Source organism: Paraburkholderia sp. DD10 (assembly GCF_049177125.1).
Classification (GTDB): Bacteria; Pseudomonadota; Gammaproteobacteria; order Burkholderiales; family Burkholderiaceae; genus Paraburkholderia; species Paraburkholderia terricola.
Genome location: NZ_CP185394.1, coordinates 56,045 through 113,715, shown reverse-complemented (window position 1 = coordinate 113,715; position 57,671 = coordinate 56,045). Strand labels below are relative to the sequence as shown.

The 57,671-nt window shown below is 61.0% G+C and carries 38 protein-coding genes and 4 pseudogenes (1 of these 42 cut by a window edge); 14 read left to right on the top strand and 28 right to left on the bottom strand.

From position 1 onward, the window contains the following. The 7 genes from ACOCG7_RS34240 to ACOCG7_RS34210 form a co-directional block, all read right to left on the bottom strand. Positions 1-5,230, bottom strand: partial view of a filamentous hemagglutinin N-terminal domain-containing protein gene (locus tag ACOCG7_RS34240; RefSeq protein ID WP_421380644.1) — the 5' end (the start) only. It extends 6,632 nt beyond the left edge of the window; only the first 5,230 of its 11,862 coding nucleotides appear in the window; its start codon is at positions 5,228-5,230; the stop codon falls past the left edge of the window. Positions 5,231-5,373: 143 nt separating this feature from the next. Beyond that, a complete protein-coding gene (locus ACOCG7_RS34235) occupies positions 5,374-6,285 on the bottom strand; it encodes a peptidylprolyl isomerase (protein ID WP_421380641.1) in 912 nt (303 codons plus the stop codon). A 10-nt stretch (positions 6,286-6,295) separates the two neighbouring features. Beyond that, positions 6,296-8,146 carry a ShlB/FhaC/HecB family hemolysin secretion/activation protein gene (locus tag ACOCG7_RS34230; protein WP_421381090.1) on the bottom strand — a complete coding sequence of 617 codons (1,851 nt, stop codon included), beginning with the start codon at positions 8,144-8,146 and terminating at the stop codon, positions 6,296-6,298. A gap of 32 nt (positions 8,147-8,178) precedes the next feature. Then, positions 8,179-10,344 (bottom strand): filamentous hemagglutinin N-terminal domain-containing protein, encoded by a 2,166-nt coding sequence (locus ACOCG7_RS34225; protein ID WP_421381087.1) that lies wholly within the window; start codon positions 10,342-10,344, stop codon positions 8,179-8,181. Positions 10,345-10,635: 291 nt separating this feature from the next. Continuing rightward, positions 10,636-11,259, bottom strand: coding sequence for a hypothetical protein (locus ACOCG7_RS34220; protein WP_421381084.1), 624 nt, complete (start codon positions 11,257-11,259; stop codon positions 10,636-10,638). A 1,330-nt stretch (positions 11,260-12,589) separates the two neighbouring features. Further along, the gene (locus ACOCG7_RS34215; protein ID WP_421381081.1) at positions 12,590-14,464 is read right to left on the bottom strand and encodes a hypothetical protein; all 1,875 of its coding nucleotides are present in this window, start codon (positions 14,462-14,464) and stop codon (positions 12,590-12,592) included. 671 nt (positions 14,465-15,135) lie between these two features. Beyond that, entirely contained in the window at positions 15,136-17,223 is a 2,088-nt protein-coding gene (locus tag ACOCG7_RS34210; protein WP_421381078.1) for a hypothetical protein, read from the bottom strand. A gap of 362 nt (positions 17,224-17,585) precedes the next feature. On the opposite strand from ACOCG7_RS34210, the gene ACOCG7_RS34205 reads away from it, so the two are divergent. The 3 genes and pseudogenes from ACOCG7_RS34205 to ACOCG7_RS34195 all read left to right on the top strand — a co-directional run. Next, the gene (locus ACOCG7_RS34205) at positions 17,586-18,209 is read left to right on the top strand and encodes a glycoside hydrolase family 25 protein (RefSeq protein WP_421381075.1); all 624 of its coding nucleotides are present in this window, start codon (positions 17,586-17,588) and stop codon (positions 18,207-18,209) included. Positions 18,210-18,257: 48 nt separating this feature from the next. Then, positions 18,258-18,937 (top strand): annotated as a pseudogene (locus ACOCG7_RS34200) (DNA polymerase Y family protein); the annotation flags it as partial. A gap of 6 nt (positions 18,938-18,943) precedes the next feature. Next, positions 18,944-21,180 (top strand): annotated as a pseudogene (locus ACOCG7_RS34195) (PHP domain-containing protein); the annotation flags it as partial. Positions 21,181-21,461: 281 nt separating this feature from the next. On the opposite strand, the gene tnpC reads toward ACOCG7_RS34195, so the two are convergent. Genes tnpC through tnpA form a run of 3 tightly spaced genes read right to left on the bottom strand, consistent with a single transcriptional unit; the run spans position 21,462 to position 23,869 of the window. After that, a complete protein-coding gene (gene tnpC / locus ACOCG7_RS34190; protein ID WP_091809974.1) occupies positions 21,462-23,048 on the bottom strand; it encodes an IS66 family transposase in 1,587 nt (528 codons plus the stop codon). A 30-nt stretch (positions 23,049-23,078) separates the two neighbouring features. Continuing rightward, entirely contained in the window at positions 23,079-23,423 is a 345-nt protein-coding gene (gene tnpB, locus ACOCG7_RS34185; protein WP_079503813.1) for an IS66 family insertion sequence element accessory protein TnpB, read from the bottom strand. Continuing rightward, complete coding sequence (gene tnpA, locus ACOCG7_RS34180; RefSeq protein WP_411829499.1) at positions 23,420-23,869, bottom strand: IS66-like element accessory protein TnpA; 450 nt, start codon at positions 23,867-23,869, stop codon at positions 23,420-23,422. The genes tnpB and tnpA overlap by 4 nt, the downstream gene beginning before the upstream one ends. A gap of 34 nt (positions 23,870-23,903) precedes the next feature. On the opposite strand from tnpA, the pseudogene ACOCG7_RS34175 reads away from it, so the two are divergent. Both ACOCG7_RS34175 and ACOCG7_RS34170 read left to right on the top strand, forming a co-directional pair. After that, positions 23,904-24,207 (top strand): annotated as a pseudogene (locus ACOCG7_RS34175) (OB-fold nucleic acid binding domain-containing protein); the annotation flags it as partial. 46 nt (positions 24,208-24,253) lie between these two features. Continuing rightward, on the top strand, positions 24,254-25,213 hold the full coding sequence (locus tag ACOCG7_RS34170) for an SOS response-associated peptidase family protein (protein WP_421381069.1): 960 nt from the start codon (positions 24,254-24,256) through the stop codon (positions 25,211-25,213). A 63-nt stretch (positions 25,214-25,276) separates the two neighbouring features. Here the strand turns inward: ACOCG7_RS34170 and ACOCG7_RS34165 are convergent, their stop codons facing one another. Together ACOCG7_RS34165 and ACOCG7_RS34160 are read right to left on the bottom strand one after the other, a co-directional pair. Next, entirely contained in the window at positions 25,277-29,968 is a 4,692-nt protein-coding gene (locus ACOCG7_RS34165; protein WP_421381066.1) for a hypothetical protein, read from the bottom strand. A 428-nt stretch (positions 29,969-30,396) separates the two neighbouring features. Further along, positions 30,397-31,027: pseudogene (locus tag ACOCG7_RS34160) on the bottom strand (UTRA domain-containing protein); the annotation flags it as partial. Between the two features lie 168 nt (positions 31,028-31,195). Between ACOCG7_RS34160 and ACOCG7_RS34155 the strand changes: the two are divergent. Continuing rightward, entirely contained in the window at positions 31,196-31,699 is a 504-nt protein-coding gene (locus ACOCG7_RS34155) for a nuclear transport factor 2 family protein (protein ID WP_421381099.1), read from the top strand. 448 nt (positions 31,700-32,147) lie between these two features. Here the strand turns inward: ACOCG7_RS34155 and ACOCG7_RS34150 are convergent, their stop codons facing one another. From ACOCG7_RS34150 to ACOCG7_RS34140, 3 genes are all read right to left on the bottom strand, one after another. Further along, positions 32,148-32,999, bottom strand: a complete 852-nt coding sequence (locus tag ACOCG7_RS34150) for a TIR domain-containing protein (RefSeq protein ID WP_421381063.1) — start codon at positions 32,997-32,999, stop codon at positions 32,148-32,150. Positions 33,000-33,079: 80 nt separating this feature from the next. Further along, positions 33,080-34,036: a tyrosine-type recombinase/integrase gene (locus ACOCG7_RS34145; protein WP_421381060.1), complete on the bottom strand. Its 957-nt coding sequence runs from the start codon at positions 34,034-34,036 to the stop codon at positions 33,080-33,082. Then, the gene (locus ACOCG7_RS34140; protein WP_421381057.1) at positions 34,033-34,779 is read right to left on the bottom strand and encodes a TIGR02391 family protein; all 747 of its coding nucleotides are present in this window, start codon (positions 34,777-34,779) and stop codon (positions 34,033-34,035) included. The genes ACOCG7_RS34145 and ACOCG7_RS34140 overlap by 4 nt, the downstream gene beginning before the upstream one ends. A gap of 149 nt (positions 34,780-34,928) precedes the next feature. Here ACOCG7_RS34140 and ACOCG7_RS34135 point away from each other — a divergent pair, with 149 nt between their 5' ends. Genes ACOCG7_RS34135 through ACOCG7_RS34125 form a run of 3 tightly spaced genes read left to right on the top strand, consistent with a single transcriptional unit; the run spans position 34,929 to position 36,185 of the window. Continuing rightward, positions 34,929-35,300, top strand: coding sequence for a hypothetical protein (locus tag ACOCG7_RS34135; protein WP_421381054.1), 372 nt, complete (start codon positions 34,929-34,931; stop codon positions 35,298-35,300). Next, positions 35,297-35,872: a hypothetical protein gene (locus ACOCG7_RS34130; RefSeq protein ID WP_421381051.1), complete on the top strand. Its 576-nt coding sequence runs from the start codon at positions 35,297-35,299 to the stop codon at positions 35,870-35,872. Before ACOCG7_RS34135 ends, ACOCG7_RS34130 begins: the two co-directional genes overlap by 4 nt. Before the next feature lie 37 nt (positions 35,873-35,909). After that, complete coding sequence (locus ACOCG7_RS34125) at positions 35,910-36,185, top strand: hypothetical protein (RefSeq protein ID WP_421381048.1); 276 nt, start codon at positions 35,910-35,912, stop codon at positions 36,183-36,185. A gap of 149 nt (positions 36,186-36,334) precedes the next feature. Here ACOCG7_RS34125 and ACOCG7_RS34120 read toward each other — a convergent pair whose 3' ends face one another. The 11 genes from ACOCG7_RS34120 to ACOCG7_RS34070 form a co-directional block, all read right to left on the bottom strand. Continuing rightward, a complete protein-coding gene (locus tag ACOCG7_RS34120) occupies positions 36,335-36,604 on the bottom strand; it encodes a hypothetical protein (protein WP_421381045.1) in 270 nt (89 codons plus the stop codon). Between the two features lie 767 nt (positions 36,605-37,371). Further along, positions 37,372-38,589 carry a hypothetical protein gene (locus ACOCG7_RS34115; protein WP_421381042.1) on the bottom strand — a complete coding sequence of 406 codons (1,218 nt, stop codon included), beginning with the start codon at positions 38,587-38,589 and terminating at the stop codon, positions 37,372-37,374. 8 nt (positions 38,590-38,597) lie between these two features. After that, positions 38,598-39,524 carry a DNA-processing protein DprA gene (locus tag ACOCG7_RS34110; RefSeq protein WP_421381039.1) on the bottom strand — a complete coding sequence of 309 codons (927 nt, stop codon included), beginning with the start codon at positions 39,522-39,524 and terminating at the stop codon, positions 38,598-38,600. Positions 39,525-39,599: 75 nt separating this feature from the next. Further along, positions 39,600-40,523 carry a DNA-processing protein DprA gene (locus ACOCG7_RS34105; RefSeq protein WP_421381036.1) on the bottom strand — a complete coding sequence of 308 codons (924 nt, stop codon included), beginning with the start codon at positions 40,521-40,523 and terminating at the stop codon, positions 39,600-39,602. After that, on the bottom strand, positions 40,520-41,347 hold the full coding sequence (locus tag ACOCG7_RS34100; protein WP_421381033.1) for a hypothetical protein: 828 nt from the start codon (positions 41,345-41,347) through the stop codon (positions 40,520-40,522). Before ACOCG7_RS34100 ends, ACOCG7_RS34105 begins: the two co-directional genes overlap by 4 nt. 52 nt (positions 41,348-41,399) lie before the next feature. Beyond that, on the bottom strand, positions 41,400-42,074 hold the full coding sequence (locus ACOCG7_RS34095) for a hypothetical protein (protein WP_421381030.1): 675 nt from the start codon (positions 42,072-42,074) through the stop codon (positions 41,400-41,402). Further along, a complete protein-coding gene (locus tag ACOCG7_RS34090) occupies positions 42,074-42,961 on the bottom strand; it encodes a DNA-processing protein DprA (RefSeq protein ID WP_421381027.1) in 888 nt (295 codons plus the stop codon). The genes ACOCG7_RS34095 and ACOCG7_RS34090 overlap by 1 nt, the downstream gene beginning before the upstream one ends. A 576-nt stretch (positions 42,962-43,537) precedes the next feature. After that, positions 43,538-44,758, bottom strand: coding sequence for an IS110 family transposase (locus ACOCG7_RS34085; RefSeq protein ID WP_421381024.1), 1,221 nt, complete (start codon positions 44,756-44,758; stop codon positions 43,538-43,540). Positions 44,759-44,939: 181 nt separating this feature from the next. Continuing rightward, positions 44,940-45,461: a hypothetical protein gene (locus ACOCG7_RS34080; RefSeq protein ID WP_421381021.1), complete on the bottom strand. Its 522-nt coding sequence runs from the start codon at positions 45,459-45,461 to the stop codon at positions 44,940-44,942. Positions 45,462-46,125: 664 nt separating this feature from the next. Continuing rightward, positions 46,126-48,897 carry a DUF2235 domain-containing protein gene (locus ACOCG7_RS34075; RefSeq protein ID WP_421381018.1) on the bottom strand — a complete coding sequence of 924 codons (2,772 nt, stop codon included), beginning with the start codon at positions 48,895-48,897 and terminating at the stop codon, positions 46,126-46,128. 51 nt (positions 48,898-48,948) lie between these two features. Further along, positions 48,949-49,395, bottom strand: a complete 447-nt coding sequence (locus ACOCG7_RS34070; protein ID WP_421381015.1) for a hypothetical protein — start codon at positions 49,393-49,395, stop codon at positions 48,949-48,951. 888 nt (positions 49,396-50,283) lie between these two features. Here ACOCG7_RS34070 and ACOCG7_RS34065 point away from each other — a divergent pair. From ACOCG7_RS34065 to ACOCG7_RS34050, 4 genes are all read left to right on the top strand, one after another. Then, a complete protein-coding gene (locus ACOCG7_RS34065) occupies positions 50,284-51,783 on the top strand; it encodes a hypothetical protein (protein WP_421381012.1) in 1,500 nt (499 codons plus the stop codon). A 23-nt stretch (positions 51,784-51,806) separates the two neighbouring features. Next, entirely contained in the window at positions 51,807-52,172 is a 366-nt protein-coding gene (locus ACOCG7_RS34060; RefSeq protein ID WP_421381009.1) for a hypothetical protein, read from the top strand. Between the two features lie 22 nt (positions 52,173-52,194). After that, a complete protein-coding gene (locus ACOCG7_RS34055) occupies positions 52,195-53,424 on the top strand; it encodes a hypothetical protein (RefSeq protein WP_421381006.1) in 1,230 nt (409 codons plus the stop codon). A 434-nt stretch (positions 53,425-53,858) separates the two neighbouring features. Then, on the top strand, positions 53,859-54,080 hold the full coding sequence (locus ACOCG7_RS34050; RefSeq protein ID WP_421381003.1) for a hypothetical protein: 222 nt from the start codon (positions 53,859-53,861) through the stop codon (positions 54,078-54,080). Between the two features lie 187 nt (positions 54,081-54,267). Here the strand turns inward: ACOCG7_RS34050 and ACOCG7_RS34045 are convergent, their stop codons facing one another. Beyond that, positions 54,268-55,470 (bottom strand): glycoside hydrolase domain-containing protein, encoded by a 1,203-nt coding sequence (locus ACOCG7_RS34045; protein WP_421381000.1) that lies wholly within the window; start codon positions 55,468-55,470, stop codon positions 54,268-54,270. Positions 55,471-55,551: 81 nt separating this feature from the next. Here ACOCG7_RS34045 and ACOCG7_RS34040 point away from each other — a divergent pair, with 81 nt between their 5' ends. Then, complete coding sequence (locus ACOCG7_RS34040) at positions 55,552-57,138, top strand: integrase catalytic domain-containing protein (RefSeq protein ID WP_244746038.1); 1,587 nt, start codon at positions 55,552-55,554, stop codon at positions 57,136-57,138. 2 nt (positions 57,139-57,140) lie between these two features. Here the strand turns inward: ACOCG7_RS34040 and ACOCG7_RS34035 are convergent, their stop codons facing one another. Next, positions 57,141-57,332 (bottom strand): glycoside hydrolase domain-containing protein, encoded by a 192-nt coding sequence (locus tag ACOCG7_RS34035; protein WP_421381096.1) that lies wholly within the window; start codon positions 57,330-57,332, stop codon positions 57,141-57,143. Between the last annotated feature and the right edge of the window lie 339 nt (positions 57,333-57,671).

The following is a 57,671-nucleotide window of genomic DNA, read 5'->3' as shown; positions in this document are numbered from 1 at the left end:
TCAGCGTCATGTCACCGCCCGACGTGAGCTGCGCACTGCCGCCAACGGTCGTCGCGCCGGAAACGCTCAGCGCTTCGCCCGCGGTCGCGACGAGATTGCCCTGCGTCATGACGTTCGCCGCGCTCGCATTGCCGCTGGTCGCGGCGATGGTCAGGTCGCCCGCCGAATTGACACCGGCGAGCGCGATGTTGCGCGCGGCATCGATCGTCGTCGCGCTGCCCGTGTTGACCGCGCCGCTCACACTGACGTCGTGCGCCGCCTGCAGCGCGAGCGTGCCGAGTGCGGTCGCCGTGCCGCCGAGCGTCACGTCGCCGCCGCCGGCGTTGCCGTTCGCCGTCACCGCAAGGTTGCCAGTCACGGCCTGCACGCTGCCCAGACCCGCGTTGTTGCCGCCCGTCACCGAAACGCTCGCGCCTTGCAATGCGCCGGTTAATGCCAGGTCATGCGCGGCATTCAGCGTCGCGGCTTGCGCAAACGCAGCCGTTCCCGCGCCGTTGATGTCGTGCGCAGCCGTCAGCGTGCCGTCGAGCTGACCGGCGAGCGCGCCGCTCAGCGTGATATCGCGGCCCGCCTGCACCGTGACGCCCCCGGCCGCGTTGATCTGGCCGCCGAGTTGCGTATCGAGCGCGGAGGTCAGGCTCAACGCGCCAGACGTGGTGGTGGTCCCCGTCAGCGCGATGCTGCCGGTGGCCGCCGTCGCCGTCAGATCGCCGGCCGTGGTTTGCAGCGTGCCGCTCGCCGACACATTGCGCTGCGCGGCAAGCGTCAGCGTGTCGCCCGTCGTCAGTGAGCCGCTAACCGATACGTCGCGTGCCGCGCTTAACGTGACCGCGCCAGGGGCGCTCGCCGTGCCCGTGATTCCGGCATCGCCTCCACCGGCATTGCCATTCGCAGTAAGCGTCAGGGTGGTTGCCGAACTGACATCGTGCAGCGAAGCATTGTTGCCGCCCGTCGCATCGATAACGTTCGCCTGCACGTCGCCCGTCAGCGCGATGTCACGTTGCGCCGCATAGCTCGCGGCCTGCGCAAACGCCTGCGTACCCGCACCGCTGATATCGCGCCCCGCCGTCACGAAGCCGTTCGCTTCGCCGATCAGCAGGCCGTTCAGCAGCGCATCGCGCCCGGCGTTCAACGTCGCGTCGCCAACGGCGCTCGTGCTCGCACCGAGCGACAGGTCGAGGCCGGTCGTAACGTTCAGCCTGCCGCCGCTGTTGATGCCGCCCGTCGCGTTCAGGCTGCCCTGCTGCGCGGTGAGCACCGCATCGCCGACCGATTCGAGCGCACCAGCAACGTTGATATCGTGCTGCGCGGTGATGCCAATCGTCGTCCCGCTGGCGATCTTGCCTGTCGCGGTCACGGACACATCGTTCCGGGCGCTTGCCGTCACGGCGCCTGCCGCCGCGGCCGAACCGTTCACCGTCAGATTGCCCGGACCGTTAGCCGTGTTCGTGCCATTGGCACCCAACGCAATCGTGCTTGCCGACTCGACGTTGTTCACGCCGATGTTGCCCGCCGCCGTCACCTGCACGGATTGACCCTGGATCAGGCCGCCTTGCGCGACGTCGCGCCCCGCGTTCAGCGTGGCCGCCTGCGTGAAGGTCATCGTGCCGGCGCCGCCAATATCGCGGCCCGCCGTCACGCTGCCCTGCCCCTGGCCCGCGAGCATGCCGGTCACGTTGACGTCGCGCGTGGCGTTCAGCGTCGTGTCGAGTGCGGCGGTCGTCGTGCCGCCGAGGTTGATGTCCGAGCCCGCCTGCACGTTGAACGCGCCATTGCTGCCGATGGTGCCGCTCGAACTCACGCTGCCGTTCTGCGCGATCAGCGCGGTGTCGCTAGCCGACTGGATCGACCCGCTGATGCCGATGTTCTGCCCGGCGTTGAGCGTGACGCCTGCGCCGCCCGTCACGGCGCCCGTGATGTTCAGATCCTGCGTGGCTGCCAGTGACAGGCTCGATGCGGCCTGCACGTCATGCAGCGATGCAGAGCCGCCCGCATTGGTCTGCACCGTGCCGCCGCGCAGCGAACCCGTGAGGTTCGTATCGCCGCCCGAGCTGACGTTCGCCGCGAGACCGAACGCGCTGGCCGCGGCGCCGGCAACCGTGCCGCCCGCCGTCAGCGTGCCGTTGCCTTGCGCGACCACCGAACCGTTCATCGTCAGGTTCTGGCCGGCCCTCGCCGTCAGATCGGCGAGCGCGGAGGTGCCCTGCGTGCCGAGATCGACCGACTGCGCCGCGTCGATCAGCAGGTTATTGCCGGACTGGATGTTGCCGGTGCTCGTCAACGAACCCGCCGCGTTTCTGAGCGTGACGTCGCCATTGGAGGCGACGCTGCCCGCAATCGACGTGTTGCCGCCGCTCGCGACGCTCAGCGCGTTCGCGCTCTGCAACGCACCGTTGATCAACGTATCACCGCCCGAATTCAGCGAAGCGGTCGAAAGCGATGCGACGAGTCCGTTGACCGCGAGCGTGCCGCCGTTCGCCGCGACCTGCAGCGCGTTGTTCGCCTGCACGTTGTTCAGCGCGACCGACTGGCCCGCCGTCAGCGAAACGCCCAAGCCCTGCAAGGTGCCCGTCACGGACAGATCATTCGCCGCCGTGACGTTCGTGTCCTTCACGAAGCCACTGCTGCCGCCCGCGATCACATCGTGGCCCGCGCTAAGCGTCGCCGCGCCCTGGCCCGCAAGCGTTCCGCCAATGGTCAGGTTGTGCCCTGCCGTGAGCGTCGTATCGCCGGCCACGCCCGTTGCGCCGGTCAGCGCGACGTCCTGTGCGCCGATAACCGACAGGTTCGCCGCGCCATTGAGCGTACCGCTCGAATTCACGCTGCCGCTCACCGCCGCGACCGCGAGATCGCCCACAGCCTGCACGGTGCCGCCCGAAACCACGGTGACGTTGCGTTGCGCCGTCACCGCGAGCTGTGAACCGCCCGCCAGCGTGCCGTTCACGAATACATCGCGCGCGGCCTGCACGTTCGTCGCGCCAACCGCTGCGGCGTTGCCGTTGAAGCTCACGTCACCGCCGCCTGCCGGGTTGCTGGTGAACCCGTTCGCCGCGATGTTGAACGTGCCGCCCGCCTGCACGTCGGCGACGCTCGCGTTGTTGCCCGCCGTCACCTGCAGACCGTTGGCGAGCAGCTTGCCGGTGAACGCCACGTTCTGACCCGTGGTCAGCGTGCCGTTCTGCCCGAATGCAACCGAGCCGCTGCCCGTGAGGTTGTTCTGCGCGCTGAACGCGCCGTCCTGCTGCACGATGACGACGCCGGGCACATCCACATTGCGCCCCGCATTCACCTGCGCGTTGGTGCCGACGAGCAGCGAGCCCGCCACGGAAACGTCACGTGCAACGTTCGCCGCGAGCGTCGTGCCGCTCGCCAGCGATCCGCTCACCGTCAGGTCCTGGCCCGCTGTTACTGTCACTGCATTCTGCGCGGTGGCCTGCCCGGTCACGTTCGTGTTCTGGCCGGAACCCAGCGCGAGGTTGCTGCCACTCTTCACCGTGGCGCCGGCGTTCACGCTGCCTTGGGTCGCACTCAACGCAAGATCGCCCGACGTCTGTAGCGCTGCGTTTACGTTGACATTGCGTTGCGCGGTCGCCTGCAGCGTGCTGCCACTGGTCTGCCCGTTCACATTGATGTCGCGCGCGGCCAGGAGGTTCGTCGCGCCGCTCACGACCGAGGTGCCGTTCAGGTTGATGTCGCCCGCACCGTCATTGCCTTGCGCGCTGACCGAGAGTGCGCCGCCCGTCTGCACGTCGCCGAGCGTGACGTTCGCACCGCCTGTGACCGCCGTGTCGCCGTTCGATTGCGCGTTCGCCACGTTGACGTTGCCGCCCGCGGTCACCGCGAGCTTGCCCGAGGTCTGTATGGTGCCGCTCGACGTCACGTCGCCGTTCGCATTGATCGAGTAGCCGCTGATCCCGACATGGGCGCCGGTCATTGACAGATTGCCGCTCGCCTGCAGCGTCGCCTGCTGTTGCGCGGCCGAGCCGTTCACGGTCAGATCGCCATTCGACGACAGCAGCAGATCGCCGGTGTTCGCCGCCATCTGCGCATCGGTGCGCACGCCCATGCCGGCCGCCGTGCCGATCACCTGGATCTGGCCGGCGGTCATCGCGCCGAACGCGGTGGCGTCGATCGCGAGGCCGTTGTTGGCGTGGCCGTTCGCGTTGTTGATCGCGCTCGCCGTGTTGTCCGCGCCGTTCGACGAGGTGGCGTACGTGGTGCCGCTGCCCGTCACCGCCGTGGGCAGCACGAACTGGCGCCCGGCAATCGCGTTGATCCGCTGCCCTGCATACAGCGGCGCGTTGATGCCGATAGTTTCGCCGATCAGATCGATCGTGCCGACCGTGCCCTCGATGCCCGCGCCGGGCCGATTCACGCCCGCGTTGCCTTCGATCTGGATGTGGCCGCCGGTCACGCTATAGCCGATCGCCTGCGCGTTGCTGAAGTCGGTGACGGTGCCCTTGAGGTCGCTGAGAAACTGCGGGGTACCCGTCGACAACGTGACGCCGATCGTGTTCGTGAAGCCGGTGCCGTTCGTCGTGATGCCGTTCGGATTCGCGATGATGACCGTGGCCGGTGCGCCGAACACCTCGAGCGGACCGTTGAGCAGGCTCGCAAACGCGGCGCCCGTCGACGTGACCTGGTTGACGATCACGCTTGCCGTGCGGCCGGCGAGATTCGGATTCGCCTGCAGGTCGCCGCCCGTGAGCGACGTGCCGGCCATCAGGCTGTTGTTCAGGATCAGCCCGACCGGATCGATGTTGAAGCTCTGGTACTGGTTGAGCGAGATCCCCGCCGCGTTCGGCGCGGTGATGTTCACGACAGGGACGCCGCCGCCCGCGCCGGTGGTCTGCGTGATCTTCGGTTGAAACGAGATCGGCGCGGTCGGGTCGACGATCGGCGCGGCCTGCGCCGTCTGCATCATGAAACGCACGCGCAACCGCGCGAGATCCTGGATCTGCTGCCACGCTTCATCGTCAAGACGCTTGCTGCCGGCCGCGAGCACGCCGGCCGCGTCGCGGCTTTGCTCGAACGTGATCGACAGCGGTCCGGCGAACAGCGTCATGGCAACCAGCGCAGAGACAGCGCGCTGCCATACCCGGTAAGCCCGCGCAGGCGTCGGCATCGACCAGCGCTTCCGCGCGGACTGCATGCCGCACTCGTGCCGTTCGTCGTGGGCGTGACGGTTCTGTTCGAGTTGTCGTAAAGCGTGGCGCGTGGACGCGTTCATGGTGCTCCCGTCTTTTTCTGGCTTTTTAGCTGCGGCACTTTTTCGTCGCCGCTCCAGACGAGCACGCCTGGAGCAGCGTTGCAGCGGTTTCTAACCCGTGCGCTGCGCCCCTCGGGAAGCGGGGGCTCCTGAAACCGGGGCTCTTACTGCTGCTGAATCCGCGCGTTCTTCATCAGATCCACCACCACTTGGGCCGTGGCCTTCTGCAGCGCAAGCTGTTCGAGCTGCTTGCGCAGCGCGTCCCTGATCTGGTCGTATTGCGGAATCTGCGTCGCGCGCTTTTCGTCGACGCGCAGAATCCAGAACGCGTCGCCGATCTGCACCGGCGCGCTCGACACACCGCCCTGCGGCAGCTTGACGAGCGCTTCGGCGAGCGGCTGCGGCCAGTTCTGCGTGGTGCCCGGCTGGATCGGCGTCTTGAACGAAATCCAGTTGAGCGCGCCACCTTGCGCCGCGCCCGGGCCCTGGCTGTACTGCTTCGCGAGTTGCGCGAAGTCAGTGCCCTTCTTCAGTTGGGTCAGCACCGTTTGCGCGGTGTCCGCGTCCTTCACGGCGATCGCGCTCGGCTTGTATTCGAACTCGCCGAGGGTGGCGACGATCGCGTCGTACTTCGCTTTCACGTCCGCCTCGGTCACTGGCGCGGGCTTCACCTGATCGCGCAGATAGGCGGCGGTCATCGCTACCGTTCTCGCCTGCTCAACGGCAGCCACGACCTGAGGGCGCGATTCGTAGTGCTGCTTCTCCGCAGCCTGACGGAACAGTTCGCGTGCGATCAGCTGGTTCTTCACCGACGCGCGTAGCGCCGGCGTATCCGGTGCGTTCGACGCGCGCACCGCGTCATCCAGCTGAGCCTGCGTGATGACCACGTTGTTCACGCGTGCGACTGCATTCGCGGGCAGCGGACCCGTCGCCGCTTCCACGGTCTTCTCCGCCGGGGGCTTCGAGGGCGGCTTGTTGGCCGCATGCGCGAGGGGCATGCCGCTCACCAGACCGGCTGCGGCAAGCATGGCGATCAGGGTGGCGCGGATCGTAAGCGCGATCGGACGATGTTTCATATAGACCTCTTCAGAGTGACCAGTTGAGCGTGGCGAGCAGCACGGTGGCTTTCTTGCCGAGTGCGGCCGGTTGAAGCAAGGCCTGCCCGAGCAGCACCTCGCTGGTGACGGTTTGCGTTTTATGGCGCCATTGCGCGCGTGCGCCGACGCCGGTGCCGATCAGGGTCGGCCAGCCGCCTTGCGCGACCAGATGCGATTTGCCGCCGTCGAGAAACACATACGGCTCGAGACGCGCGTCGTGCCACGCCGGCACGTTCTGCCAGGCGGCTTCGTTGCGCAGATAGAAACCGCTGTCGCCGGCAATGCCGCCTTCAGTGAAGCCGCGCACGGAATCCATGCCGCCCAGGAAAATCTGCTCGTTACCGAACAGCGCGACGCGGCTGTACTGGCCGCGCAACGTGCCGCGATAGGTCCATTGGGTGCCCGCCAGCGTGCCGAGCGCGACCTGCAGCGTGGCGGTCGCGTCGAGCCGCGTGAACTGGCTGTGCGCCTCGACTTCGTCGATGCCGGCAGTGTCGCGGCTCGCCGAGAGCCACGGCAGGCCTCGCGACACGCCGACGTCCCATGTGGCGGCCGCCGCCTGATCGTGCGCGACGAAACGGCGCAAACCGTTCAGGCCGACACGCAACACCGTGAGATCCTGCGGCGAGAGTTCAATGCCGTTCAGCGTGCGTTCGGTACGCATTTTCGTGAGCGTCACATCGACGCTGGTGCGCCCGGCACGCGAGCGGGTCAGCACGTCGTTCCAGCCAAGAATCTGGCTGAACGTGCGGCCTTGCAGCAAGGCGACGTCGCTGATGGTCTGCTGGTATTCGGAGAGCGAGGTCGTATAGCTGAAGGTCTGGTACCCGTAGGGCGCCGCCGCGGAAAACACCACCGCATTGCTGTCCTGCGTGCCGACGTAGTTGAACGACAGCGACTCCTGCAGGCCGATCAGGTTGTCCGCTTCGACACCGGCGCGATAGCGCAGCGTGCCGGTTTGCGAACTGCCGTAGTTGTCGATGCCGATGTCGTAGAAGACGCGGTCGCCATAGTGGTTGGTGATCGCCACGACCGAATCGCCCGGCGTCTCGCCCGGCATGATCTGGATTTCAGCCTGGTTGCGGCGCAGCCGGTTGATCTGGTCGACGCCCTGTTCCAGATCGGGCAGGCGAAGCACGTCGCCGGGGCTGTCGCCGAACGCCCATGCGGTGCCCGCGTCGGTGACGAGGCCGCCACCGTGCGTCGTGTACCACGGCTCGTCCGGATCGCGCGGACGCAGCGGTTTGCCGTTCAGCGTGAAGGCCGACACCTTGCCGTCGACGATGTTGACCTTCAGCGTGCCCGACGCGAGATTCTGCGCGCCGAGATAGGCGCGCGTCGTGATGTAGCCGCGCGCGATGAACGCTTCGGTGACGCGGCGCAGCAGCAGGTTGATGCGGTTGCGGCCGAGCTGCCTGCCGATGAACGGCGCGGCAATCGCATCCAGTTCGCTCCTGCCGAGCAGCGTGTCGCCGATGAACTCGATGCGATCGATCCTGAACAGCGGCTCCACGTCGGGCAGCGTGTCGACGTCCGCGCCTTCGGGCAGATTGACGACGGTCGGCTGCGGCACTTCGATCTGCGCGGGCGCCTGCTGGATTTCCTCGCGACGCTGACGCTCACGCTGTTCCTGCAGCAGCCGCTGCGCCGGGTCCTGCTCGGCGCGCATCGGCACCCCGAAGGGAGCGCCGCCCAGGGCGGCAGCGTTCGGCAAACCCGGCGGCCCGGGCGGCGTTTGCGCGAAACCGCGCGCGGTCACCGCTGCCGCGAGGATCGCGAGCGCGCAGCGCGCAAGGCGCGGCGTGCGGCGCTTTGTCGCCCGCTTTATCGGCCGCTTCATGGCCCGCTTCACGGGCTGCCTCATGCCCCACCTCATAGCCCGAACCATGACACGAGCCCAAGGCGGTTGTGATTGCCGATCGTTACCGGCGCGCGGTACGGCGCGCGAATCGTGCTGACGCCGCCTGCGGCCCTGATGCCGCCAGGCGCGTTGAACGATCCACCGTCTATGTCGGCCTCCCCCGTCAGCTCGACCTGGCCGGTGCCGCCGGTAAAGACACCGCCCGTGTCCGCCGCGAAGATCGCCGACCACGAATTGCCGAACCACGCCTTCAGATCGTGCGTGCGGTTGATCGCGCTGTAGCCGAGCACGGCCTGCGCGAGCGTTTTCGGCGCGTCGAGCGTCAGCGCGTTGAGCGCGAGTACCGTGCCGCCCGTGTTGGTGATCTGCGTGCCGGCTTTCAGCGTGATGTCCTGAGCCGCCTCGATCACACCGCCGAATGCCTGGACCGTGCTCGATGAAGTGGAACTGCAGAAGAAAAAGCATGTCTGCCGATACGAGGCCTGACCGGTGAACACGCCCTGTGTGAGCAAGCGCTCGCGCGCGGTGATGACAATCGAGCCGCCATTCGCGAGAATCGAGCCGCCGACATTCGTGACGTTCGCACCGGAAATGGCGAGCTTGCCGTCGTCGGCGGTGATGTAGGAGAGCTTCGACGGATCGGCGATAGCGCCGTAATCGACGTTAAAGCCGCTCTCACGATGCTCGACGAAGACGAGCCGCCAGCTGCGGTCCGAATAGCCGACCGGCGCGCCACCGTTCGTCCCGGTGGAATGATCGACGATGTTGTTCACGTCGCCGCCCGCGGTGATCGTCAGCGCCTTGTTCGACAGGATGCGGGCGTTCTGGTTGGTCACCGAGCCGCCGGCGGTTACCGATACGTCGCCGTTCACGCCGAACAGAACGGCGAGCTTGCTGTCCGCGGTCGAGTGATTGAACACATTGCCGGTCGCGTTCAGCGTCAGTGCGCCAAGCGACGCGCTGTCCTGCGTGTTGGTCTGCTGGCCCTGGATCAGCGAGCCGAAGTTGGTGATGTCGCCGGTGCTGGTGAGCACCACACCGCTTTTCGCGGAAGCGATCACGGATTGCGCCGTGGCGTCCTGCGTCAACCCAATGCCCGCGCCGCTGATATGGATGCCCGTCGCGGCGAGCAGGCTGCTGCCCGTGAGCGTCACGGCGCCGCTGGCGGTCAGCGTCGCGAAGCCGCTGTCCGTCGTGAACTTCGTGTCGCTCAACGCGATACTGTCCTGCACCTGCAGGTCGAGATTGTTCTGCGCACTCAATGTGGTGCTGGCGAACTGCACGGAACCATTGGACGACAGCGTGAAGTCGCCGAGCGTCGCGTTCATCGGTCCGGCGCTGCGCACGCCGGGACCTTTGTCGGTGACGATCAGCTGGATACGGCCGCTCGTCACGCTGCCGGCCGCGGTGATGTCGATGGCAAACGAGCCTGCGGTGGCGGGCGTCGTGGATGGGCTCAGCGTCAGCCAGTCGTTGTCGTTGTCGGTCGGCGAAACCGCTGTGTTGAGCGTGACATTGCTGCTGCCGGCCACCGCGCGAACACTGGCGGTCTGCGACGAGAAACTGTTGGTCACCGGCCCGTTGATCTGCAGGTTCTTCGCGATCAGGTCGAGGCCGATCAGCGCACCCGTCAGTCCCTGCGGGCCAACCACGATCGTCCCAGTGCTCGTGTCGAGCACGATGTCCCGCTCGGGTAGTCCGGCCACGGGCACCGTGTCCCTGAAGCTGACATGTCCGGTCGTGAGTGCCAGGCGGCCGGTATTAAAGAATGAACCGCCGTTCACCGTAATACCGTTGGGATTGGCCAGGATGACGTTGGCGCGCGAGCCGAGTACATCGATACGGCCGCTGATTACGCTGGGATTGGTGCTGGTGACCTGATTGACAATCGTTCGCGCGTTAATGCCGACGTTGTTCAGGGATGCACCGGCTGCATCGACGCTGAAACTGCTATAGGTGTTATTCGAAACGCCGGCAAAGGCGGGAGCAAGATTGACCGTCTGATGGCCATTTGCGGCAGTGGAGACCGTTGTCGCGGTTCCACCATCGGTCGCGATGCCTTTTGCATGAATGCCGCAGGGCGCGGCGGCCAGCAAGGCAAAAAGCAGCCTGATTCTGAACCGATGCGAACGCGGGCTCCCGTAGGCCGCGCAGGTTCCCCGTGCACTCCGTGACATCTGTTTTCACGCAACTTCCGTTGCGGGCTCTCTCGAATCGGTCTGGTCTTTATTGCGCAGGCTTTTGTCCAGCTAACTGCGCCTTTCGTATGACCAATAACGGCTTCGTTTGAGCGTTCTTTAGGAAGATCTGGAAAGTTTTTAATTACGTTTTGCTTTCCGTCACGAAGACCCGGCAGACATTTCCGGGGCGGGTGCAGGTGGTCCACTTCTGGCATGCATGACAGCAGTCACCGCGAGCAGACTGGGGCTATACGGATCTGGCCACACGTCGGGGTTCGGGTCCAGGTTTCAGGCGCCTCGCGCCTCACCGAACGGTTGCGCGTCAGCTCGCCGACCAGCTGGGGACTCCGTTCGACGCCCGAGCCACGCCTTGCGCTTTTCTTCAGCGTTCGCGATGAAGTCGGACAGTTCGCGCTCAATCGCTGAATCCCTGGCACCCGGCTTCCACGTTGCGGCTCCGTGCCGCCGGCGCGTGGTCCGTGCAAGTGCCAATGCTGCCATCGCAGCCTTTGCACATTCGTATTCAACCTGGCCACACAGGCCGTTCGGCTCACCGAATTCGCGGCAGGCTTCCACATATTCCCGGGCGGCGTACACCGTTGCCGGGTACTCGCGGAGTTCCGAGATAGCCTTGCGGCTCAGGACGTGCCACTGAAGCTTGTCCGGATAGGCAAAGACAGGGACGGACACGCCCTGGCTGGCGTCGCGGCTCATCGGACCGACCGGCTCCGATGCCGCCCAGGCGGCCTTATGCATCATGGTCCGGCAGGTCCGGGCGTAGCTTTCCAGCGATAACGCAAGCTCCAGTGCAGCGTCGCGTCGCTGACGGCTGCGCTTCCTGGCATCCCTTGCCGAGATCCACGCGAGCGTGATGACAGAGCCGACTGCCCCTGACGCCAGCGCCAGAATCATCGGAGTGTTCCAGTCAAGTCGCTGGAAATATTCAAGCCATTCCTGCCGCATACGATGCGCCCCGGAGAAAGAGGTGCACCGAGTATAAGCAATCGTTGCGAAGTATTCGGAGCAAAAAACGCGGTGTGTGTTTTTTCGACAAACGCTTCGATGGGGCGATGCGCATCTTGACGGACTGCGCCGAACCAGGGCACTCGTCGCCCAGCACCAGGAGAGGGCGTCAAAAGATTGAGACCGGTCCGCTTCCGGAGCGGACGGGTAGCAACGTTGGTCCGAACGGATGCAATGTGTCCGCGTGCTGCCGATCCTGGCAAGCACCGTTCGATGCTAGACGATCGGCAAAGTTCGGCCGACACCCGCAGTTCGTAGTGGGCCGCCGACCTGCCAACTTTTTTCGCGGGTAGTCCGATGTCGTCGAGTATCCGATCAGTCTCGTCAAAGGTTAATGTCACTTCGCCACCGTTCGTCGCCCGCCGAGACTTCACCCATGATGAAAACCGGCGTCCAGGCCACGGATTGAGCCGGTCACCTCGTGGAGGCCCTCCCTGGCTGGCTCGCTATTTACAGCAAGGACACCTATGCTCGGACTACAGGGGCAGAATGTAGTTAGGTCCGGGCTGGGGAAAGCCCGGGCGCTGCGTTTCACGTGAGATGGATTATCTGAGCGGAGACCGGCGGCCGTGGATTATCTTGGACTGTTCTGCCTAGGCGCATTCGTCGGATCGTTCGCGGCAGCGGCGTTTCGGAGTTTTAGTGCCGACGGCGACTGGCTGAAAGTGCTGGCTTCGGTTTTGCCGGCTATTTTCGCTGCAACAGTGTTGCTGGTGGTCGACAAATTTAATAATTCTCCGGCGTTCGGCTGTTATCCGCTCGGACTTTTGGTGGCTTTGCTTTGGCTATATTCGGACAGGGCGATAGCCCGTATGAGCGGAGGTGACTCACGGGCGGCAATGCTAGGCGTGGCCCATCTGTTGGTAGCCCTACTTCTCAGCATCGTGGCTTGCATCTTTGTTTCTGTTCCAGCATATCGGCAGCTGTATACTCAATCGCCCAGTGGTGCCCTTGCCCAGCAGGCTGCCGCCGTACAGTCCGCGGGCAACGCCGCCACTGCTAGCGGCAATAGCATCGCTGGGGGATGCTCGTGTCCGGCCAGCGGTAGCAGCCCTCCGGGATGTACTTGTTACTAGTCGTATCTGACTGCGCCACCGGGCCGACCGCCTGCGAGATCTCAGACACGATTTTCGTCGACCGGGCGATCGGCCCACGGCGGTCGAGGGTTTAAACGCAGCATATCAATGTTCACGCCGCGCGAAATGCCGGCTTCTGGAGTTCACTTGGTAAGTCCAGAAACTGCTGCAACCAGGAATAGGCCGATTATCCATCCCGCGAGCTTGTGGATATAAAAATAGTATCTGGCCTTGCCTGACGCTTCAATTTTGGAGTGCCTCTCGCGCAGCTTAATGAACGGGATAAACGTTTCGAAACTGTAGGCAAGTCCGTACGGCATTGAATTTTGGTATGCCGCTTCCGTTTTCCTGAATACCATCGCGCCAGCAATAACGAAAAAAATGGTCCAGCCGACCGAGAGCCAAAGTCGATAACCGTATCCGATCGTCGCCCAGGACATCCACAGAAGGACGCAATCGACGACTTTATGGTTCGCGCATTGCTGGTTGCGCAGCTGGTCCTTTTCCTTGATTCCGACCGCGGTAGCGGCGTCCAGTTCGCCGGAAGCCGTAAGATAAGCTCGGACCGCCTCGTATGGCTGAGGGCTGAAAGGTCTGGCCGGTGCAAGAGAAAGCCAGTATGGATACCATTCGACGGGAGGTAACTCGCCTGGCAACGACTCGCCTGGGTCCGACCAGAGTGCGCCTTCCTTCGATACGAACGCCTTGAAACTCAGGTTCCGTATCTCTATTTGCTTGGGCCACAGCGCTTTCACCCGGGGACCGTAGAACGTCCCGATCTTCGCGTTATCGAGAAACAGCGTTGCATCCGGTCCCCATCTAACGGCGGCACCGCTGCGACCTTTGGTCCCCTCCCTTGCCAAAATCAGCTGGTTTGCTATCTCGGAACCGCCGAGATCCAAGACAGAATAAAACGTTGACCCAGTGATTTCCAGGCTCCCGCCGATCAGTGCGCTGCCCAGACCAACGTAACCACCGAGATCGTGGCGGCGAGCCGAGTCGGCATCGGAAAACTCATCATTGATGAGCTTCAGTGTCGAGGCGAAGTGCGCGCCTTCGAAATTGACGTTAGCCAGCTTTAACGCATCCGTCACTTCGGTGTCATCACACGACGCTTTGCCCTGCACGCCTAAGTGTGAGCCGGTCAACGTGACTGCACTACTGAACTGTCCGTTTCGAAAATCGAGTAGATACGCCGACAGGCCGTCTACGTAAGCACTTCCTGCGACCCTCGCATCTTGCAAGCTTACTTTGCAAGCAACGACGCCGAAGACATGGAGGTTACCGTTGATTTTGGAGCCAGTGGCATCGAGCACGCCGTTATAAACGGGCATCATACGACCGGCGCCTGTAAACATCGTAAGAACAATGCGCACATTGTCCACGGTAAGGCCCTCCATATAGAGACTTTTCACTCGTACATTGTCCAGCTCAAGGGATCCGTTTATTACAGAGTCGGCCATCGTCACCATCGGCAGAGTAACGTCTTTGAACGAAAGCCCGGGCAGCGACAGTCGATCTAGACGAATCTCCGAATAGCTCGCGACGTCAACCGAATCAACTTCCAGCTTGTGGTTTGGAATAGCGTTTTTGTAGCGAGGACTGGCCAGGATATCGCGGATAAACTGCGGGCTCACCGAGACTAGCCGTCGAAGGGAGTAGGAAGAATAATCAGGAGCAACAGGAAGAAAAGGAAGCGCAGAAAGGTACGGATAAGACCTTGTTTTTTCAGACTTCGCGTTGGCTTGGGCCTGGCTACTCCAGGCGTCGAGGAGAGGAGGGCGGCGGAAGGGAAGAGGAAGACGGGAGAGAGCGGATGATGCGGGATCGTAGAAATCCGCAGACTTGCCAGAGCATATCTCGTTCCATAAAGAAACCTCACGAGCCGTCCAATATGCTTCGTGTTCGGCGCACACCTTGTCGTAGTCCGGCGAGGCCGTCGCGCACGTGCCGAGTGAAGGAGCCAGTAGTATCGCCAGGGCAAGTAATACCCCAAGGCGCCGTCGTGCAGTTGCCATGTGCAACCTCGCCAAGGACGGTTGATGGCTGTCGCTTCGCATGCTTCGTGCACCCTCACCTGCGAATGGGAGTTTGTTCAGTAAGCGTGAGACGAAACGCAAGCAGCGTCGAATGAGTATCGGACTCGAAGCAAAGACATAAGTGTAGCCGCAATGTGTGCTCGCGCAGTAAGCGCTTCGGCCTCCTGGATCTCGCGGAACCTGGCGTTGATAACGCTCGACGGGAACAAGCGAACGCAGATGCATGGAGATCGACAGGCCGCGGAAAAGAACCCGGGGCGCCCGCGATTCTGCGCGATGTCGTTTCGGTCGGCGCATGCTCCTGGCTCTACCCGGCCCACGTCGACTTCCATGCCATTGGCCAGCGCGTGCGAGCCGAACGTGTGTCGCATCCAATGCATGCTGGCGCGTAGCAAGGTGGCACGCGTGCGCTCATCCGGCGCCGACTCGGCTGCGCGCCGGGAAAACCCTTCAGCTCAGGCTCGGCGGCAAGGAAGAGCAGTCCGCGCGCCGGCAGCTGCGCAACCTGCGGCTGCCCCGGCGCCAGTTCCGGATTATCGCGCGCCTGCAGCGCATCGTCGGATGAAGAAAAACGACTCATAAGTCACCAGGAAGAGTGTAGGTAGGCGGTTCAGCAGGAGATCAAGGCGGCGAGCGAAAAGCGAGAGCCGTTATTTCTCGTTCTTCTTTTGGTTCTGCGTTGCAGAGTAAGCAAGAACCGCAACGGGACCGAAGGCTGCTCGCACCACGGCCTTTATTTCCTCAGCGCGTTCCTCGCTAGTCCAGATGATGTCCTTGAGGAGAAGAACGCTTCCTATGCTAGCAGTGCCCGCCGGCGGCGCCGCTTTTGCGCCGCTCACCGGAGGCTCTATTTTGCCGCTCGCGCTTGCCCCACTTCTCTCAAGAGCGATGTAATCGATGAGGGGATAGGCAACGCTTACGCTGCGATTTAAGTCGGCTAGCTCCGTCTGTACCTGAGCGAAGCCGCTTTTCATAGCCGACAGCGCATCAGTGGCTATCGAGTGCGACAGATTGCCCAGCCGCTCGGCAATGCCGCCATCAGTTTCGGTAGTCGCAGACGCGGTCTTATTCCCTGCGTTCTTAGTGAAGTCGGCCTTGGTTTTCTCCTTAAAGTGCGAGAAGTCAAACCACTTGAGCACCGCCGCGACCGCCGCGCCGATCCCCGCCACGCCGACTCCCGGTGCGACTGCATCTGCCGCAGGTTTCTGCCCGATCAGTAATACCAACACCGCGACGACGACCATAACGGCAAGGATCGCCAGCGGCCAGAAGAACCCCCTCGCCGCAGAAAAGACCGATTCAATCGCCTCACCTGCCTCCTTGGCAATATCCTCCGCCGCCTTTTCCGCACGGCGGAAAGCCTGAGACATGTCCGCAGCAAGGCCGCCCTGAATCTCTTCCCACACCTCGTTCACCAATTTCTGGGCGACGCTCTCAGTGGAGAACGCTTTCATCGACTGCTGGCCGCAAATCAGCGTTCGCCATAGGTTGACCTGCTTTGTCAGTGCTAGCCGCATCCCCGCTGACCACTCGTAGCGCTTACCGTACTCAGCGACATAGGCTGGGAACTCCGTCGTGGCGCTCTTCTTCGCATCCGGCACAGCGTCCAGTGTGTTAACAACCGCGCGCCGCCAGAACTCGAGCCCCTGCTTGATCGCACGGATCGATACGCTCGGCAGCTCGGGGTCTGTAGCGCCAGGTTGCGCCGCCCCGACGCCGGTCGGCTTTTCCGCCAGATATGCTTCGTCGAGCTTTGAACTAAGCGCCACGACATCGTGTTGAAGACGAATGATGAAATCTTGCCTGAACGTGTTTTCCCACACCCGCCTCACGTCATCATCGCGCGCGGTGTCTTCGGCAGCCCTCTTGCGCGCGACGGGAAGACCTTCATTGCCTTGCGGAACAGGCATGTGCCCGCGCAGCTGCGGCAGCGAGCGCTCCCAGTCCAACGTTTCGTTAGTGATTGTCCATGAAAGGGACGCCATCGAGCGACCCGCCTCGTAGGCAATCGACTCGAGTTCATCGTTGGGCAGTATTCCCCCGGCATAGTAGTGCTCGCGGAGAAACCCGTCCCATGCGTCAAGAAATTTCCTAACGAGGACGGTAAGCTCATCTTTCGGATCAGCGCCTGGCGCTTCTTGAGCGACCGCGCTAACGAGCGCGCTCTGTAGATGTCTGATCCGATCACTGTCCAAGCTGTCATTCGGGTCGACGTAGAGCAGCGCGAGACAGTTGATTGCCCGCCGAGTAACGTCGTAGAGCTTAAAGCTCGCGAGCTTCACGTTGTCGTCCCGCGCGTCCAAAAGGCTGAACTGCGTGTAGTCAGGGTCGTCCGCGTCTGGAAACAGGTACTTTGGGAGCGCTTCTTGCGGCGCGTAGAAGGTCCTGTCGGTACCTATCAGTGGGAATACCTGGGAATGCATCAACGCTATCTTGGATAGCGAAACACGCCAGAGGCTCGCGACGCGCATTCCCCGCTGCTCGACCTCCCAGCGCTCCGCCTTGATGCGGCCTTTCAGCTCGACAAGGTTCCAACCGAGCGCGAACGCCCGCCGCACCGCAGCAAAGATTAGGGAGCCGTCGCCGTCTCTATCGGTCGCCGGAGAAGCAGCCGGCTGACGATCGCTAGCTGCTGACCCCGGGGACGCGGGACTTTCAGCAACGCCTGCAGTGGCCTCATGAAGCTCGTTCGCCGCCGAATTCGAAGCCTGAGACTCCGCACTGTCAACTTCAGCCATGCCGCCTCCCGCTCATCGGGGCAAAAGGTCGAACGACGCTCGGGCACGAGCCCTTCACCGAAGTCGCCCGAAATCCTTGGATGAAATTTAGGTTGGCTAACAACGAAGTCAAGTTCGGCTCTGATGCCGTTGGCCAAATCGGTTCGCTAGCCCACACTTCACTGTCGAAACTAACTTCTAAACGCGGTCGGCGACCTACCATTCAGTCCGTTCGGCGCCTTAGCGGCGGGCGTTCGTCCGTGTGTTGAAAATCGGAGGCAGGATCGTCTTTCGGCCACGTGCCAGGCGGGGCTTTCCTCAATGCCGCTCTTACCCGTAAGAAGCCACTTTTGGCTTACCCACTGCTCAGAAGCGAGGCAGACATGTTGAATGGATACAACGCCGTCGTCGACATTTCTCATCACAACGATCCCGTCAACTTCGAGGGACTCAAAGCGGCAGGCATCGTTGGTGTAATTCACAAGGCCACCCAAGGGCTCATTTCAAGGGACCAGACCTATGAGGACCATCGTGACGCCGCGCAGAAGGCCGGTTTGCTCTGGGGCGCGTATCATTTCGGTACTGACTGCGACGGTGTGCAGCAGGCCGTCCACTTCATCGAAACCGTCGGCGATACGAAGGAAACGATGCTGGCGCTCGATTTCGAGTCAAACCCAACCGGGCCCAGTATGAGCCTGGAAGAGGCGCGGGCTTTCGTCACTCACGTACATGTGGTCACGGGCCGTTATCCCGGCTTCTACTCTGGGCACACCATCAAACAGCAGTTGGGCACCAAGAACGATCCAGTGCTCGCCAATTGCTGGTTCTGGCTTGCGCAATACGGGCCCACGCCCGTTGTGCCACCTAATTGGACCAAGTGGACGCTATGGCAATACACCGATGGATCGCTCGGGCCGGAACCCACGAAGATCCCAAACGTCGGTCGCTTCGACAGGAATCTCTTCAACGGATCGGAGGCAGAGCTGAGAGCCTTCTGGAAAAAATAGGCGGCCGGCACGTCGCCAGCGGCTCGCTCCGCGCCTCCTTGCCAGACCGGCTGGCTGTCGGCCCGACAGCTTGCGATCGCCGATTTGTGCTTGAGCTCGAGCATGAGCGCGGCCGCGCGGCGGTGCCGCCGACGGCAATCGAAGTTGCCCTCGCGGAACCGACGTCGCGCGAGGACCACCTCGTGCGTCTTCTGAAAGGACGGCTGGGCCGCGTCGAGCTGGCCGCGCCGGTCATCGCCGTTCGTCTCGACGCGAAGGAGGTGCGCGAAGCGGACGCGCCGAGCGAATCGCTGTTCCCGGAGCCTGGCGGTTCGCCACAGGATCATGCGCGCTTGATGGAACTGCTCGTCGCCCGGCTCGGCGCCCAGAATGTCACCCGGGCGGCGCCCGTTGCCGACCACCGCCCCGAGGTCGCCGCGCGCTGGCTACCCGTCGGCGAGACCGTCAGGTCCATGCCGCCACCGTCCGGCCTTCCGCGGCCGACCTGGCTGCTCGACAGTCCGGTGCAGCTCATCATGCGCGGCCACCGTCCGTTCTACGGCACCCCGCTGCGCATGGTGTCGCCGGCCGAACGTATCGAGGGCGGCTGGCAGGACGGACACCTGGTGACGCGGGATTACTTTGTCGCCGAATCCGGCGATGCGGTGCACTACTGGGTGTTCCGTGAACGCACGGGCGCGCGCGATGATCGCGAGCCGCGCTGGTTCCTCCACGGCCTGTTCGGGTGATCGTCCATGGCGCCAACTTACGGCGCACTGCCCGACTATGCGGAGCTTCAGTGCGCGTCAAACTTCTCCTTTCTGCACGGCGCATCCCACGCCGAAGACCTCACTGCACGTGCTGCGCAGCTGGGCTATGCTGCACTGGCCATCACGGATGAATGTTCGCTGGCCGGCGTTGTTCGTGCCCACGTCGAGGCGAAGAAGGCCGGTCTGCCGTTCATCGTCGGGTCACACTTCCATCTGACCAACGCCGACGGCACGCCTGCCCTGTCATTCACCGCGCTGGCGATGACACGCGAAGGCTACGGCAACCTGTCCGAGCTGATCACGCTCGGCCGCATGCGCGCGCACAAGGGCAGCTACCGGATTGCCCCCCTGGATCTCGCGCACCCCGAGAAGCCCTTTGGGCACCTGCGGGGACTGCCGGACTGCGTCGCGATCCTGTCACCGGACTACCCAGCCGACAAAGAGAGGCTGGATACGCAGGTCGAGTGGTTCGCCCAGACCTTCGGCGATCGCGCGTGGATCGCGCTCACGCTGCATGCCCGGGCAATGGATGACATCCACCGAGGTACCGTCGAACACGTCGCTGCGCGCCACGGCATTCCCGTCGTGGCGACCGGCGCACCTGTCATGCACGTGCGTTCGCGCAAACCACTGCAGGACGTGCTGACGGCGATCCGGGTCGGCAGACCGGTCGCCGAGTGCGGCTATGATCTCGCGTCCAACGCAGAGCAGCATCTGCGATCGCGTCTGCGACTCGCCCACCAACCTGTACCCGCAGCGGATGCTTGAGGAGACGCTGCGGATCGCGCACCTGTGCACGTTTTCGCTCGACGAGCTGCGCTATGAATATCCCGACGAGCTGGTGCCGGCCGGCCATACACCCACAAGCTACCTTCGTCAAGAAACCTACATTGGTGCGCATCGCCGCTGGCCGGGAGGCGTCCCCCATCAGGTGCAACTGCAGATCGAACACGAACTCGCGCTGATTGGGGATCTGCGCTACGAGCCGTACTTCCTCACGGTCTACGACATTGTCCGGTTCGCGCGCAGCGAGGGCATCCTTTGCCAGGGGCGCGGGTCGGCGGCCAACTCGGCCGTCTGCTTCGCCCTGGGTGTGACCGAAGTGGATCCCGCACGCTCCTCGATGCTGTTCGAGCGGTTCATCTCGAAAGAGCGCGGCGAGCCGCCTGATATCGATGTGGACTTCGAGCACCAGCGCCGCGAGGAAGTCGTCCAGTACATCTACCGCAAGTACGGGCGCGATCGCGCCGCGCTGACGGCTGCGGTGACAACATACCGCCCGCGCAGCGCGCTGCGCGAATCGGGCAAGGCACTCGGCGTGGATCCGGCGATCGTTGATCGCGTGGCGAAGGCCCACCAGTGGTTCGATTCGAGCGGCGATCTGCTGAACCGCTTCGCCGAAGCTGGGCTCGATCCCGGGTCGCCGCTGATCGCGCAGTGGGCGAATTTCGCGGCGCTGCTGCTGGGCTTTCCACGACATCTGTCGCAGCACAGTGGTGGCTTCGTCATCAGCCGCGGCAAGCTGTCGAGGCTGGTGCCGATCGAGAACGCCGCGATGGCCGACCGCTCGATCATCCAGTGGGACAAGGACGATATCGAGGCGCTTGGCCTGCTGAAGATCGACGTGCTCGCACTCGGCATGCTGTCCGCCATCCGCCGCGCGCTCGACATCATTTCAGAAAAGCGTGGCGAACCGTTCGAACTGCAGGACATTCCTGCCGAAGATCCCGACACCTACGGGATGATCCATCTTTGCGCAGATCCAGGGCTTCGGCGAATATGGCTTTCCGGAGAGTCACGCAGCGAGCTTCGCGCTGCTCGTCTACGCGAGCGCGTGGCTGAAGTGTCATGAGCCGGTCGCGTTTCTCGTCGCCATGCTCAACAGCCAGCCAATGGGTTTCTATTCGCCCTCGCAGCTCGTGCAGGATGCCAGGCGCCACGGCGTGAAGGTGCTGCCGGTCGACGTGACGCTCAGCAACTGGGACTCGGCAGTCGAGGGCAGATCGACTCGCGCGCCGGTACGCCTCGGCATGTCGCTGGTGCGTGGCCTGAAGGAGGAGGCCGCCGCGCGCATCGAGCTCGCGCGGGCTGTTCGGCCCTTTGCCGATGTCTCCGATCTGGCACGACGCGCGCAACTCGAAAGCAAGGACCTGCAGGCGCTCGCGGCAGCCGACGCGTTACGCTCGCTCGCCGGCGACCGGCGCGCAGCTCTGTGGCATGCGGTGGCTGCGGTACCGGACCGGGATCTGCTGCGCGGCGCGACTGATGACGACGCGACGCCGGTCCTCGCGCCGATGACGGAAGGCCAGCAGATCGCCAGCGATTACCGGACCCTCGGTCTGACACTCGGCCGGCATCCGCTGGAACTGCTGCGCCCTCGCCTGCTCGACCAGCGCCTGCTGCCGGCGTCGACGCTGGGTAAGCGTCGCGTGAGGGCCGTTGAGAATTCTCTGGACAAGCGTCGAAGAACGCGGCGGGCGCATCGTGCCGCTGCCAGAAGGGATCAAAGCGAGGCAGGTGTAGATGGGCGGAGATGCTTTGCGACGTTCCAGGGCAATAGTTCGTCGATGCGATTGGCCTGGTGATCCGCAATGTGCGTGAGCACGAATTCCAGGTAGGCGCGTGGATTGATGTTGTTCAATTTGCACGAGCCGATCAGGCTATACATTGCGGCGGCTCGCTCACCACCGCTGTCGGAGCCCGCGAACATAAAATTGCGCCGACCAAGGGCCACACAGCGCAAGGCATTTTCGGCGAGCACGTTGCTGATCTCGACGCGGCCGTCGTCACAGAACAGCGTGAGTCCATCCCAGCGGTTCAGAGAGTAGTTAATCGCTTCGACCAACGGTGCCTTCGGCCAAAGCGTCGCGAGTTTCTCCCTCATCGACATCTCGAGGACCCCGAGCAACGGGTTGCTCTTTTCTTGCCTGACGCGTCGCCGCTCATCGGGTGGTTTGCCGCGGATAGCAGCCTCGATTTCGTAGAGATCGCCGATCATGTCGAGCCATTGCTTCGTGGTTTCCGACGGGGCGGTCTCATGGACGTTGAAGACGTATCGGCGCGCGTGATCCCAGCAAGATGCCAGGCGAACCTTGCCCCTTTCGATCAGCTCGTTGAAGCCGGCATAGCCGTCCGCCTGAAGGACGCCTTCGAATCCGGCAAGATGGGTCTGGGGGTGCACGCCTTTGCGGTCCGGCGAGTACGCGAACCAGACAGCAGCGGGTTCGCTCGAGCCAGAGCGTCGATCATCGCGCACGTAGACCCACAACCGACCGGTTTTGGTTTTCTTGTTGCCGGGCGCGAGCACGGGGATCGGCGTGTCATCCGCGTGGAGCTTCGCAGCCGACATCGTGTAGCGACGCAGCGCTTCAGTCAGCAACCGGCAGAGTTCTTCGCATTGCCCGACCCAGCGCGCCATGGTGGCCCGATCGAGACGGACGCCGTCGCGCGCCGCGATCTCGGATTGCCGATACAGCGGCGTATGGTTCGCATATTTCGAAACGATGATCTCGGCCAGCAAGCTCGGATGCGCGATGCTGCGCTCGATTGGCAGCCCCGGCATGGGACGTTGCCCTATATGGCCGCAACTGGAGCAGATCCGTTTGCGGCGGATCGTGCGGATGACCTTGAACATTGCTGTGACGCGCGCGAGTTGCTCGGATACATCCTCGCCGAGCAAGTCCATGGCGTTGTCGCATTTCGGGCAGATGGAGTCGGGCTCGAGCACGCGGTCTTCGCGTGGCAGATGGGGCGGCAGGGCTTGCTTTGCGGATGCCGCAGACGCGCCTGAACTTGATGCACGAGCGCGCGCACGGCGAACATCGGCAACGCCGCTGCCCGCTGCCAGATCCTCAAGTTGGGTTTCGAGCCGATCGATCTGCCGGTCTACCTGCTCGGATTTACGACCGAAGTGCATGCGCCTGAGCTTGTCGATCTGTGCCTTCAGGCGCTCAAGTTCCTGGTCCCGCTCAACAATCTCCCGGTCGCGTTCGGCGATCTCCTGGCGCATCTTTGCCATCGATGCCTGCTGCTCGAGCACCAAGGCGTGGAGCTCGGCAACGGTTTGCGGAAGCGGCGCATGGTCAGGCATGCGCTGCAGTTTACGAGCCTTCGATGCGGTTTACAACATCGACAATGCGGCCGTACGACGGGGTTGTCTCCAATCGATGCCTTCCAGCAACATCGACAACTGCGCAGACGTCAGATAGATCTTGCCTCCATCAGCCTGTGGCCAGATAAACCGTCCGCGCGAAAGCCGCTTCGCAAGAAGCCATAGGCCGTCATCGGTTGCCCACAGAATTTTTACGAGATCGCCGCGACGCCCTCGAAAAATGAACACATCGCCGCCGAGCGGATTCTCTTGGAGTGCCGTTTGCACCTTCGCGGCAAGGGCAGGAAAGCCGCTACGCATGTCGGTTACGCCCGCCGCGATCCACACGCGCGTACCCGTTGGCAGGCCGATCACGATCGCACACTCTTGAGCACCGTACGCAGCGTTTCGGCGTCAACCACACCATCGACCTTGATCACCGCCCGGCCAATTCGAACTTCAATCGTGCCGATGGTCCGGGTTGGCTTCACCGTCTCCGGTTCGACCGAAGATGTAGGCGTGATGGCGACCGGCGCGTCGCTCACGACCGTCACCGGAACAAGTTCGGTCGTCCCGGCAGCTTGCTCCGCACGGTAACGCCGCCGCCACTTGAACAACATGTTCGCGTTGATGCCATGTTCCCGGGCGAGTTTCGAAACAGAGACGCCTGGTTCACATGCAGCCGCGGCCAGGCGACGTCGAAGCTCTGGGCTATGGTTCGGTCTGCCTTTACGTGTTCCCGACGTTGGCTTCTCTTCTGATCCCAAAATGGTTCCCGCTACTCGAAATGGTGGGAACCACTTTGGCGTCTCCGATTGCACAGATCAAGACGGCCGCGCCGCGACGCTTACGACGCTGGCCGGCTTCCGGAACGGGCAACTCGCGCGCGCCTGCGGCATCGTGACAGTCCGGCAGCGGCCGGGCACGGCCAAGGGTGTGATGTTCGTCACGCTGGAGGATGAGACCGGGCAGGTCAACGTCATCATCTGGCCGTCCCTGCTGGAAAAGCAGCGGAGGGGAGGCGCTCGGCTCGTCACTGCTTGCCGTGTACGGCGTCTGGCAGCGGGAGGGCGAAGTGCGCCACCTCGTCGCACACCGGCTGGTCGACGTGTCCCCGCTGCTCGGCTCGCTCGTCACGTCGACACGAAGCTTCCATTAAGAACCGGCGTACCATATTCGCGCACCTTCTTTCAAGGAGAGCCACCATGTGCTATTCAGCCCAGATCCAGGCGGACTACCGCAAGTACGTCAGGATGTTTGGCGCGCACATGAGCATCCGGGAATTCGCGCAGCTGTACTGGGAACGCGCCGAGGGCAGCAACATCAAGATTCCGAAGGCGATGGACGCTGCGTTCTCGGTGCCCCAAACCGACGAGGAACGTCGGATCAGGGAGGCGATCGACCGGTTCAACGGCGAGCAGGCAACCAGGCTGGAGCAGGACCTGTTCAAGCAGCGCGCGCGACTCGCCGACGCGGATCGCGCCCTGCAAAGCAAGACGACGAAGGCGGCCACCGAAAGCAAACGGATCGCAACCAGCAAGATCGAGTCGGCGCTGCGCGGGCTCGACGATCTCCGGCGCACCGAACTGAAAGACCGCGATTCGCGAATTTTCCCCGGCAACTATGCTCCGGTCATGATCATGGAAGACGGTAAGCGCGTCATCAAGCCGATGCGATACCACTGTCGCCCGGCTGGCAAGCCTGCGTTCTACGACAAGAAATATCCCGGACTCTACAATGCCAGGCTTGACAACCTCGAAGGCTTCTGGAAGGGCGTTTTTGGGTATTCGCACGGTCTTATCGTCGCGAATGCGTTCTATGAAAACGTGAAACGACATCGCCTGGAAGGGCGCGAGCTCGCCGAAGGAGAAATAGAGGAAAACGTGGTCCTGGAGTTCAAGCCGCAGCCCGCTCAGGACATGCTCGTCGCCTGCCTGTGGTCGCACTGGCAAAGCCCAGGCGAGCCTGATCTGTTTTCTTTCGCGGCCGTTACTGATGAGCCGCCCCCTGAAGTTGCCGCAGCCGGCCACAATCGCTGCATCATTCCCATCAAGCCGGAGCATATCGACGCGTGGCTCAGTCCCGATCCACGCAATCTTGCGGCGCAGTACGCGATTCTCGATGATCGGGAGCGACCGTTCTACGAGCATCGAATGGCCGCCTGAGCTCACCTGATCAGTGCAGAGGCCCTGACGTCGCTACAGGCCGGTCCATCACGCATAGCCTTGCTAATCCGGGCGTGTCGTGTCGACGCCCCACGGAGCGACACCAATAACGATCTTCTGGCCCAAGAAAGTATCGTTGAGGTTCTTCTCGCGCGATTCAGCCTGTCTCTTGATCGATGATCGATTGATCAGGGCATGTGCGATCTTTTTGTCGCGTAACTCACCACGATCTTCCGACGCTGTTACGTCGCGGCGAAGCCAAACCGATGACCGTCGATCGCACGTCTGCAGGAAGAGAACCCACGCGGCGTATGCATGTTCACTGCTTTGCGCAGCGAGAAACGTGCGCCACCAGTGGCGGGCCGCCGCTTCGTCCTGACGACGCCGCGCCGCGCTTCGCTTCATCTCCTCGACCGAGCTTCGAGCTGGCCCGACCGGCCAGTCATCCATCGCTCTTGAGTCGTCACCGGTGAGAAAACCGCTGAGGAAAATTGCCCGCTTCTGACGCCAGACATGCGGTGATGTGCGGTCGATCTCAATCTGAGTCTCAAGCCAGCGGTGGCGGCCATTGAAGACCGCGGCGAAGGCCAGTTCACCCAGCGCCTTGTCGGTCGAGCACCTGTGAAGGTCGATCAGCGATGTCCGTAACGTGTCGGTAGCTGACGAATCCGTGGCTCGAAAAGCGATGTGAATGAGTTCGTCCGCCCCACCTTCCCCGATGTGTTGCACGGCCATGAGTTGCCTTAGCGTGTGCCAAAGCTGGACTCCACGGCTCGGGTCATGGTTCAAGAGGGTTTCGCAAATGGCCAGGAAGGTTGTTTCGGCTACGCGGACGCGCCGCTTGAAGTCCATGGTGAGCCGATCAAAGCCCTCAATCCAATGGTCGAAGATCTCCGGCGCGTGTGTCCATACTGGCGTGAGGTCGTCAACGTTGATGTTGGCAAGATAGAGGCTTGCACCGGCTGCCCGGGCGTCGTCGATACGCTGACGCGCTGTCTCGGTCGCACGCTTCCAGGCGCGCCGTTGAGCCTCCAGATCCTGAGCCTCTCGGAGCGCCGCGAACTGATCATCGCTTGTGTTCTCGCCCTTTCGTAGCTGCAGGGTATAAAACGAAGGGTATTCGCTCCACATGGAAAGCTCGATCGTGAGGTCGGATCCTGGATCTGGTTCAGGCACCGCACCCGCGGTCAGTACGTCTCCAAAGAACGCAACTGCGAGGCGAATGTCGACCGGGTCGCCGCCTCGCATCCGGGCTGCCTCAAGTAGGCGCCATGGCGCGATGCGAGGTGCGAGTTGCTCGAACGGTACGGATGGCGCGCCGGAAATAAGTGCGCCAGAGCCGTAGTGGTTGACCCAGAAGTGCTCTTCGCCCTTCCATGTCCAATCCCACTGGATCAGAAGTCGGCCAAAGCGCTCGCCGTCGGCACGTTCGAGCGTTCGGAATGCGATTCCCCGGTCCACCTGGTCATCGCCCCGGGCCTTTGTTTCCAGCCAGCTCCATATGCGATCGCTCAAAGCTGATCTGTAAAAGGACAGGACGCAGAGTAGGTCGTGCTGCTGCTTTTGCGTTCCCTGTCCGAAACGATCGAGCAGGGCATCCGCGGCCTCCGGAGTTGGCACCGAAATAACATGAGCGAAGTCGGTTAGGACTGTCTTGAGACCGGCTTCAATCATGCGTGTCGCCTGGGTCAGCCCATCCTCGCCTTGGACTTCAACGATCAGCAGCTGGCTTGCCGCATAGAGTTCGTTCCCCTCGTCGCTCTCGGCGAATTTTGTCCGTAGAGCGCTCGCTGAATCGCGAGACGCTCCATCTGAAATTATCAGCTGATGCGGCGCGTGAATGGCCCGCCAGTATCTTTGTTCACGCGTTGCGTCCTGTAGCGCCAGCAGCTTACGCCGGCCTATGTCCGCCAAAAGATCGGGGGCACAGCGAGCGAGGACAGGTTCAATCTTCTCGAAAGCGTGATCCTCAAAAGTGCTGCCTCCCGCGCTGTCAAGCTTGGATGCATCGATGGAGCTTGCGCCACTGCGAACTTCTGCGACCACGCGCGCGGGCGGGTTAAAATTTGGATTCAGCCAAAATGGTTTCGCTCGCTGAAGGCGCGCGTGGAGAGGCCTTGTCCCGTCTGAGAGGACATCGTCTACATGCCGGTGTTCAAGCGGGAACAAGCTCGTGGCGGGACACTCGACATAGTCGTTTTCGTAGGACCAGCTTCCATCGAGTGTGGAGTCGATGTCCCGAGCTGCGATCTCGTCAACTTCGTATCCGGTGAGGAAAAGCAGGCGTTTGGCGATCCGCGCTGGCAGACCTGGATTGATTCCGGGTTCAGGACTGCGCCCTTGCATCGCTGTCGTGAGTCGCCGAAGCTCCTCGGCTGTCGCCTCTGGATCGGCTTCGTTGAGAACGAGTAGCCATCGAAGGCCGTCAGAACCGGCGTTCCATTGCCCAACTGTTGCATTGATTGTCGCCACTTCAATCAATGGGGCTGCCGGTGCTAATGGGAACCCGTCGAGAATTGATGGAACAGTTGCATGAAGAATACCTTCGTCGAGGTCGACGAAAATCATCTCTTGACCCAAGATTGTCAAAGGACCGGATTGATCGACGCCGACGCGGTCGATCAATTGCTGGGCCCGATGTTCTTCGAAATCCTTGGTGTTTCCGACTCCGCTGTCGCGAACGCCTCGCGAAATCATCCGTAGCCATGACGTGGTCCGCTTTACGATGGCCGTCCGGGCCGGGATGTCAGTGCGAGGAATGGCCCGCAACGCACTGACGGCCCAGAGCCGTGCCGACGCCTGAGCATGCGATGCGGAGTGTTCGATAGCATCGAGTAGCGGACTGATGAGGTTCGCCGATAAGGCCGCAAGCTCGCGACGATGGTGATCCGTGAGGTTCTGGGTTTGGAGCCAAGAAGTGACCAACGCGCCGGCGATGGGCGTTTCCGTCGGGTCACCCCGCTCGATCAGGATCGCCACTGCGGCACGCAGTATCTCAGCACGCTGATCGAGCCCGGCGATCGGGTCGAGCCACTGGGCCAGTGCTGCGTCAATCACGTCGTAGGACTCGCCGTTACGCGTCGCGAGCCCGGTTAGCAAAGCGGCAGCTAGCGAATGGGCGACAACCTCAGGCATGAATTCAATTTTCCCCATTGGCCCTACGCGAGTAAACCGGCCATCGACAATGTCACTCAGGCGCGCATAGACCTCACCAGGAGTGAGATCCGGCCGACTCACGGCTTCGCCAAGCGCCTTCAATGTGAAGGCGTTGACGCCGCTTCTGAGTTCGAGTGCAATATCCTGCAGATATTGCTGCCATTCGTTGTCGCTAAAGGATTTGCCTGCGCGTTCGCCGAAGCTGTCTCGTCCATATTCCCAAAGCAGCCGGTGGACCGTAACCTTGTCAGCGTCAATCAGCCGGTCTCGTAACCGAATGACGAGTTTGAATAGCCGTGGGGTGCGTGCCAGATCGACCAGATCCGGATGCAGGCTGGGGCGCGTCAATCCTTCCAGCGCCAGCATCTGATCCAGTTCCCCGCCGGGTTCGATTCCGTAGACATCGACGGTCGCCTTGACGGCCGGCTCGACCAGGCCTTTCAAACCGGCGAGTCTGTCGTTCAGGAAATGAGGCCGGGTGCTGACAATGGACCGTACGCGGCCGGCGAACGTCGGTCCCTGGAGCACCTTGAGGACCTGAATCCATGGCACAGAAGGTTCTTGATTAATGCCGTCGAAGATAGCAGTGAGCACGGGGCCTTCATCCGCCGGACGTGCAAGGAGCCGATCGAGCCGTCGAATCCAGTGATCAACGGTTCGCTGCCCGGTCAGCTCGCAGCAGCGCTCGGCGAAGAAGCGCTTTACAGCCGTCTCGGACGCTGATTTCAAGGTAGCAGCGGCCGACGACGGCACGACGAAGATGATGGGGTGCTCCGAGATGTGGTCGACGATCCAATCGAGCGTAGACCATGTCTTCCCGACGCCGTCGGCTCCGACGACGACCATTGTTGCGTCGTTCTGAGCGGGACCTATCCACCAGGCGTCGAGCGCTTGACTGACGGCGATCCGCTTAATCCTTTTGGACTGTGCGCCGACGGCCGCATCCTGGCCGAGCTCAGCGTTTGAAACCCTCGGCGATCTCCATATCTCGTCGAGCTTACGGTGTGACTTCAGCCTCAGCGTCTCAAAGCCGAGGCTCCACGATTGGAGATCACGTTTGATCTCCTCGATTGCGTCGCGGGCGACGGGCGCTAGTTTGCGAGTGAGTTCGCCGGCGTCGGCGGAGAAATTTTCGCCAACAATATCCGGATCGGATGCGCATAGGGCTGCAAGCGTGGAGAGTCTCTCGTCAACCCAACTGAGAATGATCACGGGCACGCCCAGACGCTCGCCATGCTGCTCCAAGTCCTGTCGGAGTTGCTCGGGAACACTCCTGGTCGCGACCAGAATCCACCCCTCGATCGCCTCATCCCGAGCGACGGCCTGATCGATTTCCCCTAGAAGCTCTCGATCTTTGTTAGATGTGGTCTCGCGATATTTCTTGCATTCGATGCGAAATCGTCGACCTTGCCGGCCTGCAGGACCGGCATCCGCGCCATGTTGGAATCCGGATTTCGCGGTGGCGACTTCGATTCCGAGCAGCCGGCCAATGAGCGCCGCCGCTAAGTTCTCCAACTGTTTCGCGCGTGGCTCTTCATTCAGCGCGGCCTGAAGGCGACGCTGAACTTCTCTATCCTGATCCGAAAAGGAGGCCGTCATTTGAGTCTGCCTTTGGAGCGCGTTGGGTGCCTGGCACTATACGGGCACGTTAAGAAAATCTGCTTTTCGGCACGTGTGCCATTGGAAGCGTAGCCCGGGAGCGTCGGCTGAACCGAAGCAAGATGCGGAAGGAAGCCCAGCATGTTGAACATTTTCTGTGAATCGTCGAATACGATCAATATCATCGTTGCGTATCAATAGAGTCCTAACTACCGAGTTCAATCGCTCGTGAACAGTCATTTCGATTCCTGCTAATCGGGCATTTCGTCGATCCATAGCCAGCGAATCGGGATAGGACCGACCGCAGCACGGTGCCGGGGACAGCTTCAGCAACGCAATTTCCATCGTAGGGGCAAGTCACGTGCGATTCAGTTCGACCAGGAGCGGGCGCTGCCCCAGCGTGGCCGACGTTGCGATAGTGAGTTCGCCCATGTCCTACGCCAGAGGAGGAGACAGGGCTCGCCGATGTCCATCAGCAGGTATTTGCGCATCGCGGCGTCCGGTTTCTGGGCGAAAATCCGGTATTCGGCGCGCTGAATCGGTGCGATTCGAGCCATGTAGTGATTCGTCGTCTGCTGGGTGAAATCCTGTTTCAGGTAGTCGGGGAGGACGTGCGGATTGACGTAGCGTTCCTCGAACTGGACCGGCAAGTCTCCTTCGTAATGCACGACGCGAGTGAAAAGCCGGACCGCTCTTCAGTCCGAGCGCGCCGAGCGCACAGGGATCGTCGCTGGGCTTGAACGTCAGCATCCGCGCGCTGTGGCGATGTCCGCGCGCTGCGATTTCGTCTGAAATGCTGCGGATCTCAACTAGCGTCGCTCCGTATTTCTGCGCGGCGACGAAGGTGCCGGAGCCCTGGACGCGCGTCAGGACCTGTTCGGCAGTCAACTCGCGCAGTGCGCGCGAGAAGGTCATCCTGCACACGCCAAACAGTTTGACGAGTTCCCGTTCTGACGGAATCAGGTCACCTTGCTTCCATGTGCTGTCTGCGACGCACGTCAGCACATCGCGCTTGATCTGCTCATAGGCCGGCGTGGGCTTGGTTCGCTTAACTGTCAACTGAGCATCCTAGGTCATGCGTTAGCCGGGAGCATGGTCGGTGCTTCACCGATCAGCCGAGTCGCGGCCGAGATGTCGCCGGCAAGATCCGTCTCGTCGTCGCCACCTGCGGATGCTAAAGTCATTGCAGCCGCCGGCTTTCAACGAAAAGAAGGGGACCGGACCGTCATGCCAAACAGAACCTGCCTGCTCCAGCGCGCGGCAGCCGCCGCTGCTTTCTTTGTGCTGATCGCGAGCCATGTGGCCCGCGCCGAAGATAGCGTCGCGCCGGTTCATCCGGCCGCTCGCGATATTGCCCAGGAAGAGCGCAACCGCGCGCTAGTCGTGAACTTCTACGATGCGGTGTTCAACCGGCACGATCTCAGGGCTGCTAGCACCGTGCTCGCACCGAATTACATTCAGCACAATCCGCATGTGCCCACTGGGTCCGCGCCGTTCATCAGCTTCTTTACGGAATACTTCAAGCATGCCCCCGATACCCGTTCGGCCATCGTGCGCAGTGCGACCGACGGCGATCTCGTCTTTCTGCATGTTCACTCGACCAGCAACCCGCAAGACCGCGGCAACGCCATCGTGGATATCTTCCGCGTCGAGCACGGCAAGATCGCCGAGCACTGGGATGTGATTCAACCCGTGCCCGAGCAGTCGGCCAACGACAACACGATGTTCTAGTCGATCCGGCGAAACACGCTGTCTGCCGCGAGTTCGTCCGCTTGGTCGACAGTCGTCTCCGGTTGCAAGTCGATGACCAAATGACGATCACCGAAGGTCGGGTTACTGTCCAAGTCCTCGAGGTAGATTGCAAATCCATACCCCGTAGCCGTACCTGCGTTGGCGGGCTCCTTGACCGTCGCCCGAAACTTCCGCTGTGACATAGTCTCTTCCTCCAGTGAAGCCAGCAACCTGTCGGCGCGGTCCCATCTTCACCGAGTTGTCTAGTTGCGAGTGATGTACTGACCGTTCGGGCGCTGCGCAAGCGTTTCAGTCAGGCCGTCACGTTCACTGTTCGACTCTAGCTAGAGCCTGAACAGTACCCGCCGACGGTGAGACTTTACGGGAATGGCCTGATCGACGAAGCCTGTTGTCGTGTGGGCCAGCTGTGGCGGACGTGGCTGCCTGTTCAGAATGGAACCGAGTCGTCCATCTCTTCAAAACCGCCGGGCTTTCCGCCAGACCCGTTTCCCTGGAAGTGGTGTTCGTTCTTCATCAGCACGTCGATGCCACTCTCGGTGATGAGATATACGTAAAAAACGTCACCATCGCGATCTTCTTCGACCGCCTGTTCAACGAGTCCGAGCCTGGCCAGCTTGATTGCGCTGAGACGCAGAGCAATAGCGTTATTGTTGAGACTAGACACCACATATTGATAGGATAGCCCGCGAGGTTGGGACGTGCGACTTACGGCACATTCCCCCAGAAAGCTCAGATCGACCTGGTTCAATTCGTAGTTAGGCGGGTTGGCGACGTGCCGCTGATTATTTGCAACCGTCGGCGGCAACTCTCTTGAGATGGCGCCGTGCCGCGCAATCTCGTCCTTGATGAGCTTGCAGGCGGCATTCAGGGCAGAGGCCAGATCGCCATCGGGCCGATCGGCCGCGTAGTCCGCCGTGGTCACCCCGATGAGGTCGGACGGCAGATGCATGTCGACGCCGCGAGGCCGGACCACATAGCATCGTTCCTTGCCGAGCGAGCCGATGAACAGGCCCAGTTCGAACAGCACGTTGTCGCGTACTACCTGTGTCGCTTCGGTCCGGATAGTTGCCACATCATCGGGCGTGAACACGAACACCGCGAAGTCAACGGCCGACGACTTTTCCACGAGATCGTCAAGCGCATTGGATCCAAGCTTAAACGTTCCGGTCCGCCATAAGGTGGGAAACGTGTCGTGATCGAGGTTCGCGTTAATGGCGTCCGCAACGGGCAGGCCCTCGACCGAAGACGCGATGAAAACCTGGGGTTTGGGAGTAGCCATCAAATTGAGCTCCTGGACCGCGATAAGAAAAACGAAGAAAGCACCGGGTAAGCCATTGGGCCATAAACAGCGCTGCAATATTACAGCCGAATCCGTTCCACCTCTTCCAGGCTGATGTCGTCGTGGCGCCGGTCGTACAGCTGCGTGGTCTGCGTCGACGCGTGGTTGGCCATCGCCGCGGCGTTCTCGAGCGTGCCACCGTTTTTCAGATAGGCGGTGATGCCGGTGGCGCGGAACGTGTGATTACCGATCGCCGTGCCGATGCCTACGGCGAGTGCACGCCGGCGCACCATCGCATACGCGTTGGCCTGCGGCAGCGGCGTAGTGCTGAGCTGGCCCGTGCCGCGCCGGATCGTGCGGAACAGCGGGCCTTTCGGATCGTCGCTGATACCCGTGCCGTCCAGGTACGCGTGCAGGTACGCCTCGAGCGTGTGGTGACACGGCATCTCGTGACGCCTGTCACCCTTTTCACGCAGGCGCACCCACAGCCGCCGCTGCTGCACATAGACATCCTCCACGCGCATCGCGAGCGCGGCGCCCACCCGTGCGAACGAAAACACCATCAGCGCGATCAGCGCGCGGTCACGCAGCCCGATCGGCGTGGTCACATCGATGCTGTCGAGCAGCTGCCGCGCCTCGGCCGCATCGAGCACCGGCGTCTTGCCCTTTTTCGCGGTGTGGCTGGGTCCGCGCACCGACGCGGCCGGGTTGTGCGGGACGATCTGGCCGGTCACGAGCCAGTCGAACAGGTGACGGATCGCCGCCAGGCGCTGCTTGACGGTCGGCGCGGCGTGGGCCTGCGTCTGCCGTTCGATCCACGCGGCCACATGCAGCGGCTGCACTTCAGTCACCGACCGCACGCCGGCGCTGGCGCACCAGCTCAGAAAATCCCCGGCCGCCCGCGCGTACGCACGCCGCGTGTGCGGGTTGCGGATCGCCGACGCGAAGAACTCCAGAAACCGCACGCCGGCGCGATCGCCGGCGGCCGTAATGACCGCTGGCATCGGGATGCCGTTGAGTGTGGTGAGCTGGTTCATGATGCCGCCTTGATCGCGTCGACACGCGCGTCGACAACGTGCAGCAGGTGGCTTGCGAGCAGGATGATCTCGACGGCTTCGCGCGGACTTTCGATCGGCTCGTGCCGGTGCGAGTGCGGATTCTTGTATGACCCGATGGCGCCGGCGAACAGGTCACGCATCGCTTCGCGTTCCGCTGGGTCAATCGTTTGATCGGTTAGCGGACCAGTGGCGGGATTGAAGGCCTGCTTCATCATCGGCATGCCATGCGCCGAGCCGCCAAAGCCGGCCGCTTCGCGCACCGCGATCTCAACCTCCCGCATCGCCTCGAACGCCGCCGTCTCATAGGCGCCGCGCATGAACGACAGCCACACGGTCATGGCGATCGTCGGGTGTAGCAGATCTCTCGGCAGCAGACGCGCGGTCCGGTAGTCCGCAAATTCAGACTCATTCTCGAAGCGCTGCGCACGACGGCTCAGATGGCGCCAGCCGTTGGAGCCATTGAGGCTTTCCGCTGGAACAATCAAGCCCTGAGCCTCCAGCCAGGCGATGGCTTCGGCCCACGCCAGATCAACGTCCTTCAAACGCTCAACCGGATACTGCCTGGACGCGGCAATGCCCAGCCCCACTCTTAAGTTAGTCACGTTGAACATGGCGGTTCCGGACTCGGAGCGAAGCAGGAACACGATCTTGGCTGCCAGTTCTTCCGGTTCCAGGGCAAGGAACACCTCCACATCGGGGATGGCGGTCAGCAGTTGTTGCACATTTACCCCGCGCGTTTATATGTGATAAAAGACATTATCACATATAAGGCCGGCGCGTCAGACCGCGATATATCGTTCGGTAACGGCAGGCAGCAGTACGCAAATTCACCTATAATATTCCTTAGGAGACATATGCCTCGCAGGGAAACATGACTCAAACCATCCAACCGAAATCAAGAGCAGAGCGTATGCGCCTGTTCTGCGAACTGCTCGAAACCCTGCCTGCCGCGGCGGACGAGGCGGAGGCCTATTCCTGCTTAGCCATGGCACTGAAGCGGATCGAAGACGAACATACCAACATACCGTACAACCCGAGCAATTGGAGTTGGGACGGTCGTATGTACCCGCCTGCACCGGACCATCGACACACGACGTCCGATCCAGATCTCTTTCGCTACCGCAGTCGGAAACACAACACTTTCATCAGGTCCAACGGAGCGCTAAAGATCGTCGACATTAAGACCAGCGAAGTCCTCATTGATAAGGCGGGTCAAGACGAAAGGAAGGTAGATCAATCATGAACCGGTTAAGCGAATTCCTCACTGCATTAAAGACCTTTCTTCCAAGTCTCATCGTGGAAGTTGATCGCCATGAAGGTGATGAGGACAAGGCCGCATGGATTGACCTGTCCGACGGCAGGCGCTCCGTCACAATTGAGTACAGGCCGGAACTAGGATTCGGTCTGTACATCAACGACGAAAGTGAAGAAGATGACTTTGGTTCCGGTCCAGCAGAGCTGTATCGGGACGTTCACGCATTGATAAATCGTGTGAGAAAGTTATTCGGCGGAAGTGGAAATACAACGATCACCCGATTACGAGAAATTCGGGAAGTACTTGGCGTCTCTCAAAAACAGCTAAGTACAATATTTAATCAAGAGCAAAGCTCCATATCCAAGATGGAGAGCAGGGACAAGATATTCTTAAGCACCCTCGTCTCTTACATTCACAATCTTGGCGGAACACTTGAGATGAAAATTCATTTCAAAGAGTGCGACTTACCATTGGCCATCGATAAATTCATTGATTTCGATAGTGATGATGACACGGAGGTCAGTAAAGGCCGAGTAACGTCCTCACATAAGGATGGGTAGCCGCACAGTGCATCTGTCGTCCCTCAGGAGAACCATGATGAGCAATGTGTATTCTGATCTTACTGGCGAATACAAGCATCCAGTCACGGGAGACATTCTTTACGGCACCGCGCCTATGCTAGCCCGAATCCATGCCATGGGAGGTCTACGGAAGATACAGGAAGAAGCCTACATGGATGGTTTCCGCGACGGCGGCAAGGATGGCTTCGAGTCCGGTTACCAGGTAGGACGTGCCGAAAACTTGAAGGATGAGTTGAGGAAGTGTGTTGTTGAAATACTGAGTGAGATGGAAATTCACTCTCCCAAAGACTAGTACCAGGAAAAGCCCGCTTCAGGCGGGCTTTTCCACTTCCTCCCGCTATAACTCGGACCAAACCTGACTAGGTCAGTGAGCTTTGCAGCAGCAGTTTTTCTCCACATCTCTACTAGTAGGAGAGCCGAAGGAAAATTCGGAAAGCCACTTCACTGCACTCCTACGGCGTCATAGCCTATTCTCAGTCGTCCCCCCTTCGCTTTTATCGACTTGATAGTTGATACCGCTATCTCTGACAGATTGGCGACATGTACTCCGCCACAGGGAATACTTGGATAATCTCCAATCTTGATGGCGCGATTTCTGGCCGGGTCTCCTTCAATAACGACATGCAGAAGGCTCCCCGCGTCGGGCTGTCCAGCGGAAGCTCGCCGCGTAGGCAGCCGAACGCTCGCGATATCGATGCTCCCGAGGGTCATTCTGGGCGTTTTTGGCCGACGCAATCGGTCAGCGCGAGCCACGAGCCACAGCTGTCAATCGAACTAAACATGTAACCCCCTGACGGGCTGAAAAGCTGCGCCAGTCAAGGAACGATCGGTTCCAGGTTGCATCTTTGTGTCAATTCAGATTGACTTAAACTTGCAACTTTTCGCGAAATTGAACTAATGTTGGAACATTGCTTTCGGCCCGAACGTATTCATCACCGCCCGCCACGTGGTCGATGGCAACGAAATTCTTGAAGTAGCGACCACGGTCTATATCGCCCGTACCGGCCGGCCCGGCCCGGTGCTGATCGACATTCCGAAAGACGTGTCGAGCGGATCGTCAGATACATCGGAGAGCAGGGGTTCAAGCCTGTCTACTTTTTGCCCCAGTTGTTCCACGCCATGCGCCTTCGCATCCTTGCAACCGTACTTGCCTTCGGCCCGTTGCGTGCGCTTCTTCGCTTCTTAGCCAACCAAGCCGTCATCGCCTAGACGCGGGCTCCAGTTGTTGCAGTTCGCATACTGCTATGCACAACAGCAGTTTCCGTGGATTGGAAAGCGCCACGTTACGTGGCCGCGGCGACGCACGTCCAGGGTATTTAACGACTTCCATCAACAGCGGCTGGGCGGCGACGTTTACGTGCGACCGGCGATGACGGTCAGCTCAGACGGACCACAAAGAGACGGGTCTGAAATGACCACGCCTGTGGGAATTTGACTGACAGACCAGACAAAGGAAGCGATGCCTTGCCAATAAGCACCTACCATTGCCACTTCCGGAATTTTTCAAAGCATTTGGTGATCTCGGGGGGCGCATTGGGCGCAACAATGTGACCTTCGTAGCTATACTCAACCTTTGCAGGTTCCGTCGCGAAATTATTCGCCGTGAACGGCTTGATCTTCAGCTCGTCGCTAATCTTGCTGTACGGAGTGTTGATGGTCTTCAGCCATGAGAACAAGCGCGCTTGTCCGCCTGCCGCCTCAATAAAAACTCGGGCAGCTTCACCACTTCGTCCAGATGTACAGAAGTCGTCCACTACCAACACCTTCGCACCCTTCAACGAAAGCACACCCTTGTTCGGTGCCTGATTGATGTTCTTATGTGGGTGACGGCAAATCCTGATCGTGTTCAGCTGATTCCGAAAAGTTCGGTCGCTCGCCCTGATATGCTGATTCTTCGTGGCGTCTTCATGACGCTCAATAAGATCGTGATAGTACGAGATGTTGAAGCATTTTCCTAGACGGGCGAGCACGTCCGCCATACCGTACTTGTTCACATCAGAATCGGTCCCGTGACCAGGGTAGCTACATATATATTTAACACCGTCCAGCATGCCCGAAAAGTACAGAGAAGACACTGCAAAGTTCGCCCAAAACTCCGGGTTGCCCAACCCGCCTTTGGCAAACGCTCGCGCATCCTCGCCGAACATACGATAGGCCTCTCGGTATGTCGAGAACGGCCCAGCGGCGCTGACGTCAAGCGTCCTGTCTTGTACGCTCCAAAAAATGGGATGCTGACGCAGGCCAAACACGAAACAAAACCGCGCGAGGTCGCTGACGGTAGGCAGCGAGAATCCATAATCCATATGTTGGCCGTACCAGTCTGGTCTCAGCATCAGAAGACCGTTCAGTACACCCGCTATCATGTCCTCTTGCACCCCGCCCACCAAGGCAGTCTCGTGCCGTAGAGCACCATAACGTTGCATGATGGGAACCGCAGAGTCCTTTCCTTTGCGTGCTGGCGAGCCGTCTGCGGATACACCATGCAGCTCGACCCGCGTGTCGGAAATTTCAGAGAACCAGTCTGCAATCGGTCGACCGTCCGCCTTCCATCCCCGATTTGACCAGAGGGCGGTTTTCACCCCTCTTTGCGCAAGTTCGCGGACAAGTCTTCCAAGGTCTTTGGCAAAATCTCTGTTGTACTTTCCGTCGTGCGCAATGGTCCCTGAGACGCTGAGCAGAAGAAGCTTTAAGGCCATATTCTTTGTCAGAAGAGCGATTGTTGTAAGTTCAAGACGCTCGCTTCGGTATGCCGATCGACTCGCCGAAGCGCAGCCAAGAACGCACTGTGTTCGCGCGGCACCTCGAACGTCTCTTCTGCAACACCGTGGTCTCCTGCAGGTTCCATACCGTTTAGGGAAAGATTGATGCTGGTGCGGGAAAACCGCTTGGCAAATCTGATGGTATGGGCGGTACCCGAAGAGCGCTTCCACTCAGGAGCGACTACACATTTGGCGAGCGCTGCCTGCAGGCGATTGCGCCAGACGAAATTCTCACCGGTAGGGGCCGCGTCCGGCATATATTCGGAGATAAGCAATCCGCCAGCATCCACGATACGGCGAGACAACTCAGCATTACGTGGAGGGTAAGATTTTAGGAGGCCAGTACCGAGAATCGAAATGTTCGGCAATCTGCAACTCAGCGCCCATTCGTGCGCGATCTCATCTACGCCCTTCGCCAGCCCACTCACGACCGTCGCATCGACCTCTTGAAGAGTAGATACCGCATACCGAGTGAGAAATTCGCCTTGCACAGACGGTGAACGAGTACCGACTACCGCGACGGCCTCGGTAGCCAGAAGGTCCAGATTGCCACGATAGAAGAACCAGAGCGGCCTGATTTTGTCGTCAAGCTCAGTAAATTGCATCGGGAAACCACGCTCACCAACGCGAACAAGATGGATTTCCTCTTTCTTCAGTATCTCTGCGATCGAACTGCCGAGTTCAATCAGAACGTCGATACTTACGTCCGTTGTCGCGCCTTTAGTGATGACTGGAATGAAGTCGGAGCCGAAATCCCGGACGGTTTTCTCAACGCCGTCGACACCCCCGAGCTCACGGAGCGTCTTATAACCGATCCCCTTGAGCCGGCCGAGCCCTAAGAAAAGAATCGCAGCTTTGTCGAAGTTGGACATCCCCATTCGGATCGGCTCAATTTTATTTACTTGATTATACCCGAGTCGACAACCCGAACTCCACTGATCGTCTCGCTATAGCGCGCCCAACGCGACCCGCTTTTCCTCCATAAGCCCTGCTGCCGCCTCGTAGTCTTCTCGTGACCGCAACGGTGTGGCCCCACGCTTGTTGATGAGAATGAGTGGGCCCTTTGACACTAACTTCAGCGCTTCTGCCTTTTCCGGCAAGACAGCAAATAGCTGGCGCCGATTTCGCAAGCAGAACTCTGCTTGAGTCATGGTTCCACTCCGCTCCTCGCCCTCGACGATAATCGATCCCGCTGAGAGGCCGATCTGGATTCGATTTCGAAGTACAAAGTACTCTGGCCTCGCGTGCACTCCGATCGGATGCTCAGAAATCCACGCACCGTTACTAGCCAATATCTCGTCTCCAAGGAGAGCATTTGCCTTAGGCGATGCACTTTGAAGGCCATGCGCCAGCACCGCGACCGTTGTTCCACCAGCCTGTAGTGCGCCTCTGTGCGCGGCCGCGTCGATCCCCAACGCGAGGCCGCTCACGATCGTCCAGTCGCGCGCAGCAAAGTGACCGGCGATCCGCTCAGCAATGGTGATGCCAGCGGACGATGCTTTTCGGGTTCCGACCACGGACACCCCAGGAGGCCTCTTGAGCACCCCGAGGTTACCCTTTACAAAGATCACCGGAGGTGGATCTTCGATAGCGGCCAAGTACCGTGGATAACACAAGGAATTAATAGAGACGACGGTGATGCCTGCGTCTACATTTTTTGCGATCACCGCTTGCGCTGACCGAAAGTCATCGAGCGTCAGTTCCTGACTGCCTGTCATGTGCGCCGAATACCAGTCGAGAAAATCCTCTGGAGTCGCCATACTCGTAATCGACGTATGTCGAAGCATCTTTGACGCGATGCCCGCTGACAATCGCGCCCGCTGAGTGAGAACGATTGCAACAGCACATGTGAAATACTCGATCTCAGTCATACAGTCTTTCCGAGCGCTAACGGCACGACCTGAGCGACTCCAGCATGCGTTCGCAAAATCCCCGCGCAAGCCATCAGCGAATTTCCCGTCGTCGTAATGTCGTCCAAGAGAAGGATCGTTTTCCGCGGCAATCGCCCCATCGGATCGTCAAGGCCAATCGACTGCTCATGCGTCCAGACGCTCCGATCGCCACCACGTGCCAATTTATCGATAGTCTTGATCCGGGGTAACGCGCGCATTGAATCGACAAAATTCCGATTTGATTTAATGAGATTCTCACCGATTCTCAGTACTCCCGGAGACCAGCGACCCGCTGCGGACGAAGGCACAGCCACGATATGGACCTGCAGGCCCTTCGGCGGCAGGCTGATTCCGGTCAGATGTTCGAGCGCGATTCGGCTGAAGTACGCGACTGCGGCTGGAAAACCTCGCTCATCTGCGCTTTTCAAGTTCAACAAATGCTTGCAGTCCGAATTCCATTTCGGGTTCAGAATCCGTCTGCCATCCTCGCCATCAATGCGGTAAGCATGATACTGGACCAGATGCTCAACGGCGTAGATCACGCCCAAGCTCGATGTAAACATTTTTGTCCCCGCGCGGCCTCTCAACCGCTCCACCGCTCCACCGCTCATGACGAGCATTGTGGTGTCATGATTCTTCTTCGAATAAAGAAATGCGTGTCGGCGTTGCTCACCGCCCCGAAATTCCATGCGCAGCTTTGGTCGGCAGCTGGTTCGAACTACGTCTCCTTTCTGAGCCGGATTTTGATGCCGGCCCTTTCCAATCTGCTGATAATTTACCGCAAATGAAGTCCTGACTTTCATCGCGATTCGTCAACGGACTCCCGGTGTGGAGTGTGCAGAAGTCGCTCCGCCGTCACACACTGTCAGCAAACGGGTTTGGTAGGGCCCGTCTTGCGATGAAGCTGCCGTACACTGGGGCGTCCGCGAACGCTTCGCGCAACTTTCGCGATACAGCCGCGTAGTGCGAGCCCGCTGTAACGACGTCGTCGAAAACAATGATGCTGCGTGGCGGCTGGTTTGGACGCCCGGCGGCGGGGTCAAACGTTAGATCCTCATATAGCTCTTCTGGAGAAGGCCGGGCGCTGTTGAGGTGACTGGCGCCGTAACGCCCGCTGAATGAAAGGCAGTCCCGTATGTCGAGCGGCAAGCCAGTGTGTTGCGCAATGCATTCGAGCGTCTGGCGCATACGCGAGTCATACATTGGATCCGTACGCGCTTTTGAAGGTGGGATCGGAACGAGCGCGACCCCGTGATTTTCATGCATCTCGCGCCACGTGAAGAATCGGGCGAACGCCCGCGCCACCTGCTCGATAGCCTCGCCCTTGTAATGCCAGTCCTGTCGCCCCTGCCGGTCCAATTTTTTCTTGAAATTTGCCATTAACCGGTTGGTGGGCGAGTAGTTCCAGTTTTGCCCGCCAGTGTGTTCGTAAGGTGTGTACTCGCCCCAAAACCAGCAATGCGCGTCGGCCGGCAAATGGAAATGATCCGGTCGCTCGTTCGGTCCGAGCACCGTGAGACGATCAGGCATCATGCCTCGAGCACCCTCCGAATGTCATCGACTTCGCGTACCCGGACGGCCCCCTGCCGCTCATACTTGGCCGGCCACGTAAGTTTGGGATTTTGGAAATTACTCTCAAGAATGAAGAGTTTGCGCCCTTGCTGCAGCGCCGCGCGTGCCTGTATCAAGGTACCAGACGTCTCGCCCGCCTCAACGATGATCGTCGCCTCAGTAAGCGCTGACATCGTCTTGTTCCGCTCGGGAAAGAACAGCTTGTTCCAATGCGGCGTCTGGCTCTTGTAGCGAAGCACGGGCACTTGGCTCACAAGCAGATACTTCTCCGCAATACATCGTTGCAGATCGGCGTTCTCCCTTGGATAAACTTCGGAGATTGGCGTGCCGATCACTGCTATCGTGCGGCCCCCGCTCTCGATCGCCGTCGTATGGGCGATGGTATCGACGCCCTGTGCCAGACCCGAAACGATCGTGTAATCATGTTCGACGAGGCCTTGAACAAGCCGGCGTGTCCGTGCAGCACCCTCTTCGGAGACGTTGCGCGTGCCCACGACCGCCACACGTCGCGGTGCTTCAGCTAATTCCCACGAGCCAAGATAATAGAGTACCTCTATCGGCTCACGTGCGTCACGCAACCGTGCGGGATAGTCCCGTGCGCCGTTAATGCGGACGCCAAATCGCCTGATGCCGCGGTTGTGCAACTGTTCCACTACTTCGTTGCCGGTTCGCTCTGCCACGTCTTCCTCCACCAAGTCGGACGGGAGGCTGCCAGGGTTCTGCTCGAACAGTTCGGCCAAGGACTTTGTCGTCGCACTTGGCTGCTGCCAGAGATACTCGTACGCACCGATCTCGGTTCGGGTCTGGATTGCTTTGTTTGCCAGAAATTGTGGCAATGCATTCATATCTTCCTCGCTGGAGCGTCAATTTACTGGCGACGCGGCGCCTTGTTACCAGTTAACGCACGCACAGAGCAGTATTGTACTGTTCAACAGCGCCATTTCCATAATCAATACTGTATGTATACACAGTATTCCGAGCGAGCGCGTTTTGCAAGTCCCCAGTTGCAACGAATAACGTCATATCAAGCAGCGCTCGCGCCGGCTCGGTGCATGCGCGGCAGAACTGGGCGGGCACCAGCTATTTCGGAACGGCTGCCAGCATCGCGAGCAGATCCTCGCGGCGTGATCGCTGGCGTGCCATCTCGCGTTCCACTGCTCGACGGCTTCTCCACGCCCTGCTTCCACAGCACCGTTCTGCGGTGGGTGCGTCAAAAATCTCCGGGAACTCATCTGACCTGCCAACGCGTGGCTGTCCGTTTTTGGTTATTGCTGACGACCCTAATCTCAGGCGCGCGGCGATGCGTGAGATAGCGCCGCGCTCCCCTGCCCTCCGGGCGCCCAACGTCGCCCGCTGGCGGCGGATAACTCGCGGGCTTATGCCTTGTAAACCGAATCAACACATCTGCTAAGAAACGCGAATCAAGCGGCAGAGGGTTGAACAGAGTATCCATGGGCGGTCAGTCGCTTAACGAGCCGCAGGATTGTCTGGCCTGCGTCACGTTGGCTGAAGTAAGCGGCGCCGAGGTCGGCATATTCGACACCATCGCGCAACATGTGCCAGGCAGAGGTGAGGATGGACGCGGCAACGGCGAGGATAGCCTTTTTGGCACCCCGCCGGGCCTTGATGCGCAGGAAACGCGCGTGCAGGTAGCTATGAGCGACGCGGACGGCCACCCAGGCAGCCGTCACCAGGGCAGTTTTTAGCCATGGCGCGCCTTTGCGCACTCGCGTGCTGCGCCGCTTGCCGGCACTTTCGTCATTGCGTGGACACATCCCGGCCCATGACACTAGGTGACCGGCATCGATGAAACGTGTCATGTCCGTACCAATCTCCGCAAGGATTACCTGGGCAGTCAGCTCGCTCACGCCGGGAATTGTGGTCAGCAGGCTGACGTGCTGCCGGATCGGGGCGAGGGCTTCTCCCACAGCAACGTCCAGGTCTGCCCGGGTGCGTTCCAGCGCCGCGATCAGATTCAGATGCAATCTGAGCAGGGTGCGGTGATGCGCGGTGACATGTCCGCGAAGCGCTTCGCGCAATTCCGAAGTTTTTTTGCGGGCGCTTCCCTGGGCGAGTGCCGCGAGGTGCTCTGGATCATCTTCGCCTGCCACAAGGGCCGCCAGAATTGCCCGTCCGCTACAACCAAGTACATTTGACAGCACGCTAGCGAGCTTGAGGTTGGCGTCCTCGAGTATCTTCTGGATTCGCAGGCTGTGCTGGGAGATTTCCCGTACGAGCTGCTTACGAGTCCGGGTCAGGTCACGCAGCTCCTGCGTCGCAGTCGGAGGCACAAAACTGGACCGGATCAGGCCGTGCGCGACGAGGTCTGCAATCCAGGTCGCGTCGTTCACGTCGGTCTTGCGCCCAGGCACATTGCGGATGTGCTGGGCGTTGGCCAGCACCAGCTCGAAGTGGTCCTCAAGAACATGCCACACCGGCTTCCAGTACACGCCAGTTGCCTCCATCGCAACGTGCGTACAGGAATGCCCGGCGAGCCAGTCGGACAACGCAAGCAGTCCAGTGGTGGTACTGGCAAAGCTGCGTACTTCATGATGTTTCGGCGCCGAGACGCATCGCACGCAGGCCACGATGATGTCTTTGTGCACGTCGAGTCCTGCGCAACGGGGATAGAGAATCTGCATAGGGCCTCCTGCCGGATGAATGGCAGCGGCAGCAACCCTCCTATTCGAAATCTGCTAAACGTGCTTCACGGCAACTACCGGCCAGCGATCACAATTTGGGGTACGCGTCGGGTTGCGGGTCCAACTGATAAACGGGCTCAGGGCACCATGATGATGCCGACCTCGATCACCGCTGCCCTGCCTATCCTACGCCCCCTCTACCCCGCGCCCGTTTCATCATTCGGGGTCGGGCAAGCGCCCGATAAACAACTGATAACTGGAGTAATCGGGAGCCGCAATGCCAACGGCGGCCGCGCTCAGCGACTCCCGAGCGATCGGGTCGCAAGGTGCGGCGGTACTGATCCACTTCCAGCAGCAGATGGTCAATCCGCTCGCGCAGCTGGCCATTCTGCGCGCGCAGCGCGTCCGCCTCCCCACTCGCCTGCAGCTGCACCGCATTGTTCTGCATCTTGAGAAACCGTTCGGTGCCGGCCAGCTGCGCGGCCGCCTTGGCAAGTGTCGTCGCGACGACGCCGGCGCGTTCAATCGACGCGGACAGGTCACCGAGCAGCCGGTTCACATGCTCGCCGGCCAGATCTCGTGCCGCATGCGCTTCGCCGAGTTCGCGGTGCAGCTGTGCGTTTGCCTGCTCAAGACGCCGGATCCGCGCATGGACATCTTCCAGCGCCGCCTGCAGCAGGGCAGGCTGGCGAGTCTCGCCCATTCCGCCGGCATCGTGCGCAGTGACCGTCCCGTGGTCGACGGCCCGCTCGCGTTGCGATGCGTCGCATATAGTGGCGCGAACGCCTCGCGCACCACGTGGGCCAGCGCCTGTCGTATCAGCTCGATATCGGCCGGGCGGTTGCCAGCGCTGTCCTGCTGCGCTGCGACATCGACGCGAGCGCCTGCTGGACAGTGTCGGTGCACTCGCATGGCACTGGACGCCGGCCTGCGGGCGCGACATCGCGCAGCAGCCGGCTGTAGGTAGTCGCGCCAAATACGCGGCCGGTAATGGCGCGGGGCTTCCGCGATCAGTCCATCCAGAAAACGCGCGTTGTCGAGCGGGAAATCCCGGTTGATCGCCGCGATGCCATTCATGATCGCGCGCAGCTGCGCATCGCTCCATTCAACACGGGGTCAGCCCATTTTCAGATCCTCATGGTCCGTCAGAAAAGATTGCCGTGCCGCGGATCGCGCACAGGCGGTGGCCGCGCCGCAGGGCGCGACAAGCCGGACCGACATGCCCTCGACCGTCGTCGTCGTTGGCGGGAGGCGGCCATTCGATCTGATGAGCCAGAGATCGGACATTCGTAAATGGCCGTGACATTGGATGAAGCAGTTACTTCGTAACATCCGCTTCCTTGCGGCATAAACCCACCCGGCGCCGATCACTCCGCGTTGACCAGCTTGCGAACCGTATCCGGGCTCGTCCTTTGAACCGGCGGTGAGCACGTCGCCGAATGACCGATTTCGACTGCCTCGTTATCGGACAAGAGTTCGGAAACCGTGACTTCACCGCAGCCGTAGTTGTTCTCGTAGAACATCATGGAATGGCCGATCAGCGGCGCCACGGCATCGTTCAGATAGAGATACAGCATTCCACCGGACTTCGCGGTGAACTGGGCAGTAAGCGTGTCGCGTTCAACCGGCGTTGGATCGCCGGCATCGATACACGCGGCCTCCGAGGCAGACAGCTGATCCAGAGGACCACCGGTCAGCGTGCACGAACCGGCGGTCGGCTGGTGCGCATCTTTATGAAGGTTGTTTCTGTAGCGCTTGAGCGCGTATGGCGCGAGCGGTTCGAGCACGTATTCGTCGTGTCCGAAGCGCCCTATTCTCGCGATGGGCTTCAACCAGTCCTCATACCACCAGCGCCTCATGAGCGCCGCACCGTAATACACTCTTCCTGCCGTGGGAAAACCGCCTACATCCGCGCGCACGCTGCGATCGAGCCAGTCGCCGTTGGTCCGTATGTCAATCTGATAACGCGCGCCCTCTTTCAGTTCGATGTTCGAATTCCAGCACGGATCGGAGGTCATGAAGGCAGACGCGGGATTGGCCGCCGATGTGCAAATGGTCCCGATCGCGTTCATTCCGTCGAACACGCCGCGATTGAGGCACGCGACACCGAATAGGATACAGGCCAGGAGGAAGATGCCGGGCAGAACGACACGTTCCACGCCAAGACATGCCCCGCGAAAGCGCGGGCTCTGACGCATGCCACGCGCGCATCTGAGCGCAAAGGTTCCCTGCAATCTTTTAGCAAGGATCGTCTTCAACCGGTTGATGCGCAAGATGCGCCAGATGCTCACGAGAACGAGGATGACAGCTAAAACCGAAAGCTCGACGGTCGTCGCGCGAGGCATCTGCAGATTCGCGCCCTTCAGCACCGGGTCATGCCACCGCGACAGACTGGCGAGCACAATCACGACCGCCGTCGACGCGAGCGTCATGTTACGGCTGCCCTTCTCCGAACGAACGCGCCACGTCAGATAGGCCTTCGCGTGACTCGCGTGCCAGGCGATCTCCGCTCGATCGTGGACACGCCTTCGTAGCGAACTGCTCACCAGCAGCGCGATGATCAATGCCGCGGCCAGCGTGCCAAAGAGGTTCGAGTGATTCGCGAACGCATCCGTCCATGCCGTGCTGTAGGTCGGCAGAAAGCCTTTGGCCACATTCAGCGCGTTGTTGAACGCATCGTCGGCGATCATGCTTCCGTCTGTCTTGCTGACATGCAGCCCTGTGCGCTTGCCAACCACGTCGAGCGCGGGCCAGATTTGCGGAAAGAGCAGCAGCAGGATGGTGATGACGAGTGTGGACAGATACGCGACACGCCGCCAGAACACGGTGTCCCAGGCCAGTTGCATGGCTGCGTCGGAACGATTCGGCATCGCCGATTGCAGTGTCGCTCGAAGCTTTGCGTTTTTCGAAGCCGTCACCTTCAACAACGGCGCACACACCACGGGCGGCCGGATGAGCGCGGGCACGATCGGTCTTACATCGGGCGGCACCGCAAGCAGTCCGCCGTGCGCGTCGACCACATGGAATCCGTCACGCAAGGCAATGGGCGCATAGTGATCCGTTCCAAACTTGATCCTCAACAGCACGCTCGAATGCACGAGCGGCCAATACGGATTTTGGTTCGCATTCGTGCACGGCAAAGCCAGACGCGGCAGATACGGATACCAGCCCGCGAAACCGGAGCGCGAATCGTAAATGCGCGCATAGGGCGATTGTTCGGCGATCACGCGATCGACCGCCGATGGCAGCAGTACCAGTCCGACGCTGACCGCCTCGCTCATCATCCAGTGCAGCGAGACAAGCGATAGCCGGTCCTCCGGATAACCGCCGCCCACGTTGCAGTGCACGCCCGGAAACCAGATCTGCGTGATGCGTCCCGCATCGACGTGTCCGCTGGCGGCAAGCCCTTCTTCGTCGGACTCGTCCCAGAGAAGCGGGTGAAACGTGGAACGCTCGTCGTCGAGGGACAGCGCGTGGCACGCACGCCTGACGTGCCGATGCAACTTCAGGTCTCCGAACACCATGGGCCAGATAGTAGCGTCGATGGCGCGCTTCAACGGGAGAATGGGCACGCCATACGCTGATACGGTGTCCCATAAGCCAAGAAAGCGAATCTTCACATTCGTCCGCTTCTTGATCTGCGCGTAATTCGGCAGTCCGCTCAGCCGGTTCGCGGCCCGCAGGCATCCGTCGCGGAAGTGGCGCAGCAGCCACACGAGCGGACTGTGAGAAGGAAACCGCTTCGACCGGTAATGCCGGTAGGCCGCGCGTGCGTTTCGGTGCAACTCTTCCTCCGAGCCGTACGCCACGAGACCTTCCCAAAGAATCAGCCCGACCAGCACGCGAATGGTGAACGCACCGCGACTGAAGCCAAATCCGCTTATTTCGGCGGTGGGCTCGTAGTTGCGGCACACGAACTTGTACAGCTCAATCACGTTGCGCTTGAGTCCCCAGCCGAATACGCCGCCGAGCAGCGCGAGATACTTGTTGCTCGACGTGCCGACGCCATCGTCGTAAAAAGCGATCTGATCGCTGCCCGACTGATCGAGCGCCTGAAACATGCGCCATACGTTGGTCTTTTGGGCCTTCGCGGAACTGTTGCCGGTCCCATCGGATAGCACAACGATTCTCTTGACCATGCTCGCCTCCTGCATCGATCCGACTGGCCACTGCGGGCCAGGCTCATTCGCTCACCGTGTTGCGCGTCGCCAAGTTCTCCAGCAGAAACGCGGCGACTCCCTGGAGTGCGATGCGCGTTGAATTGCCACGTCCTTTGGCACATCGTCGTATTGGTAGCTCAGCAAGGCTTGAGGATGGGTCTTGGGCCCCGGATCGTCATACTCGTGAAGCACGGCATTGTCGGCGAACGTCTCGGCGATCCTGAGCACGCGTCCATGCGTGCTGATGCGATCGGTTTTGAAACGCTGTATGAGAATCGGCACGTGGTCGCGAGCGCAACGTTGCGCGGCGGCCTGGAGGTCGGCGTCGGAGATATTCATGTCACTCATCCACTGACCTTGTCCGGAACCCGTCAGAACGTAACGCGCGGCGACTGGAATCGCGGGCTGCGAAATGACACCAGCGCGCACGCCCGGTTCGAGCACCATGGGAATGACGAACGCGCCGGTCAGACACATGCCGATCACGCCGACACGCGCGTTCGACCGGCTGGCGCTGACTGATCGGGCCAGCGTGCGTAGCCAGTGGCAAATGGGCGCCGAGCGATTCGACTTCAAATGGCCGAATTCCTTGCTGATACAAAGCCGCGCATAGTTCAGGGTGCTGTCCCGTTTCATCGGCGTGCCGAACAGATGAGGCGCGTGAACGCGAAAACCCGCGCCCCGCGAGTTTGTCGAGGAATTGGACGGTGTGCTCCTCTAAGCCGGGCGACTCGTGCATGACGATCACATTCGGGCCATCGTCCTTGACATAGACGATGTGCCGATACGCGCCGTCGTCGAACTCATAGGCACTGAAGCCTTGCTTCTGCATCGTCTGATCAGGCCGCATGGTCTCCGCCGTTGCCGACGCTTCTCCGTCATGCCTGCCACAACAAGCGCGGTCGCGGCGACGCGTTTGAGGAAGACTCTTCGTTTTTGCTCGCTCATGACTGAAGACTCCAAGACGTCAAGCCATTCGTTGCCAGACCCAGGCATCGGCCCGCGAAGCACAGGCGTAGAAGATAGGTTAGCGAGCCGCGTACAAACCGGGGATTCCGTTGAAGCCCGTTCGTTCGGTAACGAACACATCAGCCCACCATCGTCTTCCTACTCCGACGACGGACCGGGACGGATCGTCGAACCATTTCGCCTCTTCCGTCACACCGTTTTTTTTAGCCAAACTCAACGCTTCGTCCGCCACTCAGCTGGCGCACCCGAAGACATCGATTTAAATGAAGCGATGCGCAGGCGTTCTTACGCAATAAGAAGTTCATGCAGGTGGCCCCGTGCATGGCGACCCATCCGGTGATTGTGTGCTCCGCCGTGCCGACGTACAAAGCATGTAACTCGCGAGGTCATTCAAACATGACTGCCGGCAAAACGATGCGCGCATTCGCGGCATATTTCGTTCTTGTCGCCTCCGCGACCTTGAGTGGCTGCGCTTCTCACGACGCCTATCGGACCCAGGTCGTCAATCGCCGGCTCGACAGCACGCAGTGCCCGGCCAACAGCGCCGGCGAAACGCCGCTCGCCTGCGCGCACCGGACACCGGAAGTGGTCGATGGCAAGTACGAACTGCATTTCGTCGAGTTCGACGACCAAGGATGGGTGCATCCTCGCACGAACGCCGGTCCCGACGCCGCCCCCGATCAGTCAGCCATGCAGATCGATGCGCTGATAGACGATCTCAAGCAGAACCTGCGCGCCCGGAAAGATCTCAAGGTGATCATGTTCATCCACGGCTGGAAGCACGATGCCAGCGCCGACGACGACAACGTCAAGAAGTTCCGCCGCTTGCTGGAACGCGCGGCATCCGACGAGTTGTATCAGCAAAGCAAGCGTCAGGTCATCGGCATCTACGTCGGATGGCGTGGCAAGCCCTGGCTCGTGCCCGATCCCGTGCTGGATCTGTCGTTCTGGAGCCGCAAGGAGACGGCGTCGCGCGTGTCGACGGGTTCCGTGCGCGAACTGTTCGCGCGGCTGCGCAGCCTGCAACGTTATTTCAATTTGGAGGCGCTGAAAGATGGTCGGCGCCCCGCGATGCGCACGCTCATGATCGGCCACAGTTTCGGCGGTCTGATTTTGTACTCTGCCACGTCGGGTCCGCTGATCGAGACACTCACGGAAGAAACCGATCTCGCCGACCTGCCGCCCTTGCACACGAACGCATCGAACGAGCGCACGGCCGAAGCCGAGCGCGTCGCGGACATGATCGTGCTCGTGAATCCGGCCTTCGAGGCGTCGCGATTCGAGGCGCTTTATCGCGTGGCAAACCGGCAGACGCATCGGTGCTACGTGCCGCCGATGTTCATGTCCATCACCTCCGTCTCCGACGACGCCACCGGCATCGCGTTTCCTGCCGGCCGCTTCGTCAACACGATCTTCGAGCGTCCCACGTCATCCGCTGCGCAGGTGAAAGCCATCAAGCAGACACCTGGACATGACGATGCCTACATCACGCATCTGCTGCACGGCCCCGACGGGAACAGCGCCGTCTGCAAGGGCTGGACGCCGGGTGACGAATTGCTCAAGCTGACCGACGACACGCTCGCACAGAAGGTTAAGACCAACAAACAGCTCGAAGTCGCGCAATCGCAAGCCTTCATCGCTCAACTGAACGCGCACGGGACGGCTCCCTCCACGTGGCAGCGCACGTTTTGCGGCGGCGCCACGCTCGAAGTCAAGCCGATGGATGGCATGGACCACGCGGGGACACTGGTCTGGAACATCAAAGCGGACGCAAGCATTATCAACGGGCACGGCGATGTGATGAACCATGCGTTGCTCGACTTCGTGCGCCAGATGTTCGGAGATACCGATCTCCCCAAGGACGTGAACCACACACACAGCGCGTGTGCAGACTGACGTGCGATGACAGGAGATCAGCGATGAGCGCTCGCCATGGGAAGAGAGAGGGATTTGCTTCGGGCATCGGCGGTATCGGCCGCGAGAAAGCATGTTTCGCCGCGTGGCGGTTTCGCCATGGGGCGTTTGCGAGGCGCCGCGGTTCGCGCGTGATCGTCGTCGCCGGCATCGCGCTCTGGCTCGGCGGCTGCGGCACGATTCCGTCCGCCAATCTCGTCGCCACGCCCTCGCCGCGCGCGGACCCATCCTGCCGCGTCCAACTGCCCGCGGTCGTCGCGACCGGCACGGACGGGCCCAGCCCGGCTCGACGCATCACTGAAGCGTGTCCGACAGGAGACGACGTTTCCGCGATCGCTTGCATCGAAGGCAACCTTCGCGGGTCTGAATGACGAGGCAGTCGCGCTCGTTCAGGTGGCGCAGGCGCGCCGGGCGGCCAAGCAAGCCGCGCTCAAAGGACAGAAGGTCGTCGCGCCTCAGGCGGACGGCACGACCGACGCCCTCCTCTCGCTGCTGCCCTGGGCCGGCACCGTGGACACCGTGCCGGTAAACCTCGACAAGCTCGCCGCACTCGCGTCGACGCTCATTTCGAGCGCGGCAGATCGCGTTCAGACGATGAACACGTTGCTGCCTCCCGACGCCAAGCTGGATCAGCAGTCTGAAACCGCGCCCTCCGGGCTGAACAAGTCGCTGATGAGTTTCACGCTGGCCGGCCAGTCGCAGACCCTTCGCAATATCAACACGCTCGCCGCCTTCCGGGCGTTTCACTTGCTGGCGCTCCTGAGCGCAGCGCATCTGCACACCATGCTGACGATGCAGCCGCCCGCCACCGATGGACAACTCGACACGGAAACGCGCATCTTCAACGTCGCGCGATTTCTGTCCGCCTACTTCGATGCCTACTTCCGTGGCGGGCAGTTTTTGCAGGTGACGTTCAATCAGCAGGAATTCCTGTCGACGCTCGCCACACGTGTTCAGCACCAGCTTCCGGCGCGGGGCAAGACGTCATCCAGCACGCAGGACATCATCAAGGTGATCAAGCCGGCCTTCGACTCGGCGGACAAGAACGACTTCGTGACGCGCTTGGCCAACAGCTTTCCTGCCCAACTGTCTTCGGGGGACGTCGGCTCGTTGAGCAACGATCAGATCAAGGACTTCCTCCAGCCCGTGTTCGACAAGGTGTGCGCCGAACAGGGCGCGTCGGACGCGTCGTGCGCAATCTCGACGCTCGGCAAGTCGGCGTTCGTCACGCGCGCCGGTCTGAGCGTGCAGTTCTCGGGCGTGAGCTTCGAGATCGGCGGCAAGGACAGCATCGGCATCACGCACACCTATCCGCAACTGGCGCTATTCGGCCCGCAACTGGTTCGCGTGTTTGTCGAGGCGTTGTTCGACGCCAATGGCCAGCACTTGCCAGGCGTGCCCAATTCGACGGCATGCGATCCCACCAATCACCTGTTCGGTGCAGGCGAATGCATGAAACCCGGCGACGCCGCGAACGAGCGTGCTCTCAGGATCGACATGCTCTCCGCGTCGGCCGAAGCCATATCCGCGACGGGAACGGGCGTCATTTTGCGGGGCATCGGACCCGCTGGCCTGAACAACGAACTCGTCGCGTCCATGCTGGAGACGCTCGTCGGCGTGTGAATGCGAGAAAGATCACGGAGAAGGTGCTTTACACGGCGAGCAATCGCGCGCAGTGCCCATTGACGCCGGTTGCGTTACGCGTACAGGCGCATGTGGAATCGGATGACGCGGAGTGAGGCGGGAGCTTTTTGTGCGGCGCAAGCCGGATTGCGCGAAACCTACCGACATCTTCTTCGCCAGTCACGGACGGAAAGGTGACATGCCTGCGGCGATCGAACAATACGACCGCTGGTTCGGCGTCATGGCGGCGATGCCGCAGGATATCGCAGAAATACGAATCGGCCTGACTTCCTGCCACTCATTGTCGGACTGCGTTGGTCGGAGTCTGCCGCGGGGGCGACGAAACGCCTACCGACGCGAAGCCGGCGGGCAAGAAGGCGCTGCTCGGTGCCTCGCAACCCGGCATCGAAGCAAGTGCTCGCGATGCCGCCGATATGAAAACCTTCGCCGAGAAGATCGCCGACACCAGCGCGGCGCGCGGCGCCATCCGCACGATCCTCGCTTACGCGCGCCAGGCCGACAAGCCCGTGCTGACACAGGCCGTGCGCGATTCTTATTCGAGGTTGTTCTCGGAGTCGGGCCTGCGCGCGGGTTCCGTCGAGGGAAACTCAGTCGTAGGTTCCGGGCAAACGATCTGTGTGCTGGCGACTGCATAGAATGCACGTGCGAACGCTGAAAGTTCCTGCGTCGAGTTGAAGTTGCGTGAGGCCGTGTTGAATCGTCATCGCGGACGGGAAAGAATAGTAGCGGCCGTCGCCTTCTTGGGCGCGCCGCTGGCGCTGCAGTGTTTCTCAATCAGGACGATTTTCGTTCCGCGTTGGTTAGGTACACCTTCGCGGCCCTTTATGGTAGGCGTGTTTCAGGCGCTCGCAGGAAATATTCAGTCGCCGTCTTGCCGTGGCCGCTCGCAAATCGCTCGTGAACGGCGTCGGCGGTGCGCTGGTTGTCGGCGATCATCATTTCATCCGGGCCTGACGCGGCGATGACAAGATAAATGTGGTCCGCTCCGGGCGGCGATGTATTGTCGAAGCACACACCGACATCGCCGGCGCGCTGACTTCCGACGCCGACCTTCGACCATCCGCGATCGGCGAGAACGTGCGCCAGCTTGCCCGCGCCCCATGTCATCGGAATGTCTATGCCGGCCTGTTCCAGCAGCGCGCTCAAATGTGCGGCGCAGCCGTTGTGCGGATAACCGGGCAACGACGCTTTCGCCGTTTCGCGTGCGGTTCTGAGCCCGTCTTCCGTGCTGCCCTGCCGGATGAGCTCAGGAACATGAATGGCATCGGCGCTAACATAATGTGAAGCCGGTGTCGCTTCGGCTTGGCCTGCTGCGCTCGAGGGTGCCTTGTCGGTGAGATAGGCGCCGCTCACAAAGCCGTCCGCGACGTCGTCGCCCTGAAGATCCACCGACATCCACGAGCCGACCGACTTCAACGGATGAACTGCCATGCCGAGCGCCAATAGCCGCGTGACATTGAATTCCACGCCCGGTCCCGAGCGGAGATGCAACCCGCCGCGCGCGTTCACGAACATTGGCATCAGTGCGGCGCGATTCGCCGCCGCGTGCGCGCCGAGCGGTGCCGGCGCTTGCGCAAGCAGGAAATCACCGATCGATATATCGTCGCCGGCGGTATCCGGATCGCAGGCGACGCCGGCGATCGTTGAAGGCATCAACTGGTTAAGCGCCCAGCGATGCGAATTGAGGAACGCCGCGTGGCCGGACCATCCGGTGGATTGCGCCAACCACGCCAAACGCGCGAGCCCGGCGTTCAGCACGGCATCGCAGGTCGCGCCGCTTCCGTATACACCGACGAGATATTGCGGCTCGCCCGTCTGCACCGCAAAGGCGTCCGCCACGCCCTGAAAATATGGAATGATGCGTGTGCGAATTTCATCGCGGGATGCATCGAAATCTATGCCGAAGTAAATGGCCGCTCGACCGGGCTGGCCGATTTCCGCTGCGCCGTAGGTGCGAGCGTACCGACCGTCCTCCACGCCGCATGAGCGGTCGAAGTTGCTGGCCTTGTCGCCGAATCTGCGCATTGACTCAGGTTTTTTGTTACCGAGCCAGGGTCGTTGCCTCATGTAATTTGCTACCCGTCAGAATGCTGGCGGGAGCGACTTATGGCGAGGCAGCTCAGCATGACAACACGACGGGAATTGACCGAGGCAGTCGGTGAGCGGTACCGCCGTTCGGACCGGAATGAGAAGCGCGAGATACTGGACGAGTTTGTTCAGGTAACCGGCTATCACCGCAAGCACGCGATCCGCGTTCTGTGCCGGGAGCCTCAACCTCCGAGCGCGAGGCCCGGCCCGCAACGGCGGTATGACGATGAGGTGCGGGATGCCCTGATCACGCTATGGGAAGCCGCCGACCGGATCTGCGGCAAGCGCCTGAAGGCGCTCATCCCTACGCTGATCGACTCGATGACCCGGCATGGTCACCTGACCCTATCGAAGCAACTGCGCCAACGCATGGACCAGATCAGCGCCGCGACCATTGACCGGCTGCTGCGTGACGTCCGCGAACAGGCCTTCGCCGGTCAGCGCCGGCGCGCTGGTGGAGTCGGCAACGCAATTCGCCGCGCGGTGCCGATCCGCACGTTCGCCGACTGGAGAGATCCGCTACCCGGCTATCTCGAGGTGGATTTCGTCGAGCATTGCGGTGGCACCAAGATCGACGGCGACTTCGTGCACAGCTTCGTGATGACAGACATCGCGACCGGATGGACCGAGTGCCTGGCCATGCCCTATCGCAGCGGTGCATTCGTTCTTGAGCACATCGAGCGCGTTAGCCGTGCCTTGCCGTTTCCGCTGCGCGGTATCGATTGCGATAACGATAGCGCCTTCATGAACGAGGCCATATTCGATTTCTGCAAAGCGACGGGTATCGAACTGACCCGCTCGCGACCCTACAAGAAGAACGACCAGGCCTGGGTTGAGCAGAAGAATGGCTCAATCGTGCGCCGCCTCGTGGGGTATGGCCAGTTGCGTGGACTTGATGCTACCGAAACCCTCGCTTCCCTCTATGAGGTGTCGCGGCTGTACATCAACTTCTTCCAGCCGTCATTCAAGCTGAAATCGAAAACACGCCATGGTGCACGGGTGACCAAGCGCTACGAAGCGCCTCTGACTCCCCTTGAGCGGGTCTTGCGATCGGCGTCGATACCCGAGTCAACCAAGCGCAGGTTGCGTACGCGGTTTCGGGCGCTAGATCCATTGGACTTATTGCGCCGCATGCGCGAAGCACAGCAGCGCGTCGCACGATGCAGCGCATCGGGTACGGCGCCGATGGAAACACAAACGGCCGATCAAATCCCCCTCGCTAACTTCCTGGCGAGTCTTGGAACAGCATGGCACGAAGGAGAGGTTCGAGCGACGCATCGCCGAAAGGCGCACGTCGCACACACCTGGCGCAGCCGTGAAGATCCGTTCGAGCATACGTGGCCGACCATACAGCAATGGCTTGAGAGCGAGCCCGGGATTACGGCCAAGAAGCTGCATGAACGCCTCGTCGCGATGGCTCCGGCGATGTATTCCAGTGCCCAGCTTCGGACCCTGCAGCGCCGTGTGAAGGCATGGCGATCGAACCGTGCGAGAGAACTGGTCACAAGGATACTTGGTCATGCGGATGCGGTGAAGGCTGGCGCCGCTACGCAGCGCCAGCCTTCACCGCAAAACAACGGGTCCGTGACAACTACCCGGGAGTAACATCATCCCGTGAGGCAACACGATCTGCCTTCGTGAACGACGCAAAGACGTAATCCCGCCGCTCCCATCTGTTCCGCTTCGGTGCGGGTCAAGCGTTTCGAAGGACGAACAGTGTCGCGCGAGTAATAGCGAATTATCGTTTTGACGCCCGCCGCAGCGAGAGCAGATGCGCGACTATCGCACCTGCTCGACACGTCGATGATGTTTGCCACGTCCGATCACCTCTCGATCCAGTAGCGAAACCACTCCGATTGTCCCACAACAACGAAACGCATTCCTTGCGACGCCGCGCAGCCATCCCTTTTCACAGATACTTAGTGACACTAGTTATTTCGGCTGGTCACTGTATGTTGGGTAGAGCACGCAGACCGACACTTTCGCATCGGTGTATTACCGGTATGTTGTGCGCTTCCCCTTCGCGCATGCAACTGCTCGCCGCTTTTATATCGGTCAAGCTTGCTTAACTGTCGGCGACACATCGAAAAACAGCGTCACGGAGAGATCTAATGGAGCAGCCTCTCTACAAGATTCAC

What these genes read in the sequence shown, in the direction of transcription:
- ACOCG7_RS34235 (WP_421380641.1), bottom strand. Translation starts at nt 6,285, where the DNA reads ATGAAACATCGTCCGATCGCGCTTACGATCCGCGCCACCCTGATCGCC.
- ACOCG7_RS34230 (WP_421381090.1), bottom strand. Translation starts at nt 8,146, where the DNA reads ATGAAGCGGCCGATAAAGCGGGCGACAAAGCGCCGCACGCCGCGCCTT.
- ACOCG7_RS34225 (WP_421381087.1), bottom strand. Translation starts at nt 10,344, where the DNA reads ATGTCACGGAGTGCACGGGGAACCTGCGCGGCCTACGGGAGCCCGCGT.
- ACOCG7_RS34220 (WP_421381084.1), bottom strand. Translation starts at nt 11,259, where the DNA reads ATGATTCTGGCGCTGGCGTCAGGGGCAGTCGGCTCTGTCATCACGCTC.
- ACOCG7_RS34215 (WP_421381081.1), bottom strand. Translation starts at nt 14,464, where the DNA reads ATGGCAACTGCACGACGGCGCCTTGGGGTATTACTTGCCCTGGCGATA.
- ACOCG7_RS34210 (WP_421381078.1), bottom strand. Translation starts at nt 17,223, where the DNA reads ATGGCTGAAGTTGACAGTGCGGAGTCTCAGGCTTCGAATTCGGCGGCG.
- ACOCG7_RS34205 (WP_421381075.1), top strand. Translation starts at nt 17,586, where the DNA reads ATGTTGAATGGATACAACGCCGTCGTCGACATTTCTCATCACAACGAT.
- tnpC (WP_091809974.1), bottom strand. Translation starts at nt 23,048, where the DNA reads ATGCCTGACCATGCGCCGCTTCCGCAAACCGTTGCCGAGCTCCACGCC.
- ACOCG7_RS34170 (WP_421381069.1), top strand. Translation starts at nt 24,254, where the DNA reads ATGTGCTATTCAGCCCAGATCCAGGCGGACTACCGCAAGTACGTCAGG.
- ACOCG7_RS34165 (WP_421381066.1), bottom strand. Translation starts at nt 29,968, where the DNA reads ATGACGGCCTCCTTTTCGGATCAGGATAGAGAAGTTCAGCGTCGCCTT.
- ACOCG7_RS34155 (WP_421381099.1), top strand. Translation starts at nt 31,196, where the DNA reads ATGCCAAACAGAACCTGCCTGCTCCAGCGCGCGGCAGCCGCCGCTGCT.
- ACOCG7_RS34150 (WP_421381063.1), bottom strand. Translation starts at nt 32,999, where the DNA reads ATGGCTACTCCCAAACCCCAGGTTTTCATCGCGTCTTCGGTCGAGGGC.
- ACOCG7_RS34145 (WP_421381060.1), bottom strand. Translation starts at nt 34,036, where the DNA reads ATGAACCAGCTCACCACACTCAACGGCATCCCGATGCCAGCGGTCATT.
- ACOCG7_RS34135 (WP_421381054.1), top strand. Translation starts at nt 34,929, where the DNA reads ATGACTCAAACCATCCAACCGAAATCAAGAGCAGAGCGTATGCGCCTG.
- ACOCG7_RS34130 (WP_421381051.1), top strand. Translation starts at nt 35,297, where the DNA reads ATGAACCGGTTAAGCGAATTCCTCACTGCATTAAAGACCTTTCTTCCA.
- ACOCG7_RS34125 (WP_421381048.1), top strand. Translation starts at nt 35,910, where the DNA reads ATGAGCAATGTGTATTCTGATCTTACTGGCGAATACAAGCATCCAGTC.
- ACOCG7_RS34120 (WP_421381045.1), bottom strand. Translation starts at nt 36,604, where the DNA reads ATGACCCTCGGGAGCATCGATATCGCGAGCGTTCGGCTGCCTACGCGG.
- ACOCG7_RS34115 (WP_421381042.1), bottom strand. Translation starts at nt 38,589, where the DNA reads ATGGCCTTAAAGCTTCTTCTGCTCAGCGTCTCAGGGACCATTGCGCAC.
- ACOCG7_RS34110 (WP_421381039.1), bottom strand. Translation starts at nt 39,524, where the DNA reads ATGTCCAACTTCGACAAAGCTGCGATTCTTTTCTTAGGGCTCGGCCGG.
- ACOCG7_RS34105 (WP_421381036.1), bottom strand. Translation starts at nt 40,523, where the DNA reads ATGACTGAGATCGAGTATTTCACATGTGCTGTTGCAATCGTTCTCACT.
- ACOCG7_RS34100 (WP_421381033.1), bottom strand. Translation starts at nt 41,347, where the DNA reads ATGAAAGTCAGGACTTCATTTGCGGTAAATTATCAGCAGATTGGAAAG.
- ACOCG7_RS34095 (WP_421381030.1), bottom strand. Translation starts at nt 42,074, where the DNA reads ATGCCTGATCGTCTCACGGTGCTCGGACCGAACGAGCGACCGGATCAT.
- ACOCG7_RS34090 (WP_421381027.1), bottom strand. Translation starts at nt 42,961, where the DNA reads ATGAATGCATTGCCACAATTTCTGGCAAACAAAGCAATCCAGACCCGA.
- ACOCG7_RS34085 (WP_421381024.1), bottom strand. Translation starts at nt 44,758, where the DNA reads ATGCAGATTCTCTATCCCCGTTGCGCAGGACTCGACGTGCACAAAGAC.
- ACOCG7_RS34080 (WP_421381021.1), bottom strand. Translation starts at nt 45,461, where the DNA reads ATGGGCGAGACTCGCCAGCCTGCCCTGCTGCAGGCGGCGCTGGAAGAT.
- ACOCG7_RS34075 (WP_421381018.1), bottom strand. Translation starts at nt 48,897, where the DNA reads ATGGTCAAGAGAATCGTTGTGCTATCCGATGGGACCGGCAACAGTTCC.
- ACOCG7_RS34070 (WP_421381015.1), bottom strand. Translation starts at nt 49,395, where the DNA reads ATGTGTCTGACCGGCGCGTTCGTCATTCCCATGGTGCTCGAACCGGGC.
- ACOCG7_RS34065 (WP_421381012.1), top strand. Translation starts at nt 50,284, where the DNA reads ATGACTGCCGGCAAAACGATGCGCGCATTCGCGGCATATTTCGTTCTT.
- ACOCG7_RS34060 (WP_421381009.1), top strand. Translation starts at nt 51,807, where the DNA reads ATGAGCGCTCGCCATGGGAAGAGAGAGGGATTTGCTTCGGGCATCGGC.
- ACOCG7_RS34050 (WP_421381003.1), top strand. Translation starts at nt 53,859, where the DNA reads ATGAAAACCTTCGCCGAGAAGATCGCCGACACCAGCGCGGCGCGCGGC.
- ACOCG7_RS34045 (WP_421381000.1), bottom strand. Translation starts at nt 55,470, where the DNA reads ATGCGCAGATTCGGCGACAAGGCCAGCAACTTCGACCGCTCATGCGGC.
- ACOCG7_RS34040 (WP_244746038.1), top strand. Translation starts at nt 55,552, where the DNA reads ATGGCGAGGCAGCTCAGCATGACAACACGACGGGAATTGACCGAGGCA.